The sequence below is a fragment of the Hymenobacter segetis genome (assembly GCF_038448715.1).
Classification (GTDB): domain Bacteria; phylum Bacteroidota; class Bacteroidia; order Cytophagales; family Hymenobacteraceae; genus Hymenobacter; species Hymenobacter segetis.
Window position 1 is genome coordinate 56,377 of the sequence record NZ_JBCEVZ010000004.1, and the last position, 57,472, is coordinate 113,848.

A 57,472-nucleotide genomic window follows, 5' to 3' on the forward strand; every position below is an offset into this window, starting at 1 on the left:
AGCAGGCCGTGACGTTCCTGCGCCTGCGGCCCGTGCGGCGCGGTCCTCAGAGCGGCCAGCCCGAGCGCCTGGTTTCGTTCGATTATCGCTACACCCCCAACGGGGCCGGCGTCGCCGCCCGGGGCACGGCATCTACCCGCAACTACGCCAGCCATTCGGTGCTGCAAAGCGGCGACTGGTACAAGCTGGGCGTAGCCGAAAACGGCAACTCCAAGAGCGGCATTTACAAGCTTGATAAAGCCACGCTGAGCAGACTGGGCCTGCCGTCGGGTATCAACCCCAAAAACCTGCACCTGTACGGCAATGCCATGGGCATTCTGCCCCAGGCTAATGCCGTGTACCGCCCCGACGACCTGGTGGAGAACGAAATTCTGTTTGTTGATAAAAACAATGACAGCGTGCTCGACGACAACGAGTATTTCCTGTTCTACTCGCCCGGCGCGCATACCTGGGCGGCGCAGAACGGGATGTTTCAGCACCGGAACAACGTTTATACTGACACGGCTTACTACTTCGTGAAAGTGGATGCGCGGCCGGGCAAGCGCGTATCGACGAAGCCGGCCGTGCCGGCTACGGGCCAGCCCACGAGCATCACCAGTTTCACCTACCGTGACTTTTACGAGCACGACCTGGTGAACCTGCTGCACTCGGGCCGCAACTGGGTGGGCGAAGGGTTTCAGGTGGGCGGCACGCAGGAGTTTGTGCTGGGCGGCATCAGCGATTTGGTGGCGAACAGCCCCGTGCGCGTCACCACCAATCTGGTGGCGAGCTCCTCGGTGGCCAGCGCTTTCCAGCTCACGCTGAATGGGCAAGCCCTGGCCACGCAGTCCATCAATGCCCGTTCCGGCCAGTCGTTCTCGGCCGATGCCATTGTGACTTCAGCCACCAACCAATTGCCCCTAAGTGCCCCGGGCACTGAGCTGAAGCTGGGCCTGACGTATAACAGCGGTGACCCCGGGGCCAGCGGCTACCTCGACTTCTTCGAAATCAATGCCGAGCGCCTGCTCAAGCTGAGCGGTGCGCAGCTGGAGTTTCGGACCCTGAGCAACGTTGGGCCGGGCGCGCAGAACCGCTATGTGTTCACCGGCCTGCCTACGGGGGCCGTGGTGTGGGATGTGACCAACCCGCGCCACCCGCAGGCCGTTACGTTCGACGGCACCACCAGCAGCTTCATCGCTCCGGCCGATACGGTGCGCGAGTTTGTGGCCCTGCAACCCGGCGGCGACTTCTCGGACCATCCGGTGCGGGCCTTTGGAAAAGTGGCCAATCAAGACCTGCACGCGCTCAATGCTACCGCTGGCGCGCGCATGATTGACCTCGTTATTCTGACGCACCCCGCGTTCATGGCGCAGGCCATGCAGTTGGCCGCTCACCGCACTACGCACGACGATTTGAAGGTGCAGGTGGTGGTACCCAGCCAGATATACAACGAGTTCGGCTCGGGCGGGCAGGACGTGTCGGCCATTCGTGATTTCATGAAAATGCTGTACGACCGCGCCCCGGCCGGCAAAACCATGCAGCTGCTGTTGCTGGGCGATGCTTCGTACGACTACAAATCGGACCCTACGAACGACAAAGGCTCCGAGCCTGCCTGGTGGAAAAAACGGGTTCCCTTCAAAACCGATTCCGATTTCGACGCCTTCAACCAGAACTACGTGCCCACCTACGAGTCGCGGGAGTCGCAGTCGCCTTATTTTTCCGCTGGGTTTTACGGGCCGTCCAGCTATTCTTCCGATGATTTCTACGCTTTGCTGGATGACAACGAAGGCGAATGGGCTGAGCAGAATATTGGCAATGAGCTGTTTGATATCGGCGTAGGCCGCCTGCCGGTGCGCACGCCCAAAAATGATTTGCGCAATACCACCCAGGCCCAGCAGGTAATAAACAAGGTGATTGGCTACGATGCTACCGCCGCCTACGGCAAGTGGCGCAACCGCATTACCCTGGTGTCGGACGATGGCAATGGCAACATCTTCATCAACAGCAGCATTGGCTCCGATGGCATTGCCAACATCATCAACTCCACCGCGCCGGTCTACAACGTGCACAAAGTGTACCTTGACCTGTACGCTCAGCAGGCCGTGGCCGCCGGCCAACGCTCGCCCGATGCCAACCGTGCCATCGACCAGTCGGTGGAGCAGGGCTCGCTGATTGTGAACTACCTGGGCCACGGCGGCCCCAAGGGCCTGGCCGATGAGCAGATTGTGACCAACGCCTCGGTGCTGGCCCTGCGCAACCCCAACAACCTGACGTTCTTCACCACCGGCACCTGCGATTTCAGTACCTACGACAACCCCGACTTCACCTCGGCCGGCGAGCAGTCGCTCACGGACAATGCCACGGGCGGCGCCGTGGGCCTCTTCACCACCACCCGCGTGGTCGAAGCCTACCTCAATGCCGGCCTCAACCAGCGCTATTTCAACCGGGTGCTTCAGCCCATCAATGGCCGCATGCCCAGCATGGGCACCATTGTGATGATGAGCAAGAACGACTACCAGGCCGGCGGCATCAACAACCGCAACTACACGCTGCTGGCCGACCCCAGCATGACGCTGGCTTACCCCAAGCAAACGGTGGTGCTCGACAGCGTGCGCCAGCGCATCGGGAAGGATTGGGTAAATGCGGATACCCTGCATGCCCTCGCCCGCATCCGCCTGGACGGCCATCTGCTGAATAATGGTGTCCTGAATTCGACCTTCACCGGCCGGGCTCAGGTTACGATTTACGACAAGCCCACCACCGTGAAGACCCTCGGCAATGAGCCCGACGATACCGTGGCATCGGTCAGCATTCAGGAAAGCGTAATTTATGGCGGGCAGGCCGACGTGGTGAACGGCAAGTTCAGCCTGGTATTCGTGGTGCCCAAGGACATCAACTACCAGGTGGGAACGGGCAAAATCAGCCTCTACGCTTCCGATGGGACGCACAGCATCGACGCCAACGGCTACCAGCCCCGGCTGGTGGGCGGCGCGGCCCGCAATGCGCCCGAGGACAACCAGCCGCCGCGCATCAGCCTGTTTATGGACAGCAAAGCCTTCGTGTATGGCGGCCTCACCGGCCAGACCACCACGCTACTGGCCGATTTGGCCGACGAAAACGGCATCAACACCACGGGCACGGGCATTGGCCACGACATCACGGCCATTCTTGACCACGACCCCAATAAGAAGCTGATATTGAACGACAGCTACGTGGCCAATGTTGGTGATTTTACTTCGGGCAACGTGAAGAACCTGTTCAAGGACCTCGCTACCGGCCCGCATTCGCTCACCCTCAAAGCCTGGGACACTTATAATAACTCGGCCGAGAAGGAAATTGAGTTCGTGGTGGCCCAGGATGTGAAGCTGGCGCTCGACCACGTGCTCAACTACCCCAATCCGTTTGCCCACTCCACTACGTTCTTCTTCGACCACAACCAGGCCGGCAGCGAGCCCGACAACCTGGACGTACAAGTGCAGATTTTTACCGTGGCCGGCCATCTGGTGCGCACCCTCAATGCCATTGTGCCCAGCACCGTAGCGCATCAGCAGAGCATCAGCTGGAATGGCCGCGACGATTACGACGACCAGCTGGCCCGTGGGGTATACGTTTACCGCCTCACCGTGCGCTCGCAGCGCAACAACGCGGTGGCTTCGAAATACGAAAAACTCGTCATCCTCAATTAATCCGCTTTTATTTGTGCCCGGGCCACGCCTGGTCCCCATTTCCCACTCTATGCAGCCTCTTTTCTTTCGTTCGCGCGTGGCGCTTGCCGCCGGTTTGGTGGCCGTAGCAGCTACTGCTCAGGGCCAGACTACCCCCCACACAATCACCACGGCCGTGCCCATCCTGACCCTCAGCCCCGATTCGCGGTCATCGGCGCTGGGCGAAGCCGGCGTAGCCACCTCGCCCGATGCCAACGCGGCGTATTTCAACCCGGGCAAGCTGGGCTTTGTGCAGTATAAGTACGCGGCTTCGATGTCGTACTCGCCCTGGCTGCGCAACATCACCGACGACATGAGTCTGTCGTACCTCTCGGGCTATGCCAAGGTGGGCAAACGCTCGGCCTTTGGCGCTTCGCTGATGTACTTCGATTTGGGGAGCATTGATTACACGGATTCCGGCAACCACAGCCTGGGTAGCTTCAACCCCAAAGAGTATGCCCTGGCCGTTTCGTATGGCCTGCAGCTCACCGATAATTTTGGTGTGGGTGCTTCGGCGCGCTACATCCGCTCGAACCTGGTGGGGGCCTATGCCAACAACGATGCCCAGTCGGGCAATGCCGCCGCCGTCGACCTGGGCGCTTACTACTCCAAGGATGCCACTATTGGCACCGGCATCTACAACCTGGCATTTGGGGCTTCGATAACCAATATCGGCAACAAGATGACCTACCGGGACCCGCTCAATCCCAGCTTCCTGCCCACCATGATGCGACTGGGGACGGCCATCACCCGCGAGATTGACCAGTACAATAAAATTACGCTCACGTTCGATGCCAGCAAGCTGCTCGTGCCTTCGCCGTACTACATCGACGGGGTGCCGGCTAACGACAAGCGAATCACGGATGAAAATACCCGCCGCAATAACCAGAACATTGTGAGCGGCATCTTCAACTCGTTCAGCGACGCGCCCGGCGGGGCCAAAGAAGAGCTGCGCGAAATCAACCTCTCCACCGGCCTGGAGTACAACTACAACGACCTGCTGTACGCTCGCGGTGGCTATTTCTACGAAAACCCCGACAAGGGCGGCCGTCAGTACGTGAGCCTGGGCCTGGGCGTGCGCTACCAGGTATTCGGCATCGATGGCACTTACCTGGTGCCCACGGGCCAGAACAGCCAGGCCAACCCCCTGGCCCAGACCATCCGGGTGTCGCTGCACTTCAACCTGAACAAGCTGTCCGAAGCCTTTGACGAGAACGGTGCCGGTGGCACCAGCGGCAGCACGCCTTCAAACTAACCCAGCCTTTTCTGGTTACCCCACAGCTCCTCTTCCCGGCCGGGAAGAGGAGTTTGTTATTATTGCATATGCCTACTTCTTCGCTTTCTGCTTCGGTGCTCGACCGTACCATAGCCCCTCCCGTTCAGCCGCTGGCCCGCGTCACGCTGCCCGATGCCGCTGTGCGCACCCTGCCCAGCGGGGCCCGCCTGCACGTGCTGGCCAACGATGCCCAGCCCGTGGTGCGCCTGCAAGCCGTGTTCCGAGCCGGCAAGCTGGCCGAAAACCGCCCCGGCTTGGCGTCCCTCACCGCTCGCATGCTGCTGGAGGGCACCACCACCCGCACCGCCCGCCAGATTGCCGACGAAGTGGCTTTCTACGGCGCGTCGCTGGAGTGCGATTCGGGTTTCGACCGCTCCACGCTCACGCTCTACTGCCTCACGCGGCACCTGCCCACGCTGCTGCCGCTGGTGATTGACGTGCTCAGCAACCCCGCCTTCCCGGCAGCCGAGCTGGAGCAGCTCAAAACCCGCACCATTCAGAACGTACGCGTGGAGCGCAAAAAAACCAGCTTCCTCGCTTCCGAGCGGTTCAATGAGCTACTATTTGGGGCCCACACGGCCTACGGCCGGCCCTTCGATGCCGACGGCTACCAGGCCCTGACGGCGGCCGAAGCCCAGGCTTTCCATCAGGCGATGTACTCGTTTGGCAATGCCGAAATCTTCCTCTGCGGCGACGTGGCGGCCGAGCAGGAGCTGGTGGCTGCCGCCTTCGGCACGGCCCGCGCCAGCGAAGTACCCCCAGCCGCCGCGCCGGTGGTTGACGAGCCCATCATCTCCACGCTGCCCGACCGGGTGGCGGTGGCCGGCAGCCTGCAGGCATCCATCCGCATGGGGCGGCACTGGCCTGCGCCCACGCACCCCGACACCCACCGCCTCAAGCTGCTGGTGAACGTGTTCGGCGGCTACTTCGGCTCGCGCCTGATGCGCAACATCCGCGAAGACAAAGGCCTGACCTACGGCATCTACGCCAGCGTGGCCCCGCGTGAGTTTGGTACGTCCCTCGTCATCGGCACCGATGTGAAGGGCGAAAGCGCCGACTTTGCCGTGAGCGAGATTGTGCTGGAGCTGCGCCGCCTGCAGGACGAGCTGATTCCGGAGGACGAGCTGGAAACGGTGAAAAACTACATCTTGGGCAAGTTTGCCAACGAGCTATCCACCGTGTTCGAGCAGTGCGATAAGTACAAAAGCCTCGTGTTCCTTAACCTGCCCGCCGATTACTACACCCAATTCGTGCAGCAGATTGAAACTGCCGATGCTCAAACGCTGCAAGCCCTGGCCCGGGCCTATTTCGCACCGGAAGCCATGCAGGTGGTCATTGCCGGCCCGGCCGGTGCCTGAGAAATCAGTCCTGATTCTCAATAAAAAAGGACGGCCCCCGAACAAACTGTTCGGGGGCCGTCCTTTTTTAACAATACTTACTGAAACCTGCGGCCGTGTCGATTAATAATCGTCGTTGGTATCCTTCTTCTTGAACTCGCCTTTTTTCACCTGCTGAATCAGCTGGAGCCAGCTGAAGGGGTTGAGCAGCGGGTTGTTGGAATACTGGTTGGGGGCCATGCCCATGTGGCGGTCGTAGTCGAGCTGCTGGTTGCTCATGGTCTGGCGGAAGTTGGCTACCGCGCCCATGGGCTGAGTGCGGAAAATCCGGTTCATCAGCTCCTGGTTCAGGTTGTCGGCGGCGGCGCTGCCGCGCTCGGTGGGCAGGCGCAGGGCCAGGAAGGCCTTTTTGAAGTCGCGCTCGGTGGTGTAGGGAAACACGCGCACCTCGGGCAGCACGGTGGCATCTTCCTTAAGCTGCACGATGACAGAGTAGCTCTGACGCTGGAAATCCTTCGGAATGACGATGGTCTGGTTGGCGTAGCCCAGCGAGCGAATCACGATGCTGTCGCCGGCCAGCACGGCCATCGAGAAGTAGCCGTAGATGTTTGAGGCCGTGCCGCGGCCGGCTTTGGGCACGTAGATGGTAGCGCCGGGCACGCCCAGCAGGCTGTCGCCGGTGGCCACGATGCCGGTGAACTGAATCACCTTGCGCTTGCCCTGGGCGTGCGCGCCCGGCGTGGCCAGCAACAGCACCAAAAGGGCCGCGGCCAAAAAGAAAGAAAAGCGACGAAGGCGCAAGAAATCAGGCATATTCAGATAGCGGAAGAACAAATATACGGCACTAGGTTCGGGGCCGATGGTAACTTTAGGCAGAAAGAACGACGGGCGAACTTCCCGCTTCTCAGACAGCAGATGCGCTTGAAACATTTCACGGTTGCTTTTGGTCAGCAACTTTTTAAATCTCTGGGCGACGAAAGCCGGGTGCGCATCCTGCATTTGCTGTGGCGCAACCACGAAATGGTGGTGGCCGACCTGGAGCAAGTGCTGGATTTCACCCAGACCAAAACCAGTAGGCAATTATCGTACTTAAAGAATGCAGGTTTGGTGAACGTGCGCCGGCTCGACAACTGGATGTACTATTTCCTGAAAGAAGAGACGGCCGAACTGCTCCAGCAGTTGCTGGCCTTCATGGAAAAAGACCCCCAGCTGCTGCACGACCAGCAAGTGTACCAAACCCTGTGGTCGAACCGCGAGCTGGCCGCGTATAAGCTTCAAAACCGCCACTGGCACGGCCCCGCGTAATTAGTTGGCGTGGTGCAGTTGGCCATTTTCTTTCGCTTATGAGTACCGTTCGCCGCCTTTTTGTGTGCACCAACCAGAAATCCGGGGTGGGGGAGGACGTAGCCAAGGCCCTGAAAAAAGAGTTGAAAATCCAAGGCCTGAAAAAGCTGCTGACTGGTGATGAGCGGGAGCATGTGCGGGTGCAAACCTGCAATTGCCTCGACCTCTGCAAGCAGTGCAAAAAAGGCCCCGGCGCGGCCCTCATTATCTATCCCGAAGGCACAGCCTACGGCAAAGTGCGCCCCGCCGATGCTGCTGAGCTGGTGACCCGGCACCTGGGCCTGGGGCAGGTGGTGGAGCGCCTGCTGATACGGGACCAGTAGGCGGGCAGAAGCCGCCACTAGCGGGGTAGATAAGGCCTTTGGCCGGCCCGGCCGCCGCCACCGCCAACCGTGGAGCTACATAATCCGTTGATAGGGCAATTCATTTGCTTTTCATCCTCGCTCCCATGCGTTTTTCTCTCGCAGCCCTGGCCCTCGCCGGGCTGAGCTTTACTGCCGCCGCGCAGCCGGCAGCCCCCCTCGATTCGGTTTATACCACTCCCCCGGCCGCGCCTCGCAGCGTTGGTCTGGTGCCAATGGCCGGACAGCAGGTTCGCAGCACGAAGTCCTTCGGGCAGTTGGGTAAAAACGGTACACTTAGCCTGCTGCCCATTCCGGTGTTATTCTATCAGGCCGAAACCGGACTTGGCTACGGCCTGGGCGCACTGCTCAGCGGTCGGTTTTCGGCCGATACCCTCACCCGGCCATCCAATGCCCGGGTGCAGTACTGGACCACTACCGAGGGTCAGTCGCTCATTCAGCTGGTGCATTCGGTGTACACGCCGGGCGAGAAATTCTATCTGAATGGCGAAATCAGCGCCTATGATATCCTGCTGTATTACTACGGCAAAGGGGCCGGTACTTCCAGTGTCAACGAGTCGGAAACTGATTATAAACTATTCATTATCAACCAGCGGATTCAGAAGCAGATTGCGCCCAAGCTGTTTTTTGGCGCGCAGTACCGCTTCACCAAAATCACGGATGTGCACGGCCCAGCCACCGCTACCGATGATAAAACCCCCAGCATATTCTACAACGAGGGGCGCATGACGGCCCGCGAGCGGCAGAATACGCAGATTTCGGGTCTCGGCCCGGTCATTACCTACGACACTCGGGATGTGCCGCTGGCCGCCTTCCACGGCGATTTGCTCGATTTCGGCGCTACGTTCAACGGCACGGGCCTGGGGTCGGACTACCGCTTCGTGCGCTACCAGCTCGATGCCCGCCACTTCCAGCCCCTTGGCTCGAACAATACGATTCTGGCCGCGCAATTCCTCGGGCAGTTCCACACCGGCGATGTGCCCTTCCGCGAGCTGGCCGGCCTGGGTGCCAACCTGGGCGGCACGCTGTATAACAACGCCAACCTGCTGCGCGGCATCTACGAGCAGCGCTTCCGCGACCGCCAGATGATTATGTTCCAGGCCGAAATCCGCCATAAGCTGTTCCCCAATACCAGCGTCAGCTGGTTGAAGCGCTTCGACGGGGCCGTATTTGGCGGCGTGGGCAACGTGAACCAGTACATCGACAAGTTCAATCTCAGCGATACGAAATACGCCGGCGGCGCGGGCATCCGCTTCAACTTCATCCGCCGCGACCGGGTGAATCTGCGTCTTGATTATGCCGGCGGCACTGGTAGCAAGCCCGGCATCCTGTTTGCCATCGGCGAGGCATTCTAATCCCGGTTGAATTTCACAAAAAAGTCTCTCCTGAAATCAGGAGAGGCTTTTTTTGTGAAATTCAACCGGGATTTATAACCGAAACAGCTACGAGTGATAGTGCAGTGATTATTTGATAAATGACCGCGCAAAAGCCCATCAATAAGGGCATTGGCGGCTCGGGAAATAAGCTGGGCCTTATCCTTTCGCTAGTGCCCGGCGTACACCCTGCCCAATGGACCACGCTACCCCCGCGCGCTTCCTGGCCGCCCACGAGGCCACCGCTACCGCCCCCATTTCTTCGTTACTGAGGCTGCCGGCCCCGCCGCGTGACCATTGCGCGGCGCGCCTACGCCAGCAATTGCCGCCGCCCCGTGCTGGCCTGCGCATCAGCGTCATCATTCCGGCCAAAGACGAAGCTGTCACCTTGCCCACCGCGCTGGCTGCCCTCGCCGCTCAAGTCACAGAATGCGGCCAGGCCTTGCCGCCGGATAGTTTTGAGGTAATTGTGTTGGCCAATAATTGCCAGGATGCCACGGCCGCCGTGGTGCGCCGCCAGGCCCAGCGGTTCCCTGAACTGGTGGTGCATGTAGCCGAGCTGTGCCTGACCGGCGATACGGCCCACGTAGGCCGCGCCCGCCGCCTGCTGATGGACGAGGCCTGCGCCCGGCTGGAGCAGGTGGGCCAGCCCCTTGGTATCATCGCCAGCACCGATGCCGATACCCAGGTAGCGCCTGATTGGCTGGCTACTATTCAGGCTGAAATAGTCGCCGGGGCCGATGCCGTAGGCGGCCGCATTTTGACCAGTCATGAAGAAGCGCCGGTGGCGCTCCAACGCATCCAGGCCCAAGACGCGGCTTATCACTTGCTCTGCACCCGCCTCGAAGACCTGATTGACCCCGCGCCCATGGACCGTTGGCCCCGCCATTACCAGCATTTCGGGGCCAGCCTGGCGCTCACGGCCCGCGCCTACCGCCGGGTGGGCGGCCTGCCCGAAGTTCGATTTTTGGAAGATGAAGCCCTGTGCCAGGAGCTGCGCCGGCATGATTTGGCCCTGCGCCACAGCCCCCGGGTGCGTGTCCTCACCTCGGCCCGCCGCCAAGGTAGAGTAGAAGTAGGCTTGTCCTGGCAGCTGAGCGAATGGCTGCGCATGAGCCAGCAGCAGCGCGAGCCGCATGTCGAAAACCCCGTGCAGCTAATGCGGCGGTGGCAGTTGCGCCGCCAGCTTTGTGCCTGCTGGGCCACCCACCCGGGGGCCGAGCCAGACGCAACTATGACCCGGCTGGGGCTGCCCGTAGCCACGGTGCTGGCCCGAATGCAGCAGTCGGCCACATTTGGCGTGCTGTGGGAGTGGGCGCTGGTCCACAGTCCCAATCTTACCATGACGTTAATGCCGCTTTCGCAGGCGTTGCTGGTATTGCCCCGACTCATCCGGAGTGGCGTGGCGGCGGAGTGGCGGCCGGTGAGCTAGCGCTTTTCCAGCAAGTCGAGCCGGTAGGTTTCGTGCCGGTGGCCGGCGAGGTGGCGCAGCGCGCCATTTTCAGTGGTTTTGGCCAAGAAGAACTGGTGCACATCGTCGCCGGTCAGGGGGTAGTCGTGCACCGGCGGCGTCCAGTGTACCAGTAGCAACTGGCTGCCAGGGTTCAGGCCGGCGATGAGCAAGTCGGCCGCGCGGGCCAGGTCGGCCGGCGACCAATAGTAGCCGACTTCCGAAAGCACGATTAAATCGAACGACTGATTGGGGAATTCCTCGGGCACCCGCAGCTGCCGGATTTCCACTTGTGGCAGGCCAGCGCACCGTGCCCGCGCCTGGGCCAGCGCGGCCTCGCTCACATCCACGGCCAGCAGGTGGCCGCAGTGCGGGGCCAGTTGCGCCGTGAGCACGCCCAACGAGCAGCCGATTTCAAAGACTTCGGCGTACTGCGTTCGGGGTAAGGCGGCCAGCGTGTCGGCATATTTCTCCCGCTCGTAGGGGCTGGTTTCAAAATTCCACGGGTCGCGGTTGGCTTGGTACACGTGGTCAAAATACTCCGGCGGCAGGGTATTGGGCTGGTTTTCGTTCATGATTCAAGCGCTTCAAAATAAACTTCGTAGGGCCCGGCAAAGTGCGCCAGCATCTCCGGCGACAATAAAAACCCTTCGCTATCATCCGTAAACACGCCGGGTGCCACCTGTGAGCGGTGCGCCGTAATGGCTCGTTGTTTCTGGCTCAGGCCCGCTGCGATGTCCAGCCGGAAGCCCTGCACGGCATCGGCCGCCGTGGGCAGGTCCTCCGGCGCGGCGCGCTCCCAGGCCCACACCACATACTCAAGGCGGCGTGGTAGGTGCGGCATGGCAGCTAGCGTGGCTTGTACCAGTTGGGCTGTGGCGCGGTGGTCGGGGTGCGGGTCGCGCCGCCAGGGCACCAGCACGGTTTCGGTTTGGTGGTGCTCCAGAAACTCGCGCAGCTGCGCTACGGATTCGGTAAAGCCGGGCTCGGTTGGACTGGCGGGTACCCGGCCATCGGGCAGGTTCAGAAGGAGCGGCTCTCTTGCATCAGCGCCCAGAATGGTGAGGGCATGGCGGAATTCAGCTGTCCTCACCGCTTGCCGCGCCGGGGCCGAAAACAGTACAGAGTTGGGGTGCGACATGGTGCCGTCGCTCACCAGCACGGCCGCCACGGGCTGCCCGGCCTGACGCAGCAGGGCCAGCAGGCCGCCGCAACCCAGCGCCTCATCGTCGGGGTGTGGGGCAACAACCACGGTAGAGCCCAGGCCGGCCACAAGGCTGGCGGCGCGGACTGGGTATTCGGAGAAAGAAAGCACGCTGAAAAAATCTGACAACGAAAAACGGACAACTAAAACGACTTGCCTTCGAGCACAAAACGGCCCACATCGGCCAGCGCCCCGTCGGGGGCGGGCTGGCGGAGGTAGTGGGTGAGGTCGCGGTGCAGACGCTCGAACGGCTGGGGGCGTAGCAGGCCGCGCGCTCCTACGCAGCGCTCGGCTAGGCGCAGCATCTCCAGGCTTATGGTTTCGATGGCAGTACGCATCATGTTGGCGTAGGCCACGGTAGTTTCGGCTCCGTCCGCCGTAGCTGCATTGGGCCGGGCGGCGTTTTCGGCGGCCCCGCGCAGCCACTGGCGGCCGCTTTCCAATAGAATGGCCATTTCGCCGAGGCGCTGGCGCTGGTAAGGGTCGTCGGTGCGGCCCAGGCCGCGCAGAAAGCCAACGGTTTCGTCAAAAACAGCTTCAGCCCCGCCCAGCTGCACGGCCGTAAACCGGATGGCCCCGCCGCTGAATGCTGGCTGCTGATAATAAGCATTGGGTGGTCCGATAAGGTCCTCCGGCCCGATTTCCAACCCGGTCAAATCGGCCCGGAAGCTGGCGGTGGCCCGCATGCCCAGCGGCTGCCAGAACGAGCGGTCCAGCGTGGGCGGCTGCGCATCGGCCGGCAGCACAAACAGCTGCCAGCCCTGCCCATCAGGCAGTGCCCCCGTGATGAGTGGCCGCGCCAGATGGCCCGCGCCGGAGGCAAATGTCTTGGCCCCACGCAGGCGGTAGCGCCCGTTGGGCAAGGCCTCCAGGTGCACACCATCGACTGGGTTTTCAGTGTTCCAGACACCGAACAAGTGCCCGGCGCGGGCGTCGGCGGCGTAGCGGACCACCTGCGCTGCCGTGGCCAACTGCTGAATCAGCAGCAGTGCATTCGCATGGCCCTCATACACGCGGCCCACCGCCAGATTGCCCCGCCCGATGTGCTGCAAAACCCGCAACAGCGGCAGCGTGGCCGCCGGCGTGTGCAGCCCGGCGCCGCCGAGGGCCGCCGGCAGCACCGCCGTGAGTAGCCCGGCCGCGTGCAGCCAGCCAAATTCCTGAGTAGGAAAACCACCTTCTACATCGGTAGCGGCGGCCTGGGCAAACAGGCGTGGGGCCAGCTCCGCGGCGGCCTTTTCGGCTTCGGCAGGCGTCAGCACCGGGGTAGTCGTTTCGGCAAGGTCGGGTTCGGTAGCGGGCAAAGTGGCAGCGGGGTTGGACATATGCGAGGACGGGAAAAGCAACGGAGCTTGCTATACTTCTCAAAGCGGTGCAGTGTTCGGCCGGGGATGATTTGGGCGCGCCGGATGAGGTGGTAACAATTCAGTAACACAGCCTGCGGGATGCTGGCTAAGCCCGGGCGTACCTTCGTGGCGGCAATTGTGCCTAGCTTTTTCGCCCGTTTTATGTCGTCCCGTCCCATTCGCGCCGCGTTGCTTTCCGTGTATCACAAAGACCGTCTGGCTCCGCTGGTGCAGGTTTTGCGCCAGCATGGCGTCACGCTGTACTCCACTGGTGGCACACAGAAATTCCTCGAAGATGAAGGGGCCGAAGTAACCGCCGTGGAAGACCTCACCGGCTTCCCCGAAGTATTCGGCGGCCGCGTAAAGACGTTGCACCCCAAGGTGTTTGGCGGCATTCTGCACCGCCGCCACGAAGCCAGCGACCTCGCCCAGGCTGAGCAGCACGGCATCCCGCCCATCGATTTGGTGGTGGTTGACCTGTACCCCTTCGAAGAAACCGTAGCCAGCGGAGCCGAGGAGCAGGACGTTATCGAGAAAATTGACATCGGCGGCATCTCGCTGCTGCGCGCCGCCGCCAAAAACTTCCGCGACGTGCTCGTAATCAGCAGCCGCGACCAGTACGCGGCCGTGACCGAGCTGCTCACCGCCAAAAACGGCACTACCGACCTCGAAGACCGCCGCCACTACGCTGCCGCCGCCTTCGCCACCACCTCGCACTACGACACCGAGATTTTCCAATACATGAGCCAGGGCACCGCCGTAGCCGGCACCGCCCTGCGCCTCAGTGCCCAGCCCGCCACGCCCCTGCGATACGGCGAAAACCCCCACCAGGCCGGCACCTTCTACGGCGACCTGACGGCGCTCTTCGACCAGCTCCACGGCAAACAGCTGAGCTACAACAACCTCGTTGACGTGGATGCCGCTGTAGCCCTCATGGCTGAATTCACCGACGGTGAGCCGGCCTGCGCCATCCTCAAGCACACCAATGCCTGCGGCGTGGCCCAGGCCGCCACCCTGCGCGAGGCCTACGTGAACGCCCTGAGCTGCGACCCGACCTCCGCTTTCGGTGGCGTCATCATCGTGAACAAGGAAGTAGACGCGGCCACCGCCGTCGAGCTCAACCAGTTGTTCTTCGAAGTCCTGATTGCGCCCAGCTTCGCCGCCGACGCGCTGCCCGTGCTCCAGAGCAAGAAAAACCGGATTTTGCTGCTGCAAAAGCCCGTTGAGTTTCCTAAGAAGCAAATCAAAACCCTGCTCAACGGCATCATTGAGCAGGACGCTGACCGTCAGACGGAAACCGCCGAAGATTTCCGCACCGTCACCCAGTCGGCTCCCACGGCTGAGGAAACGGAGGCCCTGGTTTTCGCCGGCAAAATCTGCAAGCATACCAAGAGCAACACCATCGTGCTGGCCCGCGCCGGCCAGTTGCTGGCTTCCGGCGTCGGCCAGACTAGCCGCGTTGACGCTCTGCGTCAGGCTATTGAGAAGGCCCGCACCTTCGGTTTCGACCTGCACGGTGCTGTTATGGCCTCCGACGCTTTCTTCCCCTTCCCCGACTGCGTGGAAATTGCCGGCGCGGCCGGCATCCGCGCCGTGGTGCAGCCCGGCGGCTCCATCAAGGATGCCGACAGCATCAAAGCCTGCGACGAACTGGGCATGGCCATGGTGCTCACGGGCGTGCGGCACTTCAAGCACTAGGCTTGGGTTGCGAAAAGATGTAGGGTGCGGGGCTTGCCCCCGCCCGTCGTTTGTGCCGTTTCAACGACGCCGTTCAACGACGGGCGGGGGCAAGCCCCGCACCCTACTGTGTGACGAGTTGACCAACCCAATAATGTGACAAAGCCCCGCCTCTGCATAAGAGTCGGGGCTTTTGTGCTCAGAGGAAAATTTATCACAATTCAAGGTTAGCGCAATGTGAGGACGGATTGCTGCGTTGCGCGCTGCGCTCTCCCCGTAATGACGGGAGACTCATTTCCATAAATGCCATAACTCCGTTCACCATGCCCGCGCAAACCTTCCGTACCTTTGCGCATTATTCTGTCCGACCCTATAACCGGACTCCGCCTTATTGCAGCTAACTCAATGGGTTTCTTTAATTTCCTGACCAGCGACATCGCCATCGACCTGGGTACGGCCAATACGCTCATTATCCATAACGACAAAATCGTGGTGGATGAGCCGAGCATCATCGCTAAAGACCGCACCACCAATAAAGTCATCGCCGTGGGCCGCCAAGCCCAGCAGATGCACGAAAAAACGCACGATAACATCCGCACCATCCGCCCGCTGAAGGATGGCGTAATTGCCGATTTCCACGCCGCCGAGGAAATGATTAAGGGCATGATTAAGATGATTGACACGCGGAACCGGCTGTTTCAGCCGTCGCACCGCATGGTTATCTGCATCCCGTCAGGCATCACCGAAGTGGAGAAACGCGCTGTGCGGGACTCCGCCGAGCACGCCGGGGCCAAGGAAGTCTGGATGATTCAGGAGCCCATGGCCGCCGCCATTGGCATCGGCATCGATGTAGAGCAGCCCGTGGGCTCGATGATTATCGACATCGGAGGCGGGACGACGGAAATCGCGGTTATCGCGCTGTCGGGCATCGTGTGCGACCAGTCGATTAAAACTGCCGGTGATGTCTTCAACCAAGACATCCTCGACTACATGCGCCGTCAGCACAACCTGCTCATCGGCGAGCGCTCGGCTGAGCGTATCAAGATTGAGGTTGGCGCGGCCCTCACCGAGCTCGACGTGCCGCCACCCGACCACGAAGTGCGCGGCCGCGACCTGATGACGGGCATTCCGAAAGTTATTAAAGTAACGTTCTCGGAAATTGCCATTGCCCTCGATAAATCGGTGGCGAAAATTGAAGAAGCCGTATTGAAAGCCCTCGAAATTTCGCCGCCCGAATTGTCGGCCGATATTTACGAAAACGGTATTCACCTCACCGGCGGCGGCGCGCTATTGCGCGGTTTGGACAAGCGTTTGGCTGCCAAAACCAAGCTGCCGATTCACATTGCCGAAGACCCGCTGCGCGCCGTGGTGCGCGGTACCGGCAAGGCTATCAAGGATATCCAGGCTTTTAAAGGTGTGCTGCTGACGTAATTACAGGATAATAATCGAACGTCATGCTGAGTGTAGTCGAAGCATCTCTACCGCGTAACTAATCCCTTTCGATTGGATTACTCTTCGCAGTAGAGATACTTCGACTACGCTCAGCATGACGTTCTTTTGCTAGTCGTTCAATTGCCAATTAATTAATTCGGTTAACCCCGTGCGGAATTTATTTCTTTTCCTATTTCGCTTCCGCGGGGCGCTGGTATTTGGCTTATTGGAAATCATAAGTCTGTATTTATTTATTACCAGTAATTCATACCAACGGGCGGCGTTTTTTAATTCGGCCAATACCTACGCGGGCACGGTGCTGGCCCGCCGCACCCAGATTCTGGATTACTTCCATCTGGCCGAGATGAACCAGCAGCTGGCCGCCGAAAATGCCGCGCTCCGCCAGCAGCTGTACCCGGCCGATTCGGTGCGCCGTGAAGCTGATTCGGTGGCGTTGCCCCCGGCCCGCACCGACTCATTGAAGCGCGTGCGCTACCAGCGGCCGGCTACCAGGCCTGATACTTTATTGCTCGGGCAGCAGCGCATTCCAGCCCGCGACCCGAGTTATCCACTTATTCCGGCCCGCGTTATCAACAACATGCTGCATAATGTGGACAACTATCTCACGCTAAACGTAGGCAGCGCCGATGGTGTGGTACCCGGCAAGGGCGTAATAGCGGCGGGCGGCGTGGTAGGCCGCGTGAAAGTGGTGAGCGAGCATTACGCTACCGTTACCAGCCTGCTGCATTCGCAAACACGCATCGCCTCCAAAATCAAGCGCGACGGCACGTTTGGCACCATCAAGTGGCAGGGCGACGACCCTACCCACGCGCTGCTGGACAATGTACTGCGCGAAACCAAGCTGGTGAAGGGCGATACTGTGATGACATCGAGCTACAACTCGGTATTTCCCGAGGGTATTTTCATTGGCACCATCGAGTCCTTCGTGAAGGAGCCGGATAAGAATTTCTGGACCATCCGGGTGAAGCTGGGAGTCAATTTTGCCAATCTGACTTACGTGTACATTGTGACCAACCGCAACAAGCCCGAGCGCGATACCGTGGAAACCCACACGGGCATCCTGCCGAAAGGAGGGGCGCGTCCATGAACGGCCTACGGTTCATTTTTGTGCAGACGCTGCGCTTTCTGCTGTATGCGGGCGTGCACATTATGCTCATCAGCCGGCTGGTGCTGTTTGATTTGGGCTGGTGCTTTTTCTATCTGGGCTTCCTGCTGTTTTTGCCGTTGGCCACGCCCATTGTGGTGCAGCTGCTGCTGGCCTTCGGCATGGGGCTGACCATGGATATTTTTTATGATACGGGCGGGCTGCACGCGGCGGCGGCGGTGCTGCTGGGCTTTCTACGGCCGTGGGTGCTACGCCTGCTCACCCCGCGTGACGGCTACGACAGCGCCGACTCGGTGAACGTGCACCAGATGGGCTGGCAGTGGTTTGGCGTATACCTGACGCTGCTGGTGCTGCTGCACCACGCCGCGTTTTTCCTGCTGGAACTGGGCAGCTTCCGGCATTTCGGCACCACGCTGGGGAAAATGCTGGTGAGCGCACTCTTTACCGGCCTTTCGTTGTTGATTGTGCAGCTATTGTTCTTCCCGGTGCGCCGGGGGAGGAGTTAATTTTGTTATTTCTGTCATCCTGAGCGGAGCGAAGGACCTTATCACCGCTGAACTGTTTACCGAACTATAACGGGTGCAAGCGTGGTAAGGTCCTTCGCTCTGCTCAGGATGACAAACGTGAACTATGCAATACCTCGAAGGCCGCAAATACGTCGTGCAGGGCATCTTTCTGGTGGTGGCGCTCATCTTCCTCACCCGCCTGTTTTTCATGCAGGTGCTGGACGGAACGTACAAGCTGGCCGCCGACAAAAACACCTTGCAGCGCCTGGTGCAGACGCCGTACCGCGGGCTGATATACGACCGTAAAAACGTGCCGCTGGTGCAGAACACGCCGGTGTACGACCTGATGGTGGTGCCCCGAGAGGTGAAGAACCTTGATACACTCCGCTTCGCTGAATTGCTGCAAATCCCGCTGGAGGACCTGCGGGCCAGCCTAATAGCGGCTAAAAAGTATTCGCGCGTCAAGCCCTCGCCCATCCTGCAAAACCTGACGACGGCCGACTTGGCAATCATTCTCGACAAGCTGGGCGACTTTCCGGGGTTCCGCACCCAGACGCGCATGGCGCGGGCCTACCGCACACCCAACCTGGCCCACGCCCTGGGCTACGTGGGGGCCATTACGCCCGCTTTTCTTGAGAAACCCAAGTACGCCAAGTACCAGCCCGGCGAAAACGTGGGGATTTCGGGTCTGGAGTCTTACTACGAGCAAACGCTGATGGGCCGGCGCGGGGTGCAGTACAAGATGGTGAACGTGCGCGGCATCGAAAAAGGCAAGTTCCGGGGTGGGGAGTTCGATACGCTGTCGGTGGCCGGGCAGGATTTGCACCTGAGCATTGATGCCGAGTTGCAGGCCTATGGCGAGCAGCTGTTGGCGGGCCGGCGCGGTTCCATAGTGGCCATCGACCCGAAGACGGGCGAGATTCTGGCCTTTGTTTCAGCCCCGCGCTACGACCCTAAGTTGCTCACGGGCAAGGGCTCGGGCAACCGCTATATGGCCCTGCTGAACAACCCCGACCGGCCGTTATTCGACCGGCCGCTGATGGCGACGTACCCGCCGGGCTCGGTTTTTAAACTGGTGAATGAACTGGTGGCCTTGCAATTGGGCGTTGTGCAGCCCAGCACGGGCTTCGAGTGTAATCAGAAGCTGGTGAAATGCACCCACCGACATGAATATCCGGGCAATGTGAGCATTGCCATCAAAAACAGTTGCAATCCCTATTTCTACCAGGTGCTGCGTGCCGTGGTGCAGCGCGGGCAGGCCCCGAATAAATACGACGATGCCCATATAGGACTGGCGCAGTGGCAGAAAATGGTGAAGTCCTTCGGCCTGGGCGAAAAGCTGGGCGTGGACATGAGCCAGGAAAAGCGCGGCCTGATTCCGTCACCGGAATTCTACGACCACAAGTTTTTCAATAAAAAGGAAAACCGCCAGCACCGCTGGAGCTTCCGCAACGTGTATTCGCTCAGCATCGGGCAGGGCGAAATCGGCATCACGGGCCTGCAAATGGCTAATGTTCTGGCCACCATTGCCAACCGGGGTTACTACTACACGCCGCATTTCGTGCGCGGCATCGGCAATGGCGGCCCGCTGCCGGAGTTCCAGCAGAAGCACTACACGGCCGTGGATACGACACTGTTCAAATACATCATCCCCGGCATGGAGATGGTGGTGGACGGTAACGGCGGCACCGGCAACCTGGCCTCGCTCTCGCAATACGGCATCACGATGGCCGGCAAAACCGGTACCGTGCAGAACCCCCACGGTTTCGACCACGCCACCTTCGCCGCCTTCGCCCCGGTACAGGACCCCAAAATTGCCATTGCCGTGTTCATCGAAAACAGTGGTTTCGGGGGCACCAGCGCGGCTCCGGCGGCGGGCCTGATGATTGAGAAATACCTGCGCGGCAAAGTTGCCCCGCACCGCAAGCGCTGGGAAGATTGGGTGATGTACGGCGACTTCACCAAGCACCTGCATGGGATGTAGGGTGGCGACATTGAACGGGGTAGAGACGCAATATTTTGCGTCTCGTCGTTGCTGATGTTGTTTAATCTGCGCAGTTTAGCGCGGTTCCGGCCGTTCAATGATGAGACGCAATATTTTGCGTCTTTACACCACTCAGCCCAACATTCTATCCCATTTCCGGGTTGTATCACCTCTCCAATCAACGTTTCAACTCATATGGAATCCCTTCAAGGAAAAGTCGCCCTCGTGACCGGCGCGGGCAAAGGCATTGGCCGTTCGGTGGCCTTGGCGTTGGCCGCCGAAGGCGTGCAAGTGGGCCTGCTGGCACGCACCGAAAGCGACCTGCTGGAAGTAGCTGCCGAAATTATTGCTGCTGGCGGCACCGTCGTCACCGCCGTGGCTGATGTAGCCGACCGCACCGCCGTGAACCTTGCCGTGGCCAAAATCCACGAAGAGCTCGGTCCGATTGACATCCTCATCAACAATGCCGGCATAGGCTCCTTTGCCAAGTTCCTGGAGATGGAGCCCGAGCAGTGGGAGCACATCATTCAGGTGAACGTACTGGGTACCTACTACGTGACCCGCGCCGTGCTGCCGGTGATGATTGCGCGTCAGACCGGCGATATCATCAATATTTCGTCGACTTCGGGGCAGCGTGCCGCCGCTGGCAGCAGCGCCTACAGCGCCTCGAAATTTGCCGTGCTGGGCCTTACGGAGGCGCTGATGCAGGAGGTGCGCAAGCACAATATCCGCGTGTCGGCCCTCACGCCCAGCACCGTAGCCACGCCGCTGGCCCTCGAAAACAAGCTCACCGACGGCAACCCCGAGAAGGTGATGCAGCCCGAGGATTTGGCCGAGTTCATGGTGGCGCAACTGAAGCTGAACCGTCGCATTTTTATTAAAGAGGCCGGCATGTGGTCGACAAACCCTTAATTTCGGGCATCGAATTGTTGGCGAAGCGCCCTCGCAGCCAGGCTGCGGGGGCGTTTCTGGTTTTAATCAAATGCTCCGAAGTCTATGTCAAGCCCCGAAATTCAGCAGCAGCTCGCTCAGGAAAAACAACTCGTTGCCGCCACCGCCGCCCGCTGGGTGCAGGATGGCATGGTGGTGGGGCTGGGCACCGGCAGCACGGCAGCGCCATTTATTGAACTGCTCGGCCAGCGGGTGCGCGAGGAAGGGTTGCGCATTCAGGCCACGGCTACCTCGCGGGCCAGCGACGAATTGGCACGCCGCGTGGGCATCCCGATGCTGGAACCCCGGCGCGGCGTGCGCTTCGACCTGACCGTGGATGGTGCCGACGAGCTCGACTCGCAGCTTCAGCTCATTAAAGGCGGGGGAGGGGCTTTGCTGCGCGAAAAAGTCATTGCCACCGCTTCCGATTATCTGCTCATCGTGGCCGATTCCTCGAAGGCCGTGGCCCAGCTCGGCCGATTTCCGCTGCCGCTGGAAGTGGTGCCCTTCGCCCTGCCTTGGGTGATGGACGCCGTGGAGGCTTTGGGCGGCGCGCCGGTGGTGCGGGTAAATAAGCTAAACCCCGGTGAGCTGGCCCAGTCCGACCAGGGCAATCTGCTGCTGGACTGCCATTTCGAGAAAATTGAGAACCCGGCCGAACTGGCCCGCCAGTTGAAAACTATCCCTGGTATTGTTGAGCATGGTTTATTCCTGGGCTTGGCGCGGGCTGCTATCATCGTACAGAGCGGTGAAGTGCAGGTGTTGCGCCCAGGCCAGGCAGCGGTGCCGGCCGCTGCATTTTCGACCCTCCCGTAATGCCTGATTCTGGCCGATTTACGTTCCCGGCGGTGCCTGCCGTGCTGCTTTCCATTGTGAGCGTGCAGGGCGGGGCGGCCATTGCCAAAGGCCTGTTTCCACTGCTGGGCGCGGCCGGGACTACCAGTTTGCGCATCGGGCTGTCGGCGCTGGTGCTGTTGCTAGTGGTACGCCCGAAGCTGGGGCAGTTACGGTCGGCGCAGTGGCGGGCGGTGGTGCCTTATGGCCTGGCGTTGGGGCTGATGAATTTCCTGTTTTACTGCGCGCTGGCCCGGATTCCGCTTGGGCTGGCTGTTACGCTGGAATTTGTGGGGCCGCTGGGCCTAGCGCTGGCGGGCTCGCGCCGCTGGGGCGATGCGGTGTGGGCGCTGCTGGCTGCCGCGGGCATCGCATTGATTGCGCCGTGGCACGGGCAAGGGGTTGACTTGCTGGGGCTGGCCTTTGCGCTGGCGGCGGGCGGGTGCTGGGCCGTGTACATCGTGCTGGGCCAGCGCACAGCGGCGGTGCTGCCGGGCCAGCAGGCGGTGGCCATCGGGATGTTGTTTGCGGCGTTGCCGGTGCTGCCTTTTGGCGTGGCAAGTGGCAGTTTGTTGAGCCTCACACCACACCTGTTGCTGCTGGGCGGGTTGCTGGCACTGTTTTCCAGCGTGCTGCCGTTTTCGCTGGAAATGCAGGCGTTACGTACTTTACCCACGCGTACGTTCAGTATTCTGATGAGCTTGGAGCCGGTGGCGGCGGCCATATCAGGCTGGCTGCTGCTAGGCGAGCGGCTGCTTTTTGGGCAATGGCTGGCCGTGGGCTTCATTGTGGTGGCCAGCGTGGGGGCAACGTTTACGGCCCGCCGCGACGCGCCAGCTATGGTGGGAGACTGAAGTTGTTTTACAACGGAAAGGCCGTAACATGAACCGCAAAATTCGCGCTACGGCCTTTCCGTTATAGACTCGACAATAATTGGCTACCGCTCTAAATCCGTCGCCGCTGCCTCATCCATAAACCAGTCTGCTTCGCCCGATGCTGGCGCGATGAGCTGCGCGGGATATTCCTCCACGTTCCGTTCGCCCAGCAGCACCCGTCGCACGGCTGCCGCCTTATCAGCCCCGAAAACCAGAAAGGCCACGGTGCGGGCCTGATTGATGAGCGGAGCCGTGAGCGTGATGCGGTAGGCATCAACTTCGGCTACGAAAACGGCCTGCACATCGGCCGTGGTGGCGTGAAGCACATCTGTGTGTGGAAACAGCGAAGCCGTGTGGGAGTTGTCGCCCAAGCCCAGCAGAATCAAATCAAACTGCGCGGTTTCATTCCCGAAAAAGGCCTTGATGGTTTGCGTGTACGCCTGCGCCGCCTCGGCGGGCGGCAGCAGGGTATTCACGGCAAAAACATGGTCGTCGGCAATGTTCAGCGGGGCCAGCAGGGCGTTTTTGGCCATGAGGTAGTTGCTCTGCGCATCAGTGGGCGGCACGTTGCGCTCATCGCCGAAGAAGAAAAATGTCTCGGCCCACGGCACCCGCTCGCGGTAGGTGGGCGAGGCCAGCAGCTCGTACAATTTCTTGGGTGAGCTGCCGCCCGATAACGCTACCGAAAACCGGCCCCGCGCCGCTACGGCCTGGCTGGCCTGCTCTACAAAGAAGTCGGCCAGACTGTGCAAAACCTCCTCCACGGAGGCGAAAACGTGCTGGGGCATGGCTATTTCTTTTTGCCGTTGAGGGGCAGCGTGAACCAGTGAAAGCCGTCGCGGGCGATGAGCGCCTCGGCCACTTCCGGGCCCCAGGAATCGGCCGAGTAGTTGGGGAAATTCAGGCTGGGGCGGCCCTGCCAGGAATTCAGGATGGGCATTACCAGGTCCCACGCTTCTTCCACCTGGTCGCCGCGCATGAACAGGGTCTGGTCGCCGAGCATGGTGTCGAGCAGCAGCGTTTCGTAGGCTTCGGGCGCTTCGGCCGAATACGTACCTTGGTAGTCGAACACCATGTCCACGGTGTTCAGCATCATGTCGAGGCCGGGGCGTTTGGCCTGCACCTGCAGACGGATGCTCATCTCGGGCTGAATGCTGATAACAAGGCGGTTCTGCTGCCAACTCTCGCCCGTTTCAGGCGGGAAAATCATGTGCGGCACGTCCTTGAACTGGATGCTGATGATGGACGCCGAGCGGTGCAGCCGCTTACCGGTGCGCACGTAGAACGGCACGCCCTGCCAGCGCCAGTTGTCCACGAAAAACTTCACGGCCGCGAAGGTTTCGGTGTTGGAAGTGGGGTTGGCGTCCTTTTCCTCGCGGTAGCCGGGCACCTCCTTGCCCTCAATCCAGCCCGCGCCATACTGCCCGCGCACGGCCGATTCGCGCACTTCCTCGGGCGTGAAGCGGCGCATGGCGCGCAGCACGTCCACCTTGCGGTTGCGCACTTCGTCGGCCGTGAAGTTTACGGGCGGCTCCATCGCCACCAGGCATAGCAACTGCAGCAAGTGGTTCTGAATCATGTCGCGCAGCGCGCCGGAGCCGTCGTAATAGCCCGTGCGCTCGCCCACGCCCAGCTGCTCGGTCACCGAAATCTGGACGTGCTCGATGCTGTTGCGGTTCCAGAGCGGCTCCATAATGGCGTTGGCGAAGCGGAAAGCCATGATGTTCTGCACCGTTTCCTTGCCCAGGTAGTGGTCGATGCGGTAAATCTGACACTCCTGAAAGTGCTGGGCCAGCAGCTTGTTCAGCGCCCGGGCCGACTCCAAATCGTGCCCAAACGGCTTCTCAATCACGATGCGAACCCGCGTGGGGTCATCATCAGAATGGCTTTGGGCAATGCCCGTAGCAATGATAGGGAAGAACTCGGGTGCCACGGCCAGGTAGTAAATCACGTTGGCCGGCGCGTCCCATTCCTTCTCAAAAGCGGCGATGCGCTGGCCGAATTCCTCGTAGGCGGCCGGCGTTTTCACGTCGGAAACCTGGTAGAAAATGTGCGGCGCAAACTTATCCCAGGCCTCTTTCTTGGCCTTGCCACTGCGCGAAAACTGGTTGAGGTCGGCCAGCAGGTTGGTGCGGAATTCTTCGTCGGTGAGCTTGGTGCGGCCCGTGCCGATGATGGCAAACTGCTCCGGCAGCCAGCCGTCGAGAAACAGGTTATACAGCGCCGGCGAGAGCTTGCGGGCGTTCAAATCGCCCGTGCCGCCGAAGATGACGAAGACAGTGGGCTTGATGTTGTTATTATTCATTGCCAGGGGGCGAATGTTAGGCGAGTGGGAGGGAGGGGATGGTAGGAGAAAGCCTGTCATCTTGAGCGGAGCGAAGGACCTTATCAGGTTAGCGCAATTTATGCGAGCGTGATAAGGTCCTTCGCTCCGCTCAGGATGACAGACGGAAAAGCTCCTAGCTGTTCGGCGTCACCGGCTCTTTCACCGGGCCGTGCTCTTCCACCTGCGCATCTTTCTTATTGGAAGCCTCCTCGTGCTCCGGCGTCCATTGCGTGTGAAATACGCCTTCCTTGCCAATCAGCTCATAAGTATGCGCCCCGAAGTAGTCGCGCTGGGCCTGAATGAGGTTGGAAGGCATCCGCGCCGTGCGGAAGGTGTCGAAGTAGCTCAGCGAAGCCATGTAGCCGGGCAGGGCCAGGCCGGCGGTGGCTGCGGCCGCTACTACGGCGCGGCTGCCGGGCACGGCCTCGTTCACCAGCTGCTGTACCTGCGCATCCAGCAGCAGGTGGGCCAGGTCGGGCATCTGTTTATAAGCGTTGTAAATCTCGTTCAGAAAGCCCGAGCGAATGATGCAGCCGCCGCGCCAGATTTTGGCGATTTCGGCCAAATTCAGCTCGTAGGAAAAATCCTTCGAGGCCTTCGAGAGCAGCTGCATTCCCTGGGCGTAGGTGATGACCATGCTGAAATAGAACGCCTGCTCCAGCTGCGCCAGCAGAGCCGCGTGGTCGCCCGGCAGCGGGCCGGCGGCCGGGCCATACAGCCCCGCCAGCTGCTCGCGCAGGGCCTTGTACTTCGATAAATCGCGCATTGCCACGGCCGTGTCCACGGTGGGCAGCGGCGTTTCCAAATCCATAGCTACCTGCGAAGTCCATTTGCCGGTGCCCTTCGAGCGGGCCTCGTCCTTGATGTCGTCGAGCAGCAAATGGTCGGTATTCGGGGCGATGAAACCGAAAATGTCCTTCGTAATATCCAGCAGGAAGGACTGGAACCGGCCCTCATTCCATTTAGCAAACACTTGTCCGATGGCCGCGTTATCCATCCCCAGACCCGTTTTCAGCACCGCATAGGTTTCCGCGATGAGCTGCATCAGGCCGTATTCGATGCCGTTGTGCACCATTTTCACGAAGTGACCGGCCGCACCGGGACCGATGTAGGTCACGCACGGCTGCCCATCTACCTGCGCCGCGATGGCCTCAAACATTGGCTGCATCACCGCGTAGGCCGCTTTGTCGCCGCCGGGCATCATGCTGGGGCCGAAGCGGGCGCCTTCCTCGCCGCCGCTCACGCCCATGCCGAAGAAGTGGAAGCCGGCCGCTTCCACCGCCTTGGCGCGCCGCTCGGTGTCGGTGAAGTGGGAGTTGCCGCCATCGATGATGATGTCGCCGGGCGAAAGCAGGGGCTGCAATTCGGCAATCACGCTGTCCACGATGGGGCCGGCGGGCACCAGCATCATCACCGCGCGCGGCGTTTGCAGGCCGTTGAGAAAGGTGGCGAGGTCCGTGAAGCCTTGCACGGGCTTACCCGCGCCTTCTTTGGCCAGTAGGTCAATTTTGTCGGCGGCCTTGTCGTAGCCGGCCACGGGAAAGCCGTGGTCGGCCAGGTTTAGTAGCAGGTTGCGGCCCATGGTACCGAGGCCAATCATGCCAAAAGAAGGCTTGGATGCGGGAGTTGCGCTCATCAGAAAAGAGGGGTTAAGAAGCAGGGTTCAGGTCAGGGAAACGAGTTACGCCAGAAAAAGGCGAAACCCGCGCGAAAGTTTTGGAGAGGTCGGCTGCTGGCGTGGGCCTGCACCGTGCTATCGGTTGGAAGCTTACACGGTTGACCTTATTATTAACCTATTAAAGTTGACTGAACGGAATGTCCTGAATCGGATAAGATTTCCAATCCTGATAGTCAAAATGCCACCACTCGGCGGGCAGTACCGTGAAGCCATTGCGTTCCATGGTACTGCGAAGCAGGTCCCGGCGGGCTTTCTGCTCCGTCGTTCCACCGGCATAAGCGGTGTAGAAGCGTGGGCTCATTTCATCGTACTCGCCGGGCATAGCGACTTCTTGATTGGCCGCGATATCCCACAAGCTCAGATCAACGGCACAGCCCCGATTGTGGCGTGAGCCCTTGCGTGGGTCGGCCACAAATTCCTTTTTGTCAGTAGGCGTGTGGTCCCACATCTGTTTGGTGATGCGCCAGGGCCGGTAGCCATCGAACACCAGCAGGCAGTAGCCTAGTGGTTTCAACTCGGCGTTCACTCGCGCTAAAGCCTCGGCGGCGGGGCGCTGCAAAAATGCCCGAGCCTGCGGATACAGCACCCGGCCCATGAAATTGTGGCTGGTGGCGTAGCGGATATCCAGCCGAATGGTCGGGTCGAGTTTGGTCAGTTCCACCAGCTCGCCGGGGCGGAAAGGACCAGCTTCGTGCGGTGGCCGAGCCGCACAGCTACCGACGACAATGAGGGAGCATAACAACCACAGATGTAGCAGGACACGATTCATAGCGAGAGCCAGCGGGCGGAAAGTCAAATAAACAGAAAAAGCAGCCCGTTGGACTGCTTTTTCTGTATTCGCACAAAGTATTTCGATTACAAAATTCCGCTCATAAAGCCCGGCGCAATGCCTAGCAGAATCGTGAGCAGCGCCAGCACCACCAGCGTCACTGTCTGGATACCGTCGACCGGTACTGGCGTGGCACCCTCGGGCGCGGGCTGCATATACATGGCGATAATCGGCCGCAGGTAGTAGTACAGGCCCACCATGCTCATGATAACCGCGAACACCACGAGGCCAATATAGCCCTGGCCCACGGCCGCCGCCAGCAGGAAAAACTTGCCAAAGAAGCCGCCTGTGAGCGGAATGCCCGCCAGCGACAACATGGCCACCGTCATCACGAAAGCCAGCAGCGGGTTGGTTTTGCCCAGGCCGTTGAGGCCGGAATACCGGTCTTCCTGGCGGTGTTCGGCCACCAGTTTCAGCACCCCGAAGGCTGCTACGGTGGCAATGGAATAGGCCAGCGAGTAGAAGAAAATGCCGCTGGCGGCATCACCCGTTAGAATGCCTTTGCTGGCCACGAGGCCGATTAGCAGGTAGCCGGCGTGGCTCACGCTGGAGTAGGCCAGCATGCGCTTGGTGTTGGTTTGGGCGGCCGCGCCCACGTTGCCGAGCAACAGCGTGAGGGCGCACATGGCTTGAATGGTCGGCATCCAGAAGCCCTGCGCGGCCGGCAGTGCCACCGCCAGCAGCTTGAGGAAAGCGGCGAAACCGGCCGTCTTCACCACCGTGCTCATGAAGGCGGTGAAGAAGGTAGGGGTGCCCTCGTACACGTCGGGCGTCCAGAAGTGGAACGGCGCGGCCGATACTTTGAAGCCGATGCCGATAATCATCATCAGAATGCCGATGTAGAGCATCGGTTGCAGGCTGGCATTGGCCGGGTTGGCCACGGCCGCGCCTAACTGCGAGAGGGCAAACGTGCCGGTAGCGCCATAAAGCAGCGCGATGCCGAAGAGCAGAATGCCGGTGGCAAATGCGCCCATCAGGAAGTATTTCAGCGCCGCCTCGTTCGAGCGCGAATCGCGCTTGCTGCTGCCGGCCAGCACGTACATGCTGATGCTCAGGATTTCAATGCCCACAAACAGCATCAGCAAATGGTCGTAGCCAATCATCATGATGGCCCCGACCAGCGAGAAGAGAAGCAGCGCGTAGTATTCGGCCAGGTTCGGCTCGCCCGATACCACATAGCTGCGCGAGAAGGGCAGCAGCAGAATGGTGGTGAGCAGCACGATGCCGGTGAAGGCTACCGTGTAGTTATCCACCACCAGCATGTGGTTGAAGTAGGGCGCGTGCGCCACGTTCCAGTCGGCGAAGTTGGCCCCGAACACGGCCAGCAGCAGCAGCATGGCGCCGGGCAGCAGCACCTTATTCGAGCGCAAAAAGCCCAGGAACAGGTTGAGGATGCCGAAGACGGAGAGGAGAATGATGGAGGTCATAAGTACTAGGGTGTCATTCCGAACGCAGTGAGGAATCTGGAGCAAACCGTTGGCAGTGCCGAACCCAGATTCCTCACTGCGTTCGGAATGACAAAGAGGTTATCGGCCAACCAGCGCCAGAATGTTGGTAACGGCCGGCTCCGAGATGTGCAGGAAGGTATTCGGAAACAAGCCAATCCAGAACACCAGTGCGATGAGCGGTACCAGAATCAGCAACTCGCCGCCGGTGAGGTCGGTGATGGTTTCGGAGAACGACGAATCGGGGCCGAGCATCACGCGCTGGAACATGCGCAGCAGGTACACCGCCGAGAAAATGATGGTCAGACCGGCTACGGCACCTACCCAGGCATTGTATTGGTACACGCCGGCCAGCAGCAGGAATTCGCCTACGAAGCCGCCCGTGAGGGGCAGCGCCACCGTGCTCAGCAGCATTATCAGGAAGCACACCGAGAGGATGGGCGTGCGGCGCGTCAGGCCACCGAGGTCGGGGATGAAGCGGGTGCCAGTGCGGCGCTCAATGGCATCGGCGATGAAGAACATCCCGACCACGTTCACGCCGTGGGCCAGCATCTGAACCACCGCGCCCTGCAGGCCAATTTGGGTGAGCGAGAATACGCCGGCCGCCATCAGCCCAACGTGGGAGAGGGAGGAGTAGGCGATGAGACGCTTCACATCACGCTGCCGAATGGCGATGATGGCCCCGTAGATAATGCCGATGACGGAGAGAATGATAACCGGCTTCTGCCACTGGCTCACTCCCAGCGGTACCACCGGCAGCAGCCAGCGCATGGTGCCGTAGATGCCCATTTTCAACATGATGCCCGAGAGCAGCATGGTGGCGGGGGCGGGGGCTTCGGTGTAAGTATCGGGCTGCCAGGTGTGGAAGGGGAAAATGGGCATCTTCACGGCGAAGGCCGCAAAAATCAGCCAGAACAGCCAGGATTGCTCCGAGGCGCTGAGCTTCAGGTTATAGAAGGCGGTGAGCTCCGAGGAGTGCTGGGCCAGCGAGCCGGCGGCAGGGCCGGTCTGCAAATACAGATATACGAAGCCGGCCAGCATCAGCAGCGAGCCGACTACGGTGTAAAGGAAAAACTTGAGGGTGACGGCAATGCGGCGCTCGCCGCCCCAGGCACCCGCCAGCAGGTAAATCGGAATAAGGGCGACTTCCCAGAAAAAGTAGAACAGGAAGGCATCGAGCGAGACGAATACGCCGAGCAGGCCCGTTTGCATGAACAGCACGAGGGCGTAGAACGTGGACGGGTTGTCGTAGTCGCGCTTGAAGGCGCTCAGTAGAATGAGCGGCACTAGGAAGGTGGTGAGCAACACCATCAACAAACTCAGGCCATCGAGCCCGATATGGAAGTTGATGCCGGCCGACGGAATCCAGCGGTAATCGAGGTTGAAGGCGGCCGAGCCGTGGTGGGTGAAGTCGAACGCGACGTAGGCGGCGATGGCGAATTCGAGGAGCGAGGCCCCGAAGGCGAGGGCGCGGGCGGCGGCTCCCTTAACGACTAGCAGCAGCAGGGCGGCGGCTAAAGGGAGAAAAAGCAGTACAGCAGTCAGCATCAGCAGGCGGGTTGGGCGCGTTGCAGGGTGGGGGAACCCACCCGCAAATTGACCGCAAACTTACGCACGGACTAGGAAGGCACCACCGTTTTTGTGCAACTTCTACTGTCGGGCCACTTTGCGGCTCATCAGCACGCGCCCGCTGGCATCGAGCCACTGCGCCGTGTAGAGCCCGGGAGCCAGCGCCGCGACCGAAACCGAAGTCTCGGCGGCGGCCGTGGGCTGGCGCAGCACTTCGCGGCCCAGGGCATCGAGCAGGCGCACGGTGGCGGTGGTACGGGCGGGCTGGCGCAGGGTGAGGGTTTCGGTGGCGGGGTTGGGGAAGGCCAGGAAACCGGCGGCTTCGGCTGCGGCGGCGGCGGCCGTGGGTCGGCAGGATACGGCGGCCATGATTTTCGTCCACAGCTCGGTATCAAAGGAGGACGCGGCCAGGCGGCTGGCTCCGGCCGTATTGCCCTGCCGCACCACCACGAGGCCCAGGCTGGGCACCACGTAAATCTTCTGGTCGTTTTTGCCGAGGGCGGCGATGAGGTCGGCGGGGGCGGAGGGGATGAGCGGGCCGGGCAGCGTGATTTGGGAGCCGGGCAGCTTGTAGCTGGGCTGGCCATTGAGCCACCAGAGGTAGCCGTAGCTGCGGTTCAGGGTTTGGCTGGGGGTAGTCATGCGGCGGAAATAAGCCGTGTCGGTCATAATCTGAGTGCCGTTCCAGGAGCCCCGGGCGAGGATAAACAGGCCGAAACGCGCCATGCTACGGGCTTTGCTGTAGAATACGTCATTGGCCCACAGGCCCGTCATGCCGATGCGGGTGCCCAGGCGCTGGCTGGTGTAGGTGGTCATGCTGGCAACGCCGCTGGCTTGCACTAGCACGTTTTGCAGGGTGCGGTAGGCACCGGTGTGATAGGCCCAGCGCGTGGCCGGCGTAGTGAGGTAGAGCAGGCAGCTGGGCGTGGTGCTTTCGTTGTCGCAGGGCGCGGGCGGGCTGTCGTCGAGCCCGGTGGTCATGGTGATTTGGTGCAGCAGCTGAATCTGGCGCTGCTGCGGGCGGGTGGCGCTGGTCCAGCGGCCGAGGTATTTGGAGGTGCTGTCGGTCAGGCTCAGGAGGCCGTCCTGCCGGGCCAGGCCCACGAGCGTGGCCGTGAGCGACTTGCCCGCCGAGGCCCAGTACCAGGCCGAATCGGCGGTGTAGGTGCCGTAGTAATGCTCCACCACCATCCGGCCGTCTTTCAGGATTAATAATGACTTGCTGCTTTTGCGCCCGGCAAAGGCAATGAGCGAATCTAACTGTGGCTGGCACCAGCCCAGGCTGGCGGGCGTGGTCGTGGCCCAGGTGCTGCCCGTGACGGGCGGGAAGTACAGGCTGGATGTCTGGGCCTTGGCCTGATTGACTGTCAGGAGCAGCGGGAGAATCAGCAGGCCCGTCAGGAGTAACGCGTTTTTCATCGACACAAAGAACTTCAACAGTTGAATATTCAGCTTGACTAACCGGGCTGACTCAGGTTTAAGGCCGTAGCGCGAACTTTGTGGTGCGCGTCTCTGAAAGAAGGTCACACGGTTCTAACGGCGAGGGGAAGCGCACTACAAAGCTCGCGCTACGATTTCGCGCTATACCTATGACGACTCCCATCCTGCGCGTGGCCCGGCCCACCGACAACCTGCCCGCCCTGCGACACTTCTACTGCGACGGCCTGGGCCTGCAGCAACTGGCATCCTTCACTGCCCACAATGGCTTCGACGGCCTCATGCTGGGCCACCCGCAGGCCCCGTATCATCTGGAGTTCACGCACCAGCCCGGCCATGTCGTCGGCCGCGCTCCCACTTCCGACAATCTGCTCGTCTTCTACCTGCCCGATGCTGACGAGTGGCAAGCCGCCGTGCAGCGCATGGAGGCCACTGGCTTCGTGTCGGTCCCATCATATAACCCGTATTGGGATGTGCACGGCCGCACCTTCGAAGACCCTGATGGCTACCGCGTGGTGCTGCAGCAAGCCGCGTGGGCACCGCAAGCAGCTTCACCGGTGACGTTGCGCGATTTCCAGCCGGGCGACCAGCCCGTTTTCCGGCAGCTTAATGAGGAGTGGATTTCGCACTACTTCACCCTCGAACCCGCCGATTTGAAGGCCCTCGACCATCCCGAAGAGTACATTCTGGCACCGGGCGGCTGCATTTTGCTGGCCGAAGTGGGCGGGCAGGTAGTGGGCACCTGCGCCCTGATTAAGATGGACGACGGCCGCAGCTACGAGCTGGCCAAAATGGCCGTCTCGCCCGCGGCGCAGGGACAGCAGATTGGCTATTTGCTGGGCCAGGCGGCCGTGCAGCGGGTGCGCGACCTGGGCGGGGCCCGCGTGTATCTGGAAAGCAACTCGAAGTTGGCCCCGGCGCTGGCGCTGTACCGCAAGCTGGGCTTTCAGGATTTGGCCGAGCCCAACCCGTCGCCCTATGCCCGGGCCGACGTGCAGATGGAGTTGTTGCTGGCCTGATGTCTAACCTATTGCCTGACAATCCGTCCGTGGTATCGCGCCTCGCGCCCACGCCCAGCGGCTATTTGCACCTCGGCAACGCCGTGAACTTCGTGCTCACCTGGCTGCTCACGCGGCGAGCCGGCGGCACGCTGCATTTAAGAATCGACGACCTGGACCGGGCCCGCCTGCGCCCGGCCTACCTGGATAATATTTTCCGCGTCATCGACTGGCTGGGCATTGATTTCGACCAAGGCCCCAGTGGCCCCGACGACTTCCTGCGGCACCAGTCGCAACTTCTGCATCTGCCCGAATACAACCGAGTGCTGCGCCGGCTGACGCTGGTGCCGGGCCTGGTACAGGCCAGCCAGCGCACCCGCACCAATGGGACCGAGGCTGCAGTTGCGCTCGAAACGCCGGGCGCGGCCTGGCGGGCGCACGTCCCGCCAACCACCAGAATTCTTTTCCCCGATGCCTGGCAGGGCGAAACCAGCGTACCGCTCGGCGCGCTGATGCCCGACTTCGTGATTCGCAAAAAAGACGGCGTGGCCGCGTATCAGGTCGCGTCGGTAGTGGATGATTTGCGGCTCGGTACCAACCTGATTGTGCGCGGGCTGGACCTGCAAGCCAGCACCGCCGCGCAACTCTGGCTGGCTGGGCAGCTATCGGAAACGGCGGCATTTAATGCATCACGCATTCAGTTTTTTCATCACCCGCTGCTGACCGATGCGGCGGGTCAGAAGCTCTCCAAGTCGCAGCAGTTGCCTTTGGATGCGGGAGTGCTGGCCTCAACGGGCGGCCGAACGGCAGTATTTGCAGCGGTGGCGCAACTGCTGAAGCTGCCGGCAGAAGCGGCTGCCACATTGCCGACGCTCCAACAAGCCTTCACCGCGGTGAAACTCCCTTTGCCCTCTCTTTAAACTCTGTCCGAAAATGCCTATCGCACTTCCTTCTTGAACTGCTCGGCCCAGTGGTCGGCCAAGCGCGTGGGTTCCGGCAGCTTGTAGCCGCGCAGGCAGGCCAGCGTGAGGCGCGTGGCCGTGGCTTGGTCGCAACGGTGGCCGGGGCTCACGAACAGCGGCAGTATTTTGTCTTTGCTGCGAATAACTTCGCCGATGAGCTCGCCGGATTTGGCATCGAGTAGCGGCTCAATGCTGCCCCGCTCTGGGCCGGGCTCCGTGAAAATGCCCGTCAGCTTCTGCTTGGCTACGCCGAAGGTGGGCATGTCGAGCAGCACGCCCAGGTGCGCGGCAATTCCCATGCGGCGCGGGTGCGCAATGCCGTGGCCGTCGACCATGATGATATCGGGCTTGTTTTCGAGCTTGGCGAAGGCGTGAATCACGTTGGGGGCTTCGCGGAAGGAGAGGAAGCCGGGCACGTAGGGCATATCCACGGGGCCGTAGTTGTACACCTTTTCCACCAACTCCAGCGAAGGGAATTTCAGCACTACAAAGACCGATAGGATGGTGTCGGGCGTGGGAAACGACGAGTCGCAGCCGGCAATGAGGCGTGGCTCGCCCGCCAAAGGTTCATTGCGCACGCGCTGGCGCATTTCGTGCTGCTGCTCGGTCAGGCTTTTGACGAGGGCGGGGTCGGGTGGGGGGCTGGGCGGGCGGTAGTAGGCCATGTGAGGCAGGTAAAAATTAGGGTGAAAGGGTTAGAATAGCTCAACCGTAGCATCCTGCGGCGGTGTGGGGCGTATGAGGGCCATACGTTTCTTCGTCGGCCATGTCTGATTCCAACGCTAAGCACTCCGAACAACCCGCTTCCACCGGCTCCGGCCCGCTGCTGGAGCGCCGCTATTTTATTGATTTGGCGCGCGCCCGAAAATCGCCGGCCCAGCTCATGGCCGAGGTGCAGGCCGACGTGCCCCGCTTCTCGCCCGATGCGCTGGCCAATTTCACGAAAAAGGACGGCGAAGATGGCCGCCTGAAAGTCGGCGACGAGTTCAGCATCACCATTTTGGGTCCCTGGGACGGCTGCGTGCGCGTCACCGAGGTCAGCGCCACGTCCTTTGAGTTCATCACCCTGGAAGGCCACCCCGAGGCCGGCTGCATTCGTTTCGAAACGCATTATCTGGATGAGTCGCCCGATGTGCTGCGGTTTGAAATCCGCTCTTCGGCCCGCTCACGCGATGGGCTGGTGGCCTTCGCCTACGACACTCTCGGCGGCGGCAAGCTGATGCAGGAAGCTACCTGGACCGAGTTCTGCCGGCGCGTGGCGGCGGCCAGCGGCGGCCATGCGCTGGCCGATGTAGTGGTCGAAACCTTCCGGCACGACGAGGCCGGCCACGTTCAGCACACCCGCCATGAGTAACCAGATTGCCGCCGTTCCTGCCTCGGCAAAACCGCCCGCCTGGGAGCAGTACCGCGCCCGCCTCGATTCCTACGCCCACGCCCAGGTCAACTACGACTTCTCACGCCAGAACGAGTACACTAGCGCCACCGGCTGGCGTCTCGACGACTACGAAACTGACCTGCCCGCCGAAGCTCCCGGCCCGCCCGAGTCCGCCGGCTCCTTCGCCGCCGCCCAGGACGTGCTGCGCCGCTACGCCTTCCCGCCGCCCGACCTTATCACCGGTTACTTCGACCCCAACATCCCGCTCGAAAAGCGCATCATGGTGCTGCGGGCGCACTTTCTGGTCTTTAATTTCTACTTCGGCGTGCGCGTGAGTGAGGTGACCGACGAGGCCGCCCGCGCCACGCCCGGCGGCCCGGAGCGGGTGTGGGGCTACGGCTACCGCACCCTGGAAGGCCACTTCGAAAAAGGGCAAATCGACTTCACCATTCACAAAAACCTGGCTACCGGGGCGGTGCAATTTCGCATCCATGCCGTGTCGCAGCCCGGCCAGATTCGCAACCCGTTCTATTGGGTGGGTTTCAAGCTGTTTGGGCGGATACTCCAGCGCAAGTTTGCCCGTGAGTCGTTGCGTCGAATGAAGGAGCTGGTGGGCAAAACGTTGGCCGGAACGCCATTGCCGCAAACCTTACCCGTAATGGCTAGTTAAGTCTTTTGTAGGGTGCGGGGCTTGCCCCGCCCGTCGTTGAACGACTCAGATACAGGCCGTGCAACGACGGACTGGGGCAAGCCCCGCACCCTGCTTGTTTATATCCAAACCCTCCCCCAACATGCTTCCAACGAAAGCCTACGCCGCCCCGGCCGTTAATATTCCTCTAGAGCCCTTCAACTTCGAGCGCCGTGAAGTCGGCCCGCACGACGTACTCATTGATATTCAATTCTGTGGCGTGTGCCATTCCGACCTGCACCAGGTGCGCGACGAGTGGGGCGGCTCCATCTTCCCGATGGTGCCCGGCCACGAAATCGTGGGCCGCATCACCCAGGTGGGCGACCACGTGAAAAACTTCAAAGTGGGCGACCTGGCCGGCGTAGGCTGCATGGTAGACTCCTGCCGCACCTGCCCCAGCTGCCAGGAGGGCCTGGAGCAGTACTGCGAGACCACCGGCATGGTGGGCACCTACAACAGCCGTGAAATTGGCAGCGGCGCGCCCACCTACGGCGGCTACTCCAGCCAGATTGTGGTGGATGAAAAGTACACCCTCAAGGTATCGGAGAAGCTGGATTTGGCCCGCGTGGCCCCGCTGCTGTGCGCCGGCATCACCACCTACTCGCCCCTGCGGCAGTGGAAAGTGGGCCCCGGCCACCGCGTGGGCGTGATGGGCCTCGGCGGCCTGGGCCACATGGCCGTGAAGCTCGCCGTTGCAATGGGTGCCGAAGTAACCGTACTCAGCACCTCGCCTAACAAAGAAGCCGATGCCAAAGAGCTGGGGGCCCACAAATTTGTGGTGACCAAAGACGAGGCGCAGCTGAAATCGGTGCGCAACTACTTCGACTTCATCATCAACACCGTATCGGCCCAGCTCGACCTGGCCACCTACGTGAACCTGCTGCGCCGCGATGGCACCATGATTCTGCTGGGTGTGCCCACCGAGGCCCCGCACATCCACGCCTTCAACCTCATCAGCGCCCGCCGCCGCATCGCGGGCTCGCTCATCGGCGGCATTGCCGAGACGCAGGAAATGCTGGACTTCTGCGCCGAGCACAACATCATGTCCGATATCGAAGTCATTGATATCAAAGACATCAACGAGTCGTATGAGCGTATGCTGAAAGGCGACGTGAAGTACCGCTTCGTGATTGATTTGGCGACGCTGAATAACTAGCGGATTTTAACTGTCGATAAACAGAAAAGGCTCCTGCAATTAGCAGGAGCCTTTTCTGTTTTAAGTCTAACCCTCATCTACTGCTTCGTGAACACGTACGGGTCCTGCTCCAGCCCGTCGTTCACGCGGATTTCCAACGTCTTCACCTGCCCGTTTTCCACGGTGAAAGGGGCCGCGAAAATCCCGTAGGCCGCGTTGGAAAAGGTGCTGCGGAAGGTGTCGCCGTCCATATAATCCAGCGTGGTGGTGAGGGCGGGGTGGTGCGAGAAGCGCACGAGCAGCTGCTTGCCCTTGGGCTCCACCGTGATGGTGCCATAGACGGGGTGCTGGTAGGTGCCGGCGTAGACTTGCAGGTTGCGGGCGGGCTTGTTTTTCTTCGCCACACGGGCAGCCAGCTCGGCCACGGTCTTGGCGGTTTCGGCGTTGCCTTTGCTGGCGATGGCGTAGAGCTGGCGGCTGCGGTCCACGTAGGGCACGCCCAGGTAGGCGTCGAGCAGCTGGTAGCGCAGGGCCTCGAAGAAGCTTTGGTTGTCCTGATTGGTGAGCACGGCGAGGCCCAGGTTTTCCTCGGGCACGAAGCATACGTTGGTCACGAATCCATTGGCCCCGCCCGTGTGCCAGAATATCTGGCGGGCGTTGTAGTCGGCTGAGAACACGCCCAGACCGTAGGTGCGGAAATGGCTGGGGAAGATGGGCGACTTGCTGGCGCTCACCAGCGTATTGCCCTCGCGGGTGCGGCGCAGCGTGGCCCAGGGCAGCACGCGCTGGCCGTTGTACTTGCCGCTATCGAGCTGGAAGCGCAGCCAGTGGCCGAGGTCATTCACGTTGGAAACCAGGCTGGCGGCCGGGCCGAAATTATCCACCTCATCAAACGGCACCCGCGTGAGTGGCCCGAAGGCCGTGGTATAGGGCAGCGCCACGTTGGCCCGCTGGCCGGCTCCGGCCGAGAGGGGATACGTGTTATTCATGCCCAGCGGGGTGAGCAGGCGCTGCTGTACGAAGTCCTGCCAAGTGGTGCCGCCCGTGGCGACGGGGATGATTTCGCCCGCCGTGAGGAAGCCGTAGTTGCTGTAGCCGTACTGCTGCCGAAACAGGCCCGTGGGCTTCAGATAGCGCACTTTTTGCAGGATTTCGGCCCGGCTCAGGTTGGAATCCCAGAAAGTGAAATCGCCCTGGAAGGTTTTGGTGCCCATGTGGTGGCCCAGCACGTCGCGGATGGTGACCAGCCGCGTGCTGGTGGAATCGTAGAGGCGGAAATCGGGCAGGTACTTCCGCACCGGGTCGTCTAGCTTCAGCTTGTTCTCCTCCACCAATTGTGAAATGGCGGTGCCGGTGAAGAGCTTGGAATTGGAGGCGATGAGGAAAAGCGTGTTGCCGTCCACCGGCTCGGGCTTGCCCACGGCCTTCACCCCAAAGCCCTGTGACACCACTACCTGCCCGTCCTTCACCACCGTCACGGCCAGGCCGGGGATGTTCCAGAGTTTGAGGCCGCGCTGCACGTAGCTGGCTAGGCTGTCGCGCACAAAGGCATTGCCGGCGGCGGATTTGGGGTTGGCCGTTTGGGCGTGGGCGGGAGAAACAAAGGCGGCGGCCGAAGCCAGCGCGGCCACAAGAGCAGGAAGGCGCATAGAATGAGGTTGAAAGCAAAAAGAAAGCCGGCCGAAACGGCCCCGGAGGCAGTTTGGCCGGCCCAAAACTAAGGCGCAAACGGGTGGGGCGGCAGCAACCTATTCCACCACCAGACGCTGCCAGCGCTGGCCCGCCGCTAGCGGAATGCCCAGCACGTACACGCCCGGGGCCAGCCCGGCCACCGAAACGCCGCCCGCCGCCTGTGCGGCCGGCCAGCGCCGCACCACGCGGCCCTGCAAATCGAGCAGGGTGAGGGGGCCGGTAGCCGGAGTGGGCAGCCGCAGCTGCAGCTGGTCGTGGGTCGGATTGGGGAAGGCATCTACCGGCGCAAGGGCGGCCGCGCCGCGCACGGCCAGGGCCGTGTTCACCACGCGGGCCAAGCCGAAGCGCGGCTGCCCGCCCACGCTGGTAAAGTCGCCGGCGAGCAGCAGGGCGTTGGTGCCGGGTTGCAGGTACACGCGCGCCGCCGCTTGGCGGTACGACTCGTTGGCCACCAGCAGCGGCTGAAAGCCGGCATCGAGGCTGCCGGTGGGGGTGAGGCGCAGCAGGCGCTGGCTTTGCACCGTGGCCCCGGGGGCAATGGCCACCAGCTTGCCATCGGGCTGCTCCACGGCATTGGTGGCGGGGCTGGCGGCCACAAAGGTGGCATCGGGCGCGCCGCTGGCCAGCAGGCGCACCACGCCGTAGGGGGCGGCCTGCCCATTGAAGGTGGTGAAGCTGCCCATTACCAGCAGCTTGCCGCTGGCCAGGGGCAGCACCGTAAACAGGGCGTTGGTCCCCCCGCCCGTACCAATGGAAAACGTGTTATCAATGCTGCCGTCGGCGTTGAGGCGGGTCAGGTAGCTGCGGACGGCATCGTTCCAGTGCACTAGGGTCTGGTTATTGGCCAAGCCGTACACGTTGCGGATGCCATTGGGAGTGCCCGTACCCACATTTGGCACCTGCCACACGGCGTTGGTGGGTGGGGCGAAGGTGGTGTTGAGGGTGCCATCGGCGTTGAGGCGGGCCAGGTAGCGGCGCGGCTGGCCATTCACCCGCCCGAAGCCGCCGCGCACCAGCACCTGCCCGCCCGGCGTGGGCGTGAAGCTGACCCCGGCGCAGCAGAACGGGTAGGGGTAGGCGGTGCCAAACTGCAGCTCGACCGCCGCGTAGGCCGGGTCGAAGGTGCCGTTGGCCAGGATGCGGCGCACCAGGGTGGTAGTGTCGGTGTTCTGGTAGGTGGCGAAGTAGGTGCCGTCGGGCTGCGGCACCACGTCGTTGTAGTACGTACGGTTGTTGGCCAGCGCCAGCGGAGCCGGCAGCACCGGCTGCGAATTATACGTGCTGTTGGCGTTGAGCAGAATAAAGCGGGGCGCGGTGCCGGTCGGATACCCCACTGCCTGCCCCCCGGCCGTGGTGAACGGCCCATTGACCAGCAGCTGCCCGCTGTTGAGGGGCGTAAGCTGCGCGTTTACCACAAAGTAGAGCTGGGCCGCGTAGCTGGCATCGAGCAGGCCGGTGCTGCTGAGGCGCACCAGCCCGGTGGCCGGTTGTCCATCGAACTCCGAAAAGCCCCCTCCGGCCAGATACTGGCCGTTATTTAGCTCCACCAGGGCCGGGATGTAGCCATAGGTCCCGCCGCCCGTGGCAAAGGCGGGGTCCACGGCACCGGTGCTGCTCAGCCGGACCAGGCCGCCGCGGGGGCTGCCCCCAAACGCGGTGAAGATGCCCCCGACCAGCAGGCTGCCATCGGCCCGCACCCCCACGCTGGCCACGTAGCCGTTGCCGTCCACGTTGCTGGTGAAGGCCGGGTCGGGCGCGCCGCTGGGCAGTAAGCGTATCAGGTCGGTGGCCGTGGAGCTATTGCCCGTGAGGTTGGAGCCGCCCAGCACCAGCTTGCCGTCGGGCTGGCGCGCTAAATCGCCCAGATAGCCGTTGGAGGTGGTGGCGGGGGCCAGCGAAGCAAACGACCCATCGACACTACCCGAAGGCAGGAGCCGGACCAGCAGCGGCCGGGCCTGCCCGTTGAAGGTGCTGAACTGCCCGCCCGCGAGAATTGCCCCGTCGGGCTGCACCAGCAGCTTCTTAATAAAGCCGCCGCCGCTGCCCAACGCCACGCCCGTCCCGATGTTGAAGCTGGCATCGGGCAGGCCGCTGGGCAGCAGCCGAACAAGCCCTTTGATGGGCTGGCCGTTGAAGGTGCTGGAGGAAGCCCCGCCCACCAGAATCTTCCCATCGGCCTGCACGGCGATGGACCCGATAAAGCCGGCTTCCCACAGCGTGCCGCCCGCGCCGAAAGTGGCATCGCGGCTGCCATCGGGGTTGAGACGCACCAGGCTTTGGGCCGGCTGGCCGTTGAAATAGCTCAGGCCCTGCTCGGCCCCCAGCAGAATCTTGCCGTCGGCTTGCAGGGCGATGGCCGAAATGGCCCCATCGGGGCCGCTGCCCACTTGGGCGCGGAAGGCCAAGTCGGGCGTGCCGTCGGCATTGAGGCGCACCACCCGGGCCGTGGCCTGCCCGTTCAGCAAATGAAAGTCGCCGCTGAGAATGACCTTACCATCGGGCTGCTTCACGGCGGCCTCGATGGAGCCGCCGAAGGAAGTCAGGCCCGCTGCGAAGCCGGCATCGAGCGTTTGGGCCTGCGCCGATGTTGCCCGGCCACCCAGCAGCCCGATAATTACCAATAAAGAGTAGAGAAAGCGCATAAGCAGCGAACCGGGAAAAAAAGGAAAGGAATGGGAGCCCCCGGCCGCCAAAAGATTTGACCGCTAGAAACCCTCGTAAAGCTAAGTAGCCGCCAGATTACACCACGCGGCGCATGGGCACGGGCGTAGCATCGGCATACACGATATGCTCGTCGCGCACAGGCTCTTCGCCCCGGAATTTTTGCAGGATGCGGGCCGTGGTGATGATGTCCTTCTGGCAATAGTGCGCGATGCGGGGCAGGTCGTTTTCCTCCCAATACACCCGCGCCACGTCGGCCCCGGTGATATCGTCTTTTGGGGTAGGAATGCCAAACAGGGCGGCCAATAGGTTGAGGGAAGTGTAGGACTTGCGGTCGCCGAACTTCCACAGCTCCATGGTATCGTGGTGGGGGATTTCCCAGGGCTTTTTGCCGGCCATGTCCAGCTGCGGGGGGAGGGGCAGGCCATTCACAAGCAGGCGGCGGCCGAGGTAGGGGAAGTCGAATTCCTTGCCGTTGTGGGCGCAGAGCAGGAACTTCGGTTTGTTGGCCAGCAGCCCGGCGAAGTCGCGCAGCAGATGCTTCTCGTCGTGGTCGGCGTAGCTTTTCACGCGGAAGCGCACGATTTCTTCCTCTTTATCAAATACGAAATACCCCACCGACACGCACACCACCTTTCCAAACTCTGCATAAATCCCAGCCTGCTCAAACAGGCTGGCGGCCGTGAGGTGCTCGGGGAAGGGCTCGGCGGCCTGGGGGCGGCCGGTGTAGCCCTGCTGGCGGCGCAGGCTCTCGCTCTTGTGCTCCCACAGCTGCCGCAGCATCTCGTCGAGGCTGTCGTGGCAATCCACGCAGGGCACGGTTTCGATGTCGATGACGAAAAGCTGGTCGAGTGGGGTGCGGTGGAGGTGCTGCATGAGAAGGGTAGAAGCAAGCTGGCGGGGGCGGCGGCCGCGCCACCCGTGTATCTCAAAGCTACAGCAAGAGAGGCCCTGCATCCAAAGCGTAAAGCGGTTTCTAATTCAGAGCGATGTAGGAGCGGGGTCGTACCCGGTAGGGCTGGCCCCCGCCCGCCGTTGAACGGAATCGTTGAGATAGGGCAAGCGTCCGGGCGGGGGCCAGCCCCGCCCCTACATTGTGCTGGCTTCGGAATTGCCCTACTCCACCACCAGGCGGGCGGCGCGGGTGCCGGCACGCACCACGTACACCCCGGCGGGCAGGCCGGCCACGTCGAGGGCCGGGGCGGCGGGGCGTACCAGCTGGCCCAGGCTGTTATACACCAGCAGCAGGGACCCGGCCGGCGCGCCCAGCACCTGAACCGGGCCGCCGTGGGCGGGGTTGGGCACCAGCACCAGCGTGGCCGGCGCATCGGCGGCGGGCACGAACTGCACGGGCGAGTGCGTCACCGTGCCGTTGGCGTCGGTCTGGGCCAGGCGGTAGTAGGCGGCGGTGGGGGCATCGGCATCGGCGAAGGTGTAGGCGTGGGGGGCCGTGCTGCTGCCCGCCCCGGCCACGAAGCCCCGGCGGACAAAGGCCCGGCCGTCGGCCGATTTCTCCACCACAAAGCCGGCGTTGTTCTTCTCCGAGGCGGTGGCCCAGGCCAAGGCCACGGCAGTGGGGCCGGTGCGGCGGGCGCTGAAGCTGACCAGTTCCACGGGCAGAGGCTGTAGGGAGCGTAGCGGGTTCAGCCTGTCAAAGCGGCTGGCGCTGGTGGTGGTGCCGTCGCCGAGCTGGCCGCTGGGGTTCTGGCCGGTGCTGGCGAAGTTGTAGCCCGAGGGGGTGCGAATCAGCGAGAAGGAGGCTGCTGGGCCCGGGGCCAGGGTGGTCCAGCCGGTGCCCAGGGTGGCTTCCTGGGTGGGGGTGTTGCGGTTGGTGGTGCTGCCATCGCCAAGCTGGCCTTCGGCGTTGCGGCCCCAGGCGTAGGCCGTGCCATCGGCCCGCAGGCCTATGCTGTGGGCCGCGCCGGCGGCCAGCTGGGTGTAGTGGTCGGTGGCCGTGCCCACCAGCATGGGCATGCCGTGGTCGGTGGTGCTGCCGTCGCCGAGCTGGCCGCTGCCGTTGTCGCCCCAGGCGTAGGCCGTGCCGTCGGCTTTCAGGCCCAGGCTGTGGTACTGGCCCGCCACCAGTTGGGTATATGTGCCGCTTCCGCTCACCAGCGTGGGCATAGTGCGGTCGGCGGTGGTGTCGTCGCCGAGCTGGCCGGAACCATTGTAGCCCCAGGCGGTAGCCGTACCGTCGGCCATCAGGCCCAGGCTGTGGAAGGAGCCGGCGGCCAGGTGGGTGAAGCGGTCGGTGGCGGCCCCCACCGGGGTAGGCACGCTGCGATTGGTGGTGCTGCCGTCGCCGAGCTGACCGAAGCTGTTCTGGCCCCAGGCGTAGGCCGTGCCATCGGCTCGCCGGCCCAGGCTGTGTAGGGCACCGGCGGCCAGCTGGGTGTAGCGGTCGGTGGCCGTGCCCACCAGTATGGGCACGCTGCGATTGGTGGTGCTGCCGTCGCCGAGCTGGCCGTTGCGGTTGTCGCCCCAGGCGTAGGCCGTGCCGTCGGCTTTCAGGCCCAGGCTGTGGTACTGGCCGGCGGCCACCTGCACCCAGTCCTTATCGGTGCCCACCTGCATGGGGCTGTTACGGTTGGTGTCGGGGCCCGCCGTGCCGATGCCCAGCTGCCCATAGGTGTTGTCGCCCCAGGCCCACAGCGTGCCATCGGCCCGCACGGCCAGGCCGAAGGCACCGCCCGCGGCCGTGCTGCGCGTGGGCAGGGCCGTGCCCGTGGCGGTGGGCGTGTTGCGTTGCGTGGTGTTGCCACACCCAAGCTCGCCGCTGCCGTTGTAGCCCCAGGCATAGGCGGTGCCATCGGCCTTCAGGCCCAGGCTGTGGTACTGGCCGGCCGCCAGCTGCGTGTACAGGCCACCCCCGATTACCGGGGTGGGCACCCGGCGCTGAGTAGTGGTGCCGTCGCCGAGCGCCCCGCCGGCGTTGTGGCCCCAGGCGGTGGCGGTGCCGTCGGCCCGTAACCCGAGGCTGTAGTTAGCGCCCGCTGCCACTTGCGTGTACAGGTCGGCCCCGCTCACGGGCGTGGGCAACAGGCGGTTAGTGGTGGTGCCGTCGCCGAGCTCGCCGGTGGCGTTGCGACCCCAGGCATAGGCGGTGCCATCTGCCCGCAGGGCCAGGGTATGAGAGGTGCCCGCCGCCAACTGAGTGTACAGGCCGCCCCCGCTTACCGGATTGGGCACCAAATGGTTAGTAGTGGTGCCGTCGCCCAGCGCGCCGTCGCCGTTGTAGCCCCAGGCGGTGGCGGTGCCGTCGGCTTTCAGGCCCAGACTATGGTAGGTACCGGCGGCTAATTGGGTGTAGGCATCGCCCCCGCTCACTGGAGTGGGCACCAGGCGGGTGGTGGTGGTGCCGTCGCCCAGCGCGCCGTCGCCGTTGTAGCCCCAGGCGGTGGCGGTGCCGTCGGCTTTCAGGCCTAGGCTGTGGTAGGTGCCCGCCACCAGCTGGGTGTAGCTGCCGCCCCCGCTTATGGGCGTGGGCACCAGGCGCTGGGTGGTGGTGCCGTCGCCGAGCTGGCCGTAGGTGTTCACGCCCCAGGCGTAGGCGTTGCCGTTGGCCTTCAGGCCCAGGCTGTGGTTGGTGCCCACTGCCACCTGCACCCAGTCCGTATCGCTACCCACCTGCACCCAGACGGTGCTGCTGGTGGTGGTGCCCGTGCCAAGCTGGCCATTGGTGTTGCGGCCGGTGGCCCAGAGGCTGCCATCGGCGTGAATGCTGAGCGAGTAGCTGCTGCCCGCCGCGATGGTGCCGCGCAGCGCCTGCGCCCCGGCCCGGCCCGGAGCCAGCAGCAAAAGAATAAGCATGAAAAGCCCGGCCGCGGCCATACCTCCAGTGGTGCGAAAGAAGTGCTTCACGTAGTCAATTGAATTATCTGCCGGCAACGCGCGGGCTTGGCACCGGTAAAGTTACGACCCGGCGGCTGACTAAACCTCTTATAGGCCATAATCATACACGCCGTGGCCTCACTGGCTTATGCGTCTTGCATCGGGTTGTAAAATTGTAAACATATCAAGAATGGCTTATCCGCGGCAGCAGCTGTCACGCTCATCCAGTAGCTGGCCACCACCCGTCCCAAATCCCGTATTGGCACGTCCCAACTTAGGATATGAAGCGCGGCCCCCCCGCCCCCGGCCGGACCTTTGAGCCCAATTCCTGCCCGCCCTCCGGCCTTGCGCCGGGCGGGGCGCTTCCCCAACAAATAATATGGGCCTCTGTAACGTTTGGGTCCCGGGCCCGATACTCCCCCGGACTTCACACCAATTTAATACCGCCCGCAGGCAACCCCGGCCCCGGCCGGGCCATCTGTTAGGGCGTACTTCTTCCCTTTCCCCCCTGCACCGATGAAACTATCTACGCATTGCTTTGCGGCGGGCCTGCTGTGCCTGCTCCTGACCGGGGCCGTCCGGCCCGCCGCCGCCCAGGCTCCGGCCCCCGCCCCGGCGCTGCCCGCCGGCACCGGCTCCCTCACCGGCACCGTCCTCGACTCGCTGAAGAAGGAGCCCGTGCCCTATGCCACCGTGGTGCTGCTGCCGGCCACCGGCGACAAGCCCATCACCGGCGTGGCCGCCGATGATGCCGGCCGGTTCTCGCTCAGCAAGCTCACGCCCGGCCCGTTCCGGCTGCGGGTGAGCTACGTGGGCTTCGGCACCCAGACGCGGGCCGTGACCGTCACGGCCGGGGCCACCGACGCGGGCACCTTTCGCCTGCCCACGGCCGGCACCGCGCTGGATGAGGCCGTGATTATCGGCCAGAAGCCGGTGGTGGAAATCCGCCCCGACCGCATGGTGTACAACGCCGACCAGGACGCCACCAATGCCGGCGGCACCGCCGCCGACGTGCTGCGCAAAGCCCCCCTGCTGGCCGTGGACGGCGACGGCAACGTGAAAATGCGCGGCTCCAGCAACTTTAAAGTGCTGGTGAACAACAAGCCCTCGCCCACGCTGGCCAGCAACCTGGCCGAAGCCCTCAAGGGCATCCCTGCCGAGCAGATTAAGTCGGTGGAAATCATCACCACGCCTCCCGCCAAATACGACGGCGAAGGCACCGCCGGCATCATCAACATCGTGCTGAAGAAAGGCGTGGAGCAGGGCCTGAACGGCCGCGTGGGCACCTCCCTCGGCAGCCGCAACTCGGGTGTGAATGGCTCACTCAACTTCAAAACCAAGAAGCTGGGCTTCACTTCCTCGGGCGGCACGGGCGGCTGGTACGGCCCCAATAAGTCGGAGCGGGTGCGCTTCGGCAAGTTGGACAAATCGACCCTGACCCAGGAGGGCGTGGGCAACTACAGCGGGCAGTGGCTGTACGGCTCAATGGGCCTGGACTATGATTTGAGTGAGCACCAGAGCCTGTCGCTGGCCGCCTCGGTGAACCACTACGCCGGCCATGACTATAACAACATGCTCAACGACTACGTGTCGCCCGCCCAGCCGCAGACCAACCAGCTGTTCACCCGCGCCACCAACAGCGTGTTCAGCGGCCTCAACGGCGAGCTGACCGGCACCTACACCAAAACCTACGCCCTGCCCCGCAAGGAGTGGAGCGTGCTGGGCCAGTACGCCCGCAACGACGGCACCTTCGGCTACGATTTCGACCAATACCAGAACTCCACCACCAACCTGGAGGTGGGCAGTGCCAGCTACCGCGAGCGCAGCCGGGGCCGCACGCCGGGCTCGGAAGTGACCCTGCAAACCGACCTCACCCAGCCCTTCGGCGAGAAGCAAACGCTGGAAACGGGCCTCAAATCCATCTGGCGCAGCACCGGCTCGGTGGCCAACGTCGATGGCCTGACCCGGGGCGTAACCGAAGACTTTGTGCGCCTGCCCGGCCGCTCCACCGATTTCAGCTACGACCAGAACGTGCAGTCGGCCTACGCCACCTACACCAACAAGCTGACCAAGAAGCTGACCCTGAGCCTGGGCAGCCGCCTGGAGCGCACCGGCCTCGCGGCCGATTTCCGCACCAACGACACCAGCTTCGTGCGCAGCTACCTCACGCTGCTGCCCAATGGAAACGCGCAGTATTCCTTCAGCGACAACAACAGCGTGCGCGCCGCCTACTCGCGCCGCATCACCCGGCCCTACATCGACTACCTCAACCCCTTCAGGGACCGCTCCGACCCGAAGAACCTGGTGTACGGCAACCCCAACCTCAACCCCGAGCTGACCGATTCCTACGAGCTGAGCTTCAACACCAACGGCAAGGCCGGCTCGCTCAACATCGCGGCCTCTATGCGCCGCACGGGCAACGCCATCGAGTCTATCCGCCTCGGGCCCGATGCCAATGGCGTAACCCAGCAGACCTACGCCAACGTGGCTGCCAATGCCTATTACCAGCTGAACTTCTACGGCTCGGCCAAGCCGGCCAAGGGCTGGGACATCAGCGGCGGGCCCGATATTCAGTACATCGTGCGCCGCAGCCCTTCGCTGGGTATCGAGCGGCGCGGCTTCACGGCCGGCCTCAACCTGAACTCTTCCTACAAGCTCCCGAAAAACTTCACTCTGCAAGGCTTCGTGTTCGCCTCGCTGCCCTCGCCCGACTTGCAGGGCCGCGGCTCCGGCAACCTCTACTACCAGATGGGGGCCAAGAAAACCTTCCTCAAGGACAAGGCCGATGTGGTGCTCAACCTCGCCGCGCCCTTCAACGACTACTGGCTCTACCGCAACACCACCGACACGCCCACCTTCACCGAAACCAACCGCAACTACGCCTACCAACGCTCGTTCCGCCTCAGCTTCAACTACCGCTTCGGCCAGGCCCAGCAAACCAAGCAGCGCAAGTCCATCTCGAACGACGACGTGAAGGGCGGCGGGAGTAAGCAAGGCGGGCAGTAGGAGGGGGAATCAGGCCGGAAGTCCGGAAAAAAAGAACGTCATGCTGAGCGTAGCCGAAGCATCTCTACCGCAATAGCAATCCAATCGAAAGGATTAGTGGCACGGTAGAGATGCTTCGGCTACGCTCAGCATGACGTTCTTTTTCCATTTCATCGGTCTGGTACCGCTTATCCAGGCAACCCCGGCCCCCCGCCGCGCATCTCTCGGCCATACCCGCTGTAATGCCGCCCGCCGCTCCGGCGATTCAGTGGCGCACAGTACCTTCCGGCTCACCTCTTTCACTTTCTGCAAAAAAAAGTATGGCCCTCACCATTACCAATCTCTCCAAAACCTACCCCAACGGCACGCAGGCCCTCAAAAACGTCAGCCTCAACATCCCCAACGGCATGTTCGGCCTCCTCGGCCCCAACGGCGCGGGCAAGTCCAGCCTGATGCGCACCATCGCCACGCTGCAGGATGCCGACACCGGCAGCATCATGCTCGATGACATCGACGTGCTGCGCGACAAAGAGGCCGTGCGCCGCGTACTGGGCTATTTGCCCCAGGAGTTTGGCGTGTACCCCAGCGTGAGCGCCGAGGAGCTGCTCGACCATTTCGCCACCCTCAAAGGCATTGCCAACGGCCGCGAGCGCAAGGAAATGGTGGCCGCCCTGCTGCACCAAACCAACCTCTACGACGTGCGCAAGAAGCACGTGGGCGGCTACTCCGGCGGCATGAAGCAGCGTTTCGGCATCGCCCAGGCCCTGCTCGGCAACCCCCGCCTCATCATCGTGGACGAGCCCACCGCCGGCCTCGACCCCGCCGAGCGCAACCGCTTCCACAACCTGCTCTCGGAGATTGGCGAAAACCTGGTGGTCATCCTCAGCACCCACATCGTGAGCGACGTGGCCGACCTGTGCCGCCACATGGCCATCATCAACAAGGGCGAAGTCCTCCTCACCGGCGACCCGGTATCGGTGATGAGCAACCTGAAAGGCCGCATCTGGCGCAAGCTCATCGAAAAGGCCGAACTGCCCGCGCTGCAAGCCAGCCAGCAGGTCATCAGCTCCCGCCTGTTCGCGGGCAAGACCGTGGTGCACGTCCTGGCCGATGGCGCGCCGGATAGCGGCTTTGAAGCGGTGAATCCGGATTTGGAGGACGTGTATTTCTCGGAAATCCAGAACTACGAAGTAAGGAGCAAGGCCGGGGCGGTAATGGCCTGACAGGCCGTTGTCATGCTGACGAAGGAAGCATCTTATCACGGCTGCTTTCGTCAGACTTACGCCCTTCCCGGGCATTACCTAACCCGCGCAGCGCGGACGTGATAAGGTCCTTCGCTGCGCTCAGGATGACAGACGACTATGTTCCTAGCAATACTTCTTTTCGAGCTTAAATACCGGCTCAAACGCCCCGCCACCTGGATTTACTTCTTCCTGCTGTTCCTCATGGCGTTTCTGCTGGTGACGGCGGCCGGCGGCGGCTTCGGCACGGGCGTGCACGTTTCCTTGGGAGGCGATGGGCAAGCGGTGAAAATTAACGCCCCATTCTCGCTCAACATCATCACCACGATTCTGAGCGTGTTCGGCATTATCATCGCCTCCTCGCTGATGGGCAACCCCGTTTACCGCGACTTCGAGTACCGCACGCATTCGCTGTTCTACACCACGCCCATCAGCAAGTTCGGTTATCTGGGCGGGCGTTTCCTGGGCTCTTACCTGATTGCGGCGCTGGTATTCAGCGGCGTCGCGCTGGGCGCGGCGGTGGCGGGCCTCATGCCCTGGGTGCAGGCCGACCGGTTTCTGGCCGTGGCTCCGATGGGTACCTACCTGTGGCCCTACCTCGTGATGGTGCTGCCCAACCTGCTGTTTTCGGGGGCTATTTTCTTCACCGGGGCCACGCTCTCGCGCAATATCCTAAGCACCTACATTGGCTCGGTGCTGCTGCTGGTGGTGTACCTGGTGGCCACAGCCTACCTGCAGGACCTCAAGAATGAGCACTTGGTAGCCGCGCTGGATGCCTTCGGCATCTCGGCCATCGAATTCACAACCCGCTACTGGACCTCGGCTGAAAAGAACACCCTGCTGCTGCCCCTCTCCAGCTACGTGCTGCTGAACCGGGCCGTGTGGCTGGCCGTTGGGCTGGGGCTGCTGGCGCTGTGCTACGCCCGGTTCCGGTTCTCGGTCTTCGCCTCAGAGAAGCCCGAGAAAAAGAGCCGCCGCGTGGCTGCTGCCGATGCCGACGTAGCCCCCGCCGCCCAGCCCGGCGGCCTGCTGCTACCGCGCGTGGCCCAGGTCTTTTCCGGTGCTATGAGCCGGCGCCAGTGGTGGAGCCTGACCAAGCTGGAATTCCGGGGCATTGTGCGCAGCCGCTACTTTCTGGCCATTGCCGGGGCGGGCGTCATCCTGCTGCTGGCCACGTCGGCGCAGGTGGGCCGCACCTTCGATACCGCCACCTACCCCGTCACCTACGAGATGCTGGAGGCCATCACCGGCTCCTTCTTTCTGTTCTTTCTGGCCATCATCATCTTCTACAGCGGCGAGCTGGTGTGGCGCGAGCGCGAGGCCGGCGTGGCCCAGATTACCGATGCCGTGCCCGTGCCCAGCTGGGTGCCGCTGCTGAGCAAGCTCACCGCCCTGGGCCTGGTGCAGGTGGTGCTGCTGGCCGTCATCATGGTGTGCGGTCTGGTTATTCAGACGTTCCGGGGCTATTTCCACTACGAAATCGGCCTCTACCTGCAGGCGCTGTTCCTGTACCAGCTGCCGTTCCTGCTGCTGCTGTGCGTGCTGAGCATGGTGACGCAGGTGGTGGTGAACAACAAGTACCTGGGCTTCGCGGTGATGGTGGTTTACTACGTAGCCAACCTTTTCCGCAGCCAGATTGGTCTGGGCCACCGGCTGCTGGGCTTTGGCGGCGGCGGCTCGCCGGGGCCGTACTCGGATATGAACGGCTACGGGCACTTCCTGCCGGCCTTCTGGTGGACCAAGCTGCTGTGGGCCGGCGTGGCCGTGCTGCTGGTGCTGCTGGCCAGCCTGCTCTGGACACGCGGCACCGACGCCACCGGCCGCCTGCGCGAAGCCCGCCGCCGCTGGAGCCCCGGCAGCAGCGCCGCCCTGGCCCTAGGCCTGCTTATGAGCCTGGGCGCAGGCTACTACATCTTCTACAACACCAACGTGTTGAACAAATACCTGACGCCCAAAGAAGGCGAAAAGCGCCAGGTGGCCTACGAAAAGCAGTACCGCCGCCTCAAGGACGTGGCCCAGCCCCGCATCACGGCCGTGGATATGAACACGGAGATTTTCCCCGGCACCCGCGCCGTGCGGTTTCGGGGCCAGTTCACGTTGGTAAACAAGCACGCCCGCGCCCTCGATACCGTTATCGTAAGCATTCCCGTGGAGCAGAATCCCCGCGTGCTGGCCCTGAGCCTGGGCAAATCCGGCCAGGCCACCCTGGCCCTGAACGACACCACTTACGGCGTGCGCCTCTACCGCCTGGCCCAGCCGCTGGCCCCCGGCGATTCGCTGGCCCTGAACATGGACATTCGCTACCAGGAGCGCGGCTTCCCCAACTCGGGTTCCAATACCGACATCGTGTACAACGGCACCTTCATCAGCAGCAACTACCTGCCGGGCCTAGGCTACCGCGAAGATGCCGAGCTGAGCGGCGACCAGGACCGCAAAAACTACGGCCTGAAACCCAAGCCCCGCATGGCCCCCGTGAACGACCTGAAGGCCCGCCAAAACACCTACATCAGCGCCGATGCCGACTGGATTCGCTTCCGCACCACCGTCAGCACCGAGGCCGACCAGACCGCCATTGCCCCCGGCTACCTGCAAAAAGAGTGGGTGAAAGACGGCCGCCGCTACTTCACCTACGTGATGGACCGGCCCATGCTCAACTTCTACACCTTCCTCTCGGCGCGCTACAAAGAGTATAAGAGCCAGTGGGTTGATACGGCCGGGCACCGCACCATTCCCATCACCATCTACTACCAGCCGGGCCACGAGTACAACCTCCAGCGCATGGCCGAAGGCGCGAAGGATGCCTTGGCGTATTGCTCCAAAAACTTCTCGCCCTACCAGCACCGCCAGCTGCGCATCCTGGAGTTTCCGCGCTACCAGTCATTCGCCCAGAGCTTTGCCAACACGGTGCCTTTCTCCGAAGCCATCGGCTTCATTGCCAAGGTGAACGACAAAGACCCCGAAGACCTGAACTACCCGTACTACGTGACGGCCCACGAGGTGGGCCACCAGTGGTGGGCCCATCAGGTCATCGGCGGCAACGTGCAGGGCAGCACGCTGATGGCCGAGGCCATGGCCGAATATTCGGCCCTGATGGTGCTGCGGGCGCACAACGGCCCGGCCACCATGCAGCGCTTCCTCAAGTTCGACATGAACCGCTACCTCTCCGGCCGCGCCTTCGAGCGGAAGAAGGAAGTGCCCTTGGCGCTGGTCGAAAACCAGCAGTACATCCACTACGCCAAGGGCTCGGTGGTGATGTACGGCCTGCAGGACTACCTGGGCGAGGCCACCCTAAACGCCGCCCTGAAGCAGTACGTGGCCGCCGTGGCCTACCAGCAGCCGCCCTACACCAACTCCACCGAGTTCATCGGCTACCTGCGCCGCGCCGCCCCCGATTCGCTCCAGTCCTACCTAACCGACCAGCTTGAGCGCATCACCATCTTCGACAACCGCGTGACCGCCGCCACCAGTAAAAAGCTGCCCGACGGCCGCTACCAGGTCGATTTCACCGTGAAGTCGGCCAAGTTCTACGCCGACAGCCTGGGCACCCAGAAGCCCGCCGACCAAACCCGCGATGCCCTGCCCGTGGCCATTTTCCCCGAGCCCGGCCCCGATAAAAAGCCCGCAGCCCCGCTGCTGCTCCAGAAGCGCCGCCTGCGCACCGGCGACAACCAGCTGCGCTTCGTGGTGAGCAAAAAGCCCGCCTCCGTCGCCGTCGACCCCTACCACCTGATAATGGACCGTCAGCTCGACGACAACACCAAAGACCTGTAGGCCCTGAAACCGAAGGGTACAAAAAAATCCCCGGCCGCGCTGGCCGGGGATTTTTTTGTGCGTTTGGATTGCCTCTTGGTGCTTATTGGCGCGCCAGGCGCAGGTCGTGCTTTACCTGCTTGTGAGCCGTTTTGAGGTAGCGCTTGAGCTGCTGCTTGCGCGATACCACGATAACGTGGGCGTTGGTCAGGCTCACCGTCGATTCGTTGGCGGCGGCATTGAGGGTCATCGTTTCATCGGCGTAGCCGGCGTAGGTTACCGTAGCTTGCAGCGCCCCGGCGTTGGCCGGTACTTCAAACTCGAACTCGCCGTCGGCATTGGTCACGGCCATCTGCTTGGTGGCCGTGAGGATGACCACCGCGCCGGGCAGCGGGCCGGCCGGGTTGGTGATTTTGCCGATGAGTGTCATTTTCTCCGGCTTTGTATCGCCGTCATTAGTAGCCGCCGTCATGGCATAAGCCGTGCTGGCAAGCGGCTGATGGGCCTGCGCCGTAAGTGAGGCGAGGCTGATAACACAAGTAGCAACGGTGGCGGCGAGTACAGAGAGGAGGCGCATTGGAGTAAGTAATTTCGGATGATTTTGAATGATACAAATGTCGTATTGCATTAATGGGGTAGAAGCTGGCCTCGTTCAACCACGCCAAACTCCCAGCGAATGACTGGATTTGCCAAATCAGTGGATTCGCGGGCCGCTGAAAACCGAAGAAGCCCTGGCTTCAAAGGCCAGGGCTTCTTCAAAAAGCGGAATGCAGAACAAAAGGTATGGTAAACAGTAAGTGCCGTAAATCAGCTGGAAAAGACTTAGTTGGTGTCCGGCGCGGTGTCACGCAGCAGGTATACCGAGCCCAGCGCCTGCACGGCAGCCAGCCGCACCACTTCTTCGCGTAGGCCGCCGAAGCCGCAGGTCAGCTCCACTTCTTTCACGTTGGTGGGCACGCGCAGCTCAAATTCGCCTTCCGAGTTGGTGACCACAATGGTGCGGGTGCCGTGTAGCCACACTGTGGCCCCGGGCAATACCCCTTTCCGGCCCTGCACCACGCCGTGGATGACTTTGGTTGTGGCGGGGTTAGCGCTTTCCTCAGGGTCGGTGCTGGTGGTTTCTTCCGGCTTGCCCCCGGGTTGGGTGTACGCATATTGCGCCTGGCTGGGCATGGCGGCCAGCAAAAGGCCAATGGCAACAACGGTGGAGGCGAGGCCGGATTTCATAGCGTATTGCACTAATGACATTTTTTATTGGAGGATACAAACGTACAATAAAATCACCGCATGTTGCAAGTGTTTGTAATAATAAATTCACTTTTATTATTGGATAAGCGCAATTAAGTTTCGATGTACCCATCAGGAATCAATAAAAAAAGCCTCCGCACTTGCGTGCAGAGGCTTTTGAGGAAGAAGCAGATACCCTGGGCATTGCCACGGCGGGCTTAGGCCACGTTGCGCCCCTGCTCTTCCTGCCGGAAAACGAAGTAGGAATAGCCGTAGCAAAACACCGCCGTGAGCACCAGCAGCCCCACCAGCACCAGGTGCATCTGCTGCGCGGGCACCACCAGCGCCAGGCCCGCAATCAGCATTCCCGTCAGGCAAAAAAGCATGCCGCCCACGCGGTGCGTGCGTGCCCACACGGTGGGGCTCTCCAGCGTCCAGGGCGTGCGGATGCCCACGAAGTAGTTGGGCTGCACGGTGGTGAGGTAGTTGCCCATAAAGGCCAGAAACAGGCCCACTAGCACCAGCAGGCCCCCGCCCGAAGTACCAGGGTGCAACGCCATGTACAGCCCGTAGCCGGCCAGCCCGCCCAGCATGGCCACCACGGCCAGGCGCAGCTTCTGGAAGTTTACGCTGTTGCTGTCGAGGCGGCGCTTGGGGTCCAGGTAGGGCAGGACGCTGAAAAACAGGGCTATGCCCAGCGGCAAACCCAGCGTGAGGAGCCACATGTGGTCGCGGCTGGTGTAGCCGTTAGCCTGCCCGCTGCCGTCGAAGTGCGTGGGCACCTGGGCGGGCAGCTGCGGCCACACATAAAGCAGGTACAGCGACGGAGCCAGCACGGCCACGAGCGTGAGCAATTGCCACAGGAGCAGATTCTTTTTCATGAGTACCGCAAAAAAGGAAGTGGAAAAATTAGGATTTGAACTGATAAAGCCAGCCCAGCAGCTCGTCAAATACCGTCATGTTGAGGGTGTAGACCACAAACTGACCCTGCTTCTGACTGGTGACGAGGTCGGCCTGGCGCAGCAGGTCGAGGTGGTGGCTGATGGTGGGGGCCGAGAACTGGAACTGCTCGGCAATGGCCCCGGCGGTGGCCGGCCCGCCCCGCAGCCGCTCCAGGATGGCGCGCCGCGTGGGGTCGTTCAGGGCTTTGAAGAGAGCATTCATACTAGGTGTTTCAATGATTAGGCAAATGTCTAAATAAAATTGGAATAAAAAAGCGCGGCCCCTCTGAAAGGGGCCGCGCTGCTAAAATAATTTCGGCAGGCCCGGCTGCTAGGCCGGTTGCTGCGCCGTGGCTTCGGCGGTCGTTTCGGGGCGGCGGCCCCAAGCGGCACAGCGGCTTTGCATCTGCTGGCGAAATTTTTCGCGGGCTTCGGGGCTGAGGTGCTCCATGCGGCCAGCCATGCGCAGCTTCCACTCGCGGCGCTTGCGGGCCCAGCCGCCCGGCCGCCCACCCCGGAAGCCGCCAAACAGGATGCGGCTCAGCAGGAGCAGGCCGTAGGTTTGGCCCAGCGTGATGGTGGGCAGACGGAACAAGGATGGCATCAGCCAGTTCCAGAGGGCCTGCGTGGCAAACCCGGCAACGGCAATGAAAAGCGCCGCGAAGAAAAAGAAACGGAGGCCGCGGAGCAGCCAGAATTTACGGTCCATGATTGGTGAGATAGTGAACTGGTGAGGTGGTGAGCAGGCGAATGAGAATTTGAGCGGCCAACAGATATTGGCAAAACGTCAAATTCACTAGTTCACCACATCACCATTTCACCGTTAGTCGGTGAATAATTCAGTGTAGAGCTTTTGCAGGCGCTTGCGCAGGTGCAGCACGGCGTAGTGCTTGCGCGAAATGAGGGTTTTGAGCGGTACGCCGGTTTCCTCTTCCATTTCGCGGAAGGTTTTGTCTTCCAGCTCGTGCCACACAAATACTTCGCGCTGGGCGGCCGGCAACTCGGCCAGGGCTTCGCTGAGGGCTTCCATGAGGGTTTCGCGCAGCAGGCGGTTTTCGGGCGAGTCGTCGGGGGCGGGCAGCAGGTCGGCCAGCAGCAAGCCTTCACCGTCGTCACTGGCTTCGGCCGCGCCAAAGGCCGCTTCCAGGCTCACCGGCCGCTTACGGCGGTAGAGGTCGGTGATGCGGTTGCGGGCCACCCGGAAGAGCCAGGCCGCCGCCTGTTCCACGGGCTTGAGCAGCCGGTAGCTTTCCACGAGCTCAGCGAAGACGTCCTGTAGGAGGTCTTCGGCCTCGGCTTCGTCGGGGATGCGCCGCCGGATGAACTGCAGGAGCCGGGGGCGCTGCTGGCGCACGGCTTCGGCAATCTGGCGGTCTTGCTGCGAAGCCGTCATCGGCAGGAGGGGAGAGGGGAGCGAAAGTGCCATGGTTGTCATTCTGAATAAACAGACGATGACCCGGTGAAATTACTTTAAGGTTTTTCGATTTGCGCAACAAAATCAGCGGCCGAGCCTGCGCAGCGGATATGCCGGTCGGCGACGGCGGGCAACGTGCGGGACCAGCCGGCATACGCATTAGGCAGGAGGCGAATCACTCTGTTAAAATTCACATTTCATTCATTGCTAATCCTGATACCTGCCAAACTATTGGATGGGGGGCAGTACCTTTGAATAGAACAATATTACTGATTAATAACCCTTTCATAATTTCCCCCATTTTCACCTTTTACCATGAATTATTCCTACTTTAAGCAATTGTTGGCCTGCTTCGTCGGGTGGCTGTGCTTGGGGCCGGCATTGGCATCCGCAGCACCTTTCACGCCGGGCAACATTGTGGTGACGCGCGTAGGCGATGGAACGGCCGCCCTGACCACGGCGGCCACGGCAGTGTACCTGGATGAATACACGCCGGCCGGCGTACTGGTGCAGTCGGTGGCCCTGCCCACGGCCGTAACCGGCAACAACC

Annotated in this window: 46 protein-coding genes and 1 pseudogene (2 of these 47 running past the window's edge); 25 read left to right on the forward strand and 22 right to left on the reverse strand. The window is 62.1% G+C overall.

Features of this window, described 5'->3' with window-relative positions; genetic code table 11:
* From porU to AAFH49_RS03035, 3 genes are all read left to right on the forward strand, one after another.
* Positions 1-3,665, forward strand: partial view of a type IX secretion system sortase PorU gene (gene porU, locus AAFH49_RS03025; RefSeq protein WP_342295923.1) — the 3' portion only. It extends 355 nt beyond the left edge of the window; 3,665 of the gene's 4,020 nt are visible here — the last part of the coding sequence; the start codon falls outside the window, past its left edge; it ends in the stop codon at positions 3,663-3,665.
* Between the two features lie 49 nt (positions 3,666-3,714).
* On the forward strand, positions 3,715-4,938 hold the full coding sequence (gene porV, locus AAFH49_RS03030; protein WP_342295924.1) for a type IX secretion system outer membrane channel protein PorV: 1,224 nt from the start codon (positions 3,715-3,717) through the stop codon (positions 4,936-4,938).
* A gap of 68 nt (positions 4,939-5,006) precedes the next feature.
* Positions 5,007-6,317: a M16 family metallopeptidase gene (locus AAFH49_RS03035; RefSeq protein ID WP_342295925.1), complete on the forward strand. Its 1,311-nt coding sequence runs from the start codon at positions 5,007-5,009 to the stop codon at positions 6,315-6,317.
* Positions 6,318-6,419: 102 nt separating this feature from the next.
* On the opposite strand, the gene AAFH49_RS03040 is transcribed toward AAFH49_RS03035, so the two are convergent.
* Positions 6,420-7,070: a carboxypeptidase-like regulatory domain-containing protein gene (locus tag AAFH49_RS03040; RefSeq protein WP_342295926.1), complete on the reverse strand. Its 651-nt coding sequence runs from the start codon at positions 7,068-7,070 to the stop codon at positions 6,420-6,422.
* 141 nt (positions 7,071-7,211) lie between these two features.
* Between AAFH49_RS03040 and AAFH49_RS03045 the strand changes: the two genes are divergently transcribed.
* The 4 genes from AAFH49_RS03045 (at position 7,212) to AAFH49_RS03060 (ending at position 10,807) form a co-directional block, all read left to right on the forward strand.
* Positions 7,212-7,601, forward strand: a complete 390-nt coding sequence (locus AAFH49_RS03045; protein WP_342295927.1) for an ArsR/SmtB family transcription factor — start codon at positions 7,212-7,214, stop codon at positions 7,599-7,601.
* 38 nt (positions 7,602-7,639) lie between these two features.
* On the forward strand, positions 7,640-7,963 hold the full coding sequence (locus AAFH49_RS03050; RefSeq protein ID WP_342295928.1) for a (2Fe-2S) ferredoxin domain-containing protein: 324 nt from the start codon (positions 7,640-7,642) through the stop codon (positions 7,961-7,963).
* Between the two features lie 125 nt (positions 7,964-8,088).
* The gene (locus AAFH49_RS03055; protein ID WP_342295930.1) at positions 8,089-9,357 is read left to right on the forward strand and encodes a BamA/TamA family outer membrane protein; all 1,269 of its coding nucleotides are present in this window, start codon (positions 8,089-8,091) and stop codon (positions 9,355-9,357) included.
* A 214-nt stretch (positions 9,358-9,571) separates the two neighbouring features.
* Positions 9,572-10,807, forward strand: coding sequence for a glycosyltransferase family 2 protein (locus AAFH49_RS03060; RefSeq protein ID WP_342295932.1), 1,236 nt, complete (start codon positions 9,572-9,574; stop codon positions 10,805-10,807).
* On the opposite strand, the gene AAFH49_RS03065 is transcribed toward AAFH49_RS03060, so the two are convergent.
* From AAFH49_RS03065 to AAFH49_RS03075, 3 genes are read right to left on the reverse strand one after another with little or no spacing between them, the layout of a single operon-like run.
* Complete coding sequence (locus AAFH49_RS03065; RefSeq protein ID WP_342295933.1) at positions 10,804-11,400, reverse strand: class I SAM-dependent DNA methyltransferase; 597 nt, start codon at positions 11,398-11,400, stop codon at positions 10,804-10,806. The genes AAFH49_RS03060 and AAFH49_RS03065 overlap by 4 nt on opposite strands.
* Positions 11,397-12,140: a PIG-L deacetylase family protein gene (locus tag AAFH49_RS03070; RefSeq protein WP_342295934.1), complete on the reverse strand. Its 744-nt coding sequence runs from the start codon at positions 12,138-12,140 to the stop codon at positions 11,397-11,399. Before AAFH49_RS03070 ends, AAFH49_RS03065 begins: the two co-directional genes overlap by 4 nt.
* A gap of 32 nt (positions 12,141-12,172) precedes the next feature.
* A complete protein-coding gene (locus tag AAFH49_RS03075) occupies positions 12,173-13,354 on the reverse strand; it encodes an acyl-CoA dehydrogenase family protein (RefSeq protein ID WP_342295936.1) in 1,182 nt (393 codons plus the stop codon).
* A 183-nt stretch (positions 13,355-13,537) separates the two neighbouring features.
* On the opposite strand from AAFH49_RS03075, the gene purH reads away from it, so the two are divergent.
* From purH to AAFH49_RS03115, 8 genes are all read left to right on the forward strand, one after another.
* A complete protein-coding gene (purH, locus tag AAFH49_RS03080) occupies positions 13,538-15,073 on the forward strand; it encodes a bifunctional phosphoribosylaminoimidazolecarboxamide formyltransferase/IMP cyclohydrolase (protein WP_342295938.1) in 1,536 nt (511 codons plus the stop codon).
* A gap of 384 nt (positions 15,074-15,457) precedes the next feature.
* Complete coding sequence (locus tag AAFH49_RS03085) at positions 15,458-16,483, forward strand: rod shape-determining protein (protein WP_208177625.1); 1,026 nt, start codon at positions 15,458-15,460, stop codon at positions 16,481-16,483.
* Between the two features lie 169 nt (positions 16,484-16,652).
* Positions 16,653-17,591: a rod shape-determining protein MreC gene (gene mreC / locus AAFH49_RS03090; RefSeq protein ID WP_342295940.1), complete on the forward strand. Its 939-nt coding sequence runs from the start codon at positions 16,653-16,655 to the stop codon at positions 17,589-17,591.
* Positions 17,592-17,611: 20 nt separating this feature from the next.
* Positions 17,612-18,115, forward strand: a complete 504-nt coding sequence (locus AAFH49_RS03095; protein ID WP_342295941.1) for a hypothetical protein — start codon at positions 17,612-17,614, stop codon at positions 18,113-18,115.
* A 124-nt stretch (positions 18,116-18,239) separates the two neighbouring features.
* Positions 18,240-20,099 (forward strand): penicillin-binding protein 2, encoded by a 1,860-nt coding sequence (mrdA, locus tag AAFH49_RS03100; RefSeq protein ID WP_342295942.1) that lies wholly within the window; start codon positions 18,240-18,242, stop codon positions 20,097-20,099.
* Positions 20,100-20,294: 195 nt separating this feature from the next.
* Positions 20,295-21,011: a 3-ketoacyl-ACP reductase gene (locus AAFH49_RS03105; RefSeq protein ID WP_342295943.1), complete on the forward strand. Its 717-nt coding sequence runs from the start codon at positions 20,295-20,297 to the stop codon at positions 21,009-21,011.
* An 84-nt stretch (positions 21,012-21,095) separates the two neighbouring features.
* On the forward strand, positions 21,096-21,845 hold the full coding sequence (gene rpiA, locus AAFH49_RS03110) for a ribose-5-phosphate isomerase RpiA (protein ID WP_342295944.1): 750 nt from the start codon (positions 21,096-21,098) through the stop codon (positions 21,843-21,845).
* Complete coding sequence (locus AAFH49_RS03115) at positions 21,845-22,717, forward strand: EamA family transporter (RefSeq protein WP_342295945.1); 873 nt, start codon at positions 21,845-21,847, stop codon at positions 22,715-22,717. The genes rpiA and AAFH49_RS03115 overlap by 1 nt, the downstream gene beginning before the upstream one ends.
* Before the next feature lie 83 nt (positions 22,718-22,800).
* On the opposite strand, the gene pgl is transcribed toward AAFH49_RS03115, so the two are convergent.
* The 7 genes from pgl to AAFH49_RS03150 all read right to left on the reverse strand — a co-directional run bounded on the left by pgl (position 22,801) and on the right by AAFH49_RS03150 (position 32,004).
* On the reverse strand, positions 22,801-23,526 hold the full coding sequence (gene pgl / locus AAFH49_RS03120) for a 6-phosphogluconolactonase (RefSeq protein WP_342295946.1): 726 nt from the start codon (positions 23,524-23,526) through the stop codon (positions 22,801-22,803).
* Between the two features lie 2 nt (positions 23,527-23,528).
* Positions 23,529-25,043: a glucose-6-phosphate dehydrogenase gene (zwf, locus tag AAFH49_RS03125; protein ID WP_342295948.1), complete on the reverse strand. Its 1,515-nt coding sequence runs from the start codon at positions 25,041-25,043 to the stop codon at positions 23,529-23,531.
* A 154-nt stretch (positions 25,044-25,197) separates the two neighbouring features.
* Positions 25,198-26,700 carry an NADP-dependent phosphogluconate dehydrogenase gene (gene gndA, locus AAFH49_RS03130; RefSeq protein ID WP_342295949.1) on the reverse strand — a complete coding sequence of 501 codons (1,503 nt, stop codon included), beginning with the start codon at positions 26,698-26,700 and terminating at the stop codon, positions 25,198-25,200.
* Between the two features lie 160 nt (positions 26,701-26,860).
* The gene (locus AAFH49_RS03135; RefSeq protein WP_342295950.1) at positions 26,861-27,511 is read right to left on the reverse strand and encodes a M15 family metallopeptidase; all 651 of its coding nucleotides are present in this window, start codon (positions 27,509-27,511) and stop codon (positions 26,861-26,863) included.
* Positions 27,512-27,597: 86 nt separating this feature from the next.
* Positions 27,598-28,998, reverse strand: a complete 1,401-nt coding sequence (locus AAFH49_RS03140) for an NADH-quinone oxidoreductase subunit N (RefSeq protein ID WP_342295951.1) — start codon at positions 28,996-28,998, stop codon at positions 27,598-27,600.
* Positions 28,999-29,097: 99 nt separating this feature from the next.
* Positions 29,098-30,564: a complex I subunit 4 family protein gene (locus AAFH49_RS03145; protein WP_342295952.1), complete on the reverse strand. Its 1,467-nt coding sequence runs from the start codon at positions 30,562-30,564 to the stop codon at positions 29,098-29,100.
* Positions 30,565-30,666: 102 nt separating this feature from the next.
* Complete coding sequence (locus AAFH49_RS03150; RefSeq protein WP_342295953.1) at positions 30,667-32,004, reverse strand: serine hydrolase; 1,338 nt, start codon at positions 32,002-32,004, stop codon at positions 30,667-30,669.
* Between the two features lie 170 nt (positions 32,005-32,174).
* Here AAFH49_RS03150 and AAFH49_RS03155 point away from each other — a divergent pair, with 170 nt between their 5' ends.
* Together AAFH49_RS03155 and AAFH49_RS03160 are read left to right on the forward strand one after the other, a co-directional pair.
* Positions 32,175-33,041 (forward strand): GNAT family N-acetyltransferase, encoded by an 867-nt coding sequence (locus tag AAFH49_RS03155; RefSeq protein WP_342295954.1) that lies wholly within the window; start codon positions 32,175-32,177, stop codon positions 33,039-33,041.
* Entirely contained in the window at positions 33,041-33,940 is a 900-nt protein-coding gene (locus tag AAFH49_RS03160) for a glutamate--tRNA ligase family protein (protein ID WP_342295955.1), read from the forward strand. The genes AAFH49_RS03155 and AAFH49_RS03160 overlap by 1 nt, the downstream gene beginning before the upstream one ends.
* A 17-nt stretch (positions 33,941-33,957) precedes the next feature.
* Here the strand turns inward: AAFH49_RS03160 and nfi are convergent, their stop codons facing one another.
* A complete protein-coding gene (nfi, locus tag AAFH49_RS03165; protein WP_342295956.1) occupies positions 33,958-34,647 on the reverse strand; it encodes a deoxyribonuclease V in 690 nt (229 codons plus the stop codon).
* 101 nt (positions 34,648-34,748) lie between these two features.
* Here nfi and AAFH49_RS03170 point away from each other — a divergent pair, with 101 nt between their 5' ends.
* The 3 genes from AAFH49_RS03170 (at position 34,749) to AAFH49_RS03180 (ending at position 37,201) form a co-directional block, all read left to right on the forward strand.
* The gene (locus AAFH49_RS03170; protein WP_342295958.1) at positions 34,749-35,336 is read left to right on the forward strand and encodes a DUF1990 family protein; all 588 of its coding nucleotides are present in this window, start codon (positions 34,749-34,751) and stop codon (positions 35,334-35,336) included.
* Complete coding sequence (locus AAFH49_RS03175; protein ID WP_342295959.1) at positions 35,329-36,027, forward strand: DUF1990 domain-containing protein; 699 nt, start codon at positions 35,329-35,331, stop codon at positions 36,025-36,027. Before AAFH49_RS03170 ends, AAFH49_RS03175 begins: the two co-directional genes overlap by 8 nt.
* A gap of 121 nt (positions 36,028-36,148) precedes the next feature.
* On the forward strand, positions 36,149-37,201 hold the full coding sequence (locus tag AAFH49_RS03180; protein ID WP_342295960.1) for an NAD(P)-dependent alcohol dehydrogenase: 1,053 nt from the start codon (positions 36,149-36,151) through the stop codon (positions 37,199-37,201).
* Between the two features lie 77 nt (positions 37,202-37,278).
* On the opposite strand, the gene AAFH49_RS03185 is transcribed toward AAFH49_RS03180, so the two are convergent.
* The 4 genes from AAFH49_RS03185 to AAFH49_RS03200 form a co-directional block, all read right to left on the reverse strand.
* Complete coding sequence (locus tag AAFH49_RS03185; RefSeq protein ID WP_342295961.1) at positions 37,279-38,829, reverse strand: serine hydrolase; 1,551 nt, start codon at positions 38,827-38,829, stop codon at positions 37,279-37,281.
* Between the two features lie 99 nt (positions 38,830-38,928).
* Positions 38,929-41,514, reverse strand: coding sequence for a T9SS type A sorting domain-containing protein (locus AAFH49_RS03190; RefSeq protein WP_342295962.1), 2,586 nt, complete (start codon positions 41,512-41,514; stop codon positions 38,929-38,931).
* Between the two features lie 97 nt (positions 41,515-41,611).
* On the reverse strand, positions 41,612-42,409 hold the full coding sequence (locus AAFH49_RS03195) for a 3'-5' exonuclease (RefSeq protein WP_342295963.1): 798 nt from the start codon (positions 42,407-42,409) through the stop codon (positions 41,612-41,614).
* Between the two features lie 240 nt (positions 42,410-42,649).
* Positions 42,650-45,343 (reverse strand): RCC1 domain-containing protein, encoded by a 2,694-nt coding sequence (locus tag AAFH49_RS03200; protein ID WP_342295964.1) that lies wholly within the window; start codon positions 45,341-45,343, stop codon positions 42,650-42,652.
* Between the two features lie 537 nt (positions 45,344-45,880).
* Here AAFH49_RS03200 and AAFH49_RS22185 point away from each other — a divergent pair.
* The 4 genes and pseudogenes from AAFH49_RS22185 to AAFH49_RS03215 all read left to right on the forward strand — a co-directional run.
* Positions 45,881-46,579: pseudogene (locus AAFH49_RS22185) on the forward strand (carboxypeptidase-like regulatory domain-containing protein); the annotation flags it as partial.
* A gap of 96 nt (positions 46,580-46,675) precedes the next feature.
* Positions 46,676-48,370 (forward strand): outer membrane beta-barrel family protein, encoded by a 1,695-nt coding sequence (locus tag AAFH49_RS03205; protein WP_425293315.1) that lies wholly within the window; start codon positions 46,676-46,678, stop codon positions 48,368-48,370.
* A gap of 299 nt (positions 48,371-48,669) precedes the next feature.
* Positions 48,670-49,572: an ABC transporter ATP-binding protein gene (locus AAFH49_RS03210; RefSeq protein WP_342295966.1), complete on the forward strand. Its 903-nt coding sequence runs from the start codon at positions 48,670-48,672 to the stop codon at positions 49,570-49,572.
* Between the two features lie 138 nt (positions 49,573-49,710).
* On the forward strand, positions 49,711-53,361 hold the full coding sequence (locus AAFH49_RS03215; RefSeq protein ID WP_342295967.1) for an ABC transporter permease/M1 family aminopeptidase: 3,651 nt from the start codon (positions 49,711-49,713) through the stop codon (positions 53,359-53,361).
* An 82-nt stretch (positions 53,362-53,443) separates the two neighbouring features.
* Here the strand turns inward: AAFH49_RS03215 and AAFH49_RS03220 are convergent, their stop codons facing one another.
* The 6 genes from AAFH49_RS03220 to AAFH49_RS03245 all read right to left on the reverse strand — a co-directional run bounded on the left by AAFH49_RS03220 (position 53,444) and on the right by AAFH49_RS03245 (position 56,934).
* Positions 53,444-53,917, reverse strand: coding sequence for a carboxypeptidase regulatory-like domain-containing protein (locus AAFH49_RS03220; protein WP_342295968.1), 474 nt, complete (start codon positions 53,915-53,917; stop codon positions 53,444-53,446).
* 245 nt (positions 53,918-54,162) lie between these two features.
* Positions 54,163-54,567 (reverse strand): peptidase associated/transthyretin-like domain-containing protein, encoded by a 405-nt coding sequence (locus AAFH49_RS03225; RefSeq protein WP_342295969.1) that lies wholly within the window; start codon positions 54,565-54,567, stop codon positions 54,163-54,165.
* Positions 54,568-54,785: 218 nt separating this feature from the next.
* Positions 54,786-55,448, reverse strand: a complete 663-nt coding sequence (locus AAFH49_RS03230; RefSeq protein WP_342295970.1) for an SdpI family protein — start codon at positions 55,446-55,448, stop codon at positions 54,786-54,788.
* 28 nt (positions 55,449-55,476) lie between these two features.
* Positions 55,477-55,731 carry an autorepressor SdpR family transcription factor gene (locus tag AAFH49_RS03235; protein WP_342295971.1) on the reverse strand — a complete coding sequence of 85 codons (255 nt, stop codon included), beginning with the start codon at positions 55,729-55,731 and terminating at the stop codon, positions 55,477-55,479.
* A gap of 108 nt (positions 55,732-55,839) precedes the next feature.
* Positions 55,840-56,217, reverse strand: coding sequence for a hypothetical protein (locus AAFH49_RS03240; RefSeq protein ID WP_342295972.1), 378 nt, complete (start codon positions 56,215-56,217; stop codon positions 55,840-55,842).
* A gap of 114 nt (positions 56,218-56,331) precedes the next feature.
* On the reverse strand, positions 56,332-56,934 hold the full coding sequence (locus AAFH49_RS03245) for an RNA polymerase sigma factor (protein WP_342295973.1): 603 nt from the start codon (positions 56,932-56,934) through the stop codon (positions 56,332-56,334).
* A gap of 303 nt (positions 56,935-57,237) precedes the next feature.
* Between AAFH49_RS03245 and AAFH49_RS03250 the strand changes: the two genes are divergently transcribed.
* On the forward strand, positions 57,238-57,472 hold the 5' end (the start) of the coding sequence (locus AAFH49_RS03250; protein ID WP_342295974.1) for an IPT/TIG domain-containing protein. It continues 2,135 nt past the right edge of the window; the window shows 235 of its 2,370 coding nt (coding positions 1-235); its start codon is at positions 57,238-57,240; the stop codon falls past the right edge of the window.

Excerpts from the sequence above, each read along its gene's own strand:
- porV (WP_342295924.1), top strand. The coding sequence starts at position 3,715 with ATGCAGCCTCTTTTCTTTCGTTCGCGCGTGGCGCTTGCCGCCGGTTTG.
- AAFH49_RS03035 (WP_342295925.1), top strand. The coding sequence starts at position 5,007 with ATGCCTACTTCTTCGCTTTCTGCTTCGGTGCTCGACCGTACCATAGCC.
- AAFH49_RS03045 (WP_342295927.1), top strand. The coding sequence starts at position 7,212 with ATGCGCTTGAAACATTTCACGGTTGCTTTTGGTCAGCAACTTTTTAAA.
- AAFH49_RS03050 (WP_342295928.1), top strand. The coding sequence starts at position 7,640 with ATGAGTACCGTTCGCCGCCTTTTTGTGTGCACCAACCAGAAATCCGGG.
- AAFH49_RS03055 (WP_342295930.1), top strand. The coding sequence starts at position 8,089 with ATGCGTTTTTCTCTCGCAGCCCTGGCCCTCGCCGGGCTGAGCTTTACT.
- AAFH49_RS03060 (WP_342295932.1), top strand. The coding sequence starts at position 9,572 with ATGGACCACGCTACCCCCGCGCGCTTCCTGGCCGCCCACGAGGCCACC.
- AAFH49_RS03065 (WP_342295933.1), bottom strand. The coding sequence starts at position 11,400 with ATGAACGAAAACCAGCCCAATACCCTGCCGCCGGAGTATTTTGACCAC.
- AAFH49_RS03075 (WP_342295936.1), bottom strand. The coding sequence starts at position 13,354 with ATGTCCAACCCCGCTGCCACTTTGCCCGCTACCGAACCCGACCTTGCC.
- purH (WP_342295938.1), top strand. The coding sequence starts at position 13,538 with ATGTCGTCCCGTCCCATTCGCGCCGCGTTGCTTTCCGTGTATCACAAA.
- AAFH49_RS03085 (WP_208177625.1), top strand. The coding sequence starts at position 15,458 with ATGGGTTTCTTTAATTTCCTGACCAGCGACATCGCCATCGACCTGGGT.
- mrdA (WP_342295942.1), top strand. The coding sequence starts at position 18,240 with ATGCAATACCTCGAAGGCCGCAAATACGTCGTGCAGGGCATCTTTCTG.
- AAFH49_RS03105 (WP_342295943.1), top strand. The coding sequence starts at position 20,295 with ATGGAATCCCTTCAAGGAAAAGTCGCCCTCGTGACCGGCGCGGGCAAA.
- rpiA (WP_342295944.1), top strand. The coding sequence starts at position 21,096 with ATGTCAAGCCCCGAAATTCAGCAGCAGCTCGCTCAGGAAAAACAACTC.
- AAFH49_RS03115 (WP_342295945.1), top strand. The coding sequence starts at position 21,845 with ATGCCTGATTCTGGCCGATTTACGTTCCCGGCGGTGCCTGCCGTGCTG.
- pgl (WP_342295946.1), bottom strand. The coding sequence starts at position 23,526 with ATGCCCCAGCACGTTTTCGCCTCCGTGGAGGAGGTTTTGCACAGTCTG.
- zwf (WP_342295948.1), bottom strand. The coding sequence starts at position 25,043 with ATGAATAATAACAACATCAAGCCCACTGTCTTCGTCATCTTCGGCGGC.
- gndA (WP_342295949.1), bottom strand. The coding sequence starts at position 26,700 with ATGAGCGCAACTCCCGCATCCAAGCCTTCTTTTGGCATGATTGGCCTC.
- AAFH49_RS03135 (WP_342295950.1), bottom strand. The coding sequence starts at position 27,511 with ATGAATCGTGTCCTGCTACATCTGTGGTTGTTATGCTCCCTCATTGTC.
- AAFH49_RS03140 (WP_342295951.1), bottom strand. The coding sequence starts at position 28,998 with ATGACCTCCATCATTCTCCTCTCCGTCTTCGGCATCCTCAACCTGTTC.
- AAFH49_RS03145 (WP_342295952.1), bottom strand. The coding sequence starts at position 30,564 with ATGCTGACTGCTGTACTGCTTTTTCTCCCTTTAGCCGCCGCCCTGCTG.
- AAFH49_RS03150 (WP_342295953.1), bottom strand. The coding sequence starts at position 32,004 with ATGAAAAACGCGTTACTCCTGACGGGCCTGCTGATTCTCCCGCTGCTC.
- AAFH49_RS03155 (WP_342295954.1), top strand. The coding sequence starts at position 32,175 with ATGACGACTCCCATCCTGCGCGTGGCCCGGCCCACCGACAACCTGCCC.
- AAFH49_RS03160 (WP_342295955.1), top strand. The coding sequence starts at position 33,041 with ATGTCTAACCTATTGCCTGACAATCCGTCCGTGGTATCGCGCCTCGCG.
- nfi (WP_342295956.1), bottom strand. The coding sequence starts at position 34,647 with ATGGCCTACTACCGCCCGCCCAGCCCCCCACCCGACCCCGCCCTCGTC.
- AAFH49_RS03170 (WP_342295958.1), top strand. The coding sequence starts at position 34,749 with ATGTCTGATTCCAACGCTAAGCACTCCGAACAACCCGCTTCCACCGGC.
- AAFH49_RS03175 (WP_342295959.1), top strand. The coding sequence starts at position 35,329 with ATGAGTAACCAGATTGCCGCCGTTCCTGCCTCGGCAAAACCGCCCGCC.
- AAFH49_RS03180 (WP_342295960.1), top strand. The coding sequence starts at position 36,149 with ATGCTTCCAACGAAAGCCTACGCCGCCCCGGCCGTTAATATTCCTCTA.
- AAFH49_RS03185 (WP_342295961.1), bottom strand. The coding sequence starts at position 38,829 with ATGCGCCTTCCTGCTCTTGTGGCCGCGCTGGCTTCGGCCGCCGCCTTT.
- AAFH49_RS03190 (WP_342295962.1), bottom strand. The coding sequence starts at position 41,514 with ATGCGCTTTCTCTACTCTTTATTGGTAATTATCGGGCTGCTGGGTGGC.
- AAFH49_RS03195 (WP_342295963.1), bottom strand. The coding sequence starts at position 42,409 with ATGCAGCACCTCCACCGCACCCCACTCGACCAGCTTTTCGTCATCGAC.
- AAFH49_RS03200 (WP_342295964.1), bottom strand. The coding sequence starts at position 45,343 with ATGCTTATTCTTTTGCTGCTGGCTCCGGGCCGGGCCGGGGCGCAGGCG.
- AAFH49_RS03210 (WP_342295966.1), top strand. The coding sequence starts at position 48,670 with ATGGCCCTCACCATTACCAATCTCTCCAAAACCTACCCCAACGGCACG.
- AAFH49_RS03215 (WP_342295967.1), top strand. The coding sequence starts at position 49,711 with ATGTTCCTAGCAATACTTCTTTTCGAGCTTAAATACCGGCTCAAACGC.
- AAFH49_RS03220 (WP_342295968.1), bottom strand. The coding sequence starts at position 53,917 with ATGCGCCTCCTCTCTGTACTCGCCGCCACCGTTGCTACTTGTGTTATC.
- AAFH49_RS03225 (WP_342295969.1), bottom strand. The coding sequence starts at position 54,567 with ATGAAATCCGGCCTCGCCTCCACCGTTGTTGCCATTGGCCTTTTGCTG.
- AAFH49_RS03230 (WP_342295970.1), bottom strand. The coding sequence starts at position 55,448 with ATGAAAAAGAATCTGCTCCTGTGGCAATTGCTCACGCTCGTGGCCGTG.
- AAFH49_RS03235 (WP_342295971.1), bottom strand. The coding sequence starts at position 55,731 with ATGAATGCTCTCTTCAAAGCCCTGAACGACCCCACGCGGCGCGCCATC.
- AAFH49_RS03240 (WP_342295972.1), bottom strand. The coding sequence starts at position 56,217 with ATGGACCGTAAATTCTGGCTGCTCCGCGGCCTCCGTTTCTTTTTCTTC.
- AAFH49_RS03245 (WP_342295973.1), bottom strand. The coding sequence starts at position 56,934 with ATGGCACTTTCGCTCCCCTCTCCCCTCCTGCCGATGACGGCTTCGCAG.